General features: G+C 60.9%; 55 protein-coding genes and 1 pseudogene (1 of these 56 only partly in view). 39 read left to right on the top strand and 17 right to left on the bottom strand.

The features are described from left to right. The 14 genes from sdhA to lpdA form a co-directional block, all read left to right on the top strand. Positions 1-731: the end of a succinate dehydrogenase flavoprotein subunit gene (gene sdhA / locus AC1D2R_RS10925; RefSeq protein WP_477967307.1), read on the top strand. The gene continues 1,111 nt to the left of window position 1, outside the view; the window shows 731 of its 1,842 coding nt (coding positions 1,112-1,842); its start codon lies off the left edge, out of view; its stop codon occupies positions 729-731. A gap of 12 nt (positions 732-743) precedes the next feature. After that, positions 744-1,523 carry a succinate dehydrogenase iron-sulfur subunit gene (locus AC1D2R_RS10920; protein WP_057470454.1) on the top strand — a complete coding sequence of 260 codons (780 nt, stop codon included), beginning with the start codon at positions 744-746 and terminating at the stop codon, positions 1,521-1,523. Between the two features lie 223 nt (positions 1,524-1,746). Then, positions 1,747-2,259, top strand: a complete 513-nt coding sequence (locus tag AC1D2R_RS10915; protein ID WP_477967306.1) for a protease inhibitor Inh/omp19 family protein — start codon at positions 1,747-1,749, stop codon at positions 2,257-2,259. A gap of 48 nt (positions 2,260-2,307) precedes the next feature. Next, positions 2,308-3,471, top strand: coding sequence for a cell division protein ZapE (gene zapE / locus AC1D2R_RS10910; RefSeq protein WP_477967305.1), 1,164 nt, complete (start codon positions 2,308-2,310; stop codon positions 3,469-3,471). A gap of 178 nt (positions 3,472-3,649) precedes the next feature. After that, positions 3,650-4,612 carry a malate dehydrogenase gene (mdh, locus tag AC1D2R_RS10905; protein WP_477967304.1) on the top strand — a complete coding sequence of 321 codons (963 nt, stop codon included), beginning with the start codon at positions 3,650-3,652 and terminating at the stop codon, positions 4,610-4,612. A gap of 40 nt (positions 4,613-4,652) precedes the next feature. Next, entirely contained in the window at positions 4,653-5,849 is a 1,197-nt protein-coding gene (gene sucC, locus AC1D2R_RS10900; RefSeq protein WP_477967303.1) for an ADP-forming succinate--CoA ligase subunit beta, read from the top strand. A 5-nt stretch (positions 5,850-5,854) separates the two neighbouring features. Continuing rightward, positions 5,855-6,757, top strand: coding sequence for a succinate--CoA ligase subunit alpha (gene sucD / locus AC1D2R_RS10895; RefSeq protein ID WP_477967302.1), 903 nt, complete (start codon positions 5,855-5,857; stop codon positions 6,755-6,757). A gap of 166 nt (positions 6,758-6,923) precedes the next feature. Next, complete coding sequence (locus AC1D2R_RS10890; protein ID WP_477967301.1) at positions 6,924-9,908, top strand: 2-oxoglutarate dehydrogenase E1 component; 2,985 nt, start codon at positions 6,924-6,926, stop codon at positions 9,906-9,908. Positions 9,909-10,163: 255 nt separating this feature from the next. Then, positions 10,164-11,417 carry a 2-oxoglutarate dehydrogenase complex dihydrolipoyllysine-residue succinyltransferase gene (gene odhB / locus AC1D2R_RS10885; protein ID WP_477967300.1) on the top strand — a complete coding sequence of 418 codons (1,254 nt, stop codon included), beginning with the start codon at positions 10,164-10,166 and terminating at the stop codon, positions 11,415-11,417. A 53-nt stretch (positions 11,418-11,470) separates the two neighbouring features. Next, positions 11,471-11,860, top strand: a complete 390-nt coding sequence (locus AC1D2R_RS10880) for an MAPEG family protein (protein ID WP_477967299.1) — start codon at positions 11,471-11,473, stop codon at positions 11,858-11,860. A 7-nt stretch (positions 11,861-11,867) separates the two neighbouring features. Further along, the gene (locus AC1D2R_RS10875; RefSeq protein ID WP_477967298.1) at positions 11,868-12,374 is read left to right on the top strand and encodes a hypothetical protein; all 507 of its coding nucleotides are present in this window, start codon (positions 11,868-11,870) and stop codon (positions 12,372-12,374) included. Further along, positions 12,371-13,123: an SDR family oxidoreductase gene (locus AC1D2R_RS10870; RefSeq protein WP_477967297.1), complete on the top strand. Its 753-nt coding sequence runs from the start codon at positions 12,371-12,373 to the stop codon at positions 13,121-13,123. The genes AC1D2R_RS10875 and AC1D2R_RS10870 overlap by 4 nt, the downstream gene beginning before the upstream one ends. Positions 13,124-13,142: 19 nt before the next feature. Then, positions 13,143-13,781 (top strand): LysE family translocator, encoded by a 639-nt coding sequence (locus AC1D2R_RS10865; protein ID WP_477967296.1) that lies wholly within the window; start codon positions 13,143-13,145, stop codon positions 13,779-13,781. A 26-nt stretch (positions 13,782-13,807) separates the two neighbouring features. After that, positions 13,808-15,214, top strand: coding sequence for a dihydrolipoyl dehydrogenase (gene lpdA / locus AC1D2R_RS10860; protein ID WP_477967295.1), 1,407 nt, complete (start codon positions 13,808-13,810; stop codon positions 15,212-15,214). 114 nt (positions 15,215-15,328) lie between these two features. Here the strand turns inward: lpdA and AC1D2R_RS10855 are convergent, their stop codons facing one another. Both AC1D2R_RS10855 and AC1D2R_RS10850 read right to left on the bottom strand, forming a co-directional pair. Beyond that, positions 15,329-16,405 carry a TraB/GumN family protein gene (locus AC1D2R_RS10855; RefSeq protein WP_477967294.1) on the bottom strand — a complete coding sequence of 359 codons (1,077 nt, stop codon included), beginning with the start codon at positions 16,403-16,405 and terminating at the stop codon, positions 15,329-15,331. 85 nt (positions 16,406-16,490) lie between these two features. Next, entirely contained in the window at positions 16,491-17,426 is a 936-nt protein-coding gene (locus AC1D2R_RS10850) for a tyrosine recombinase XerC (RefSeq protein WP_477967572.1), read from the bottom strand. 142 nt (positions 17,427-17,568) lie between these two features. Here AC1D2R_RS10850 and AC1D2R_RS10845 point away from each other — a divergent pair, with 142 nt between their 5' ends. The 17 genes and pseudogenes from AC1D2R_RS10845 (at position 17,569) to AC1D2R_RS10765 (ending at position 35,237) form a co-directional block, all read left to right on the top strand. After that, positions 17,569-18,516: a GNAT family N-acetyltransferase gene (locus AC1D2R_RS10845; protein ID WP_477967293.1), complete on the top strand. Its 948-nt coding sequence runs from the start codon at positions 17,569-17,571 to the stop codon at positions 18,514-18,516. A gap of 21 nt (positions 18,517-18,537) precedes the next feature. Continuing rightward, positions 18,538-18,702, top strand: a pseudogene (locus tag AC1D2R_RS10840) (AAA family ATPase); the annotation flags it as partial. 38 nt (positions 18,703-18,740) lie between these two features. Beyond that, positions 18,741-20,957 carry a primosomal protein N' gene (locus AC1D2R_RS10835; protein WP_477967292.1) on the top strand — a complete coding sequence of 739 codons (2,217 nt, stop codon included), beginning with the start codon at positions 18,741-18,743 and terminating at the stop codon, positions 20,955-20,957. A gap of 78 nt (positions 20,958-21,035) precedes the next feature. Next, on the top strand, positions 21,036-21,425 hold the full coding sequence (locus tag AC1D2R_RS10830; RefSeq protein ID WP_477967291.1) for an AGROH133_08824 family phage infection protein: 390 nt from the start codon (positions 21,036-21,038) through the stop codon (positions 21,423-21,425). 254 nt (positions 21,426-21,679) lie between these two features. Then, complete coding sequence (locus AC1D2R_RS10825) at positions 21,680-22,246, top strand: F0F1 ATP synthase subunit delta (RefSeq protein ID WP_477967571.1); 567 nt, start codon at positions 21,680-21,682, stop codon at positions 22,244-22,246. Continuing rightward, positions 22,246-23,775, top strand: coding sequence for a F0F1 ATP synthase subunit alpha (gene atpA, locus AC1D2R_RS10820; RefSeq protein WP_477967290.1), 1,530 nt, complete (start codon positions 22,246-22,248; stop codon positions 23,773-23,775). Before AC1D2R_RS10825 ends, atpA begins: the two co-directional genes overlap by 1 nt. A 26-nt stretch (positions 23,776-23,801) precedes the next feature. Continuing rightward, positions 23,802-24,686: a F0F1 ATP synthase subunit gamma gene (locus AC1D2R_RS10815; protein ID WP_477967289.1), complete on the top strand. Its 885-nt coding sequence runs from the start codon at positions 23,802-23,804 to the stop codon at positions 24,684-24,686. A 23-nt stretch (positions 24,687-24,709) separates the two neighbouring features. Beyond that, on the top strand, positions 24,710-26,158 hold the full coding sequence (atpD, locus tag AC1D2R_RS10810) for a F0F1 ATP synthase subunit beta (protein ID WP_477967288.1): 1,449 nt from the start codon (positions 24,710-24,712) through the stop codon (positions 26,156-26,158). Between the two features lie 77 nt (positions 26,159-26,235). Continuing rightward, positions 26,236-26,640 carry a F0F1 ATP synthase subunit epsilon gene (locus tag AC1D2R_RS10805; protein WP_477967287.1) on the top strand — a complete coding sequence of 135 codons (405 nt, stop codon included), beginning with the start codon at positions 26,236-26,238 and terminating at the stop codon, positions 26,638-26,640. A 254-nt stretch (positions 26,641-26,894) separates the two neighbouring features. Next, positions 26,895-27,665, top strand: a complete 771-nt coding sequence (locus AC1D2R_RS10800; RefSeq protein ID WP_477967286.1) for an SDR family NAD(P)-dependent oxidoreductase — start codon at positions 26,895-26,897, stop codon at positions 27,663-27,665. Between the two features lie 108 nt (positions 27,666-27,773). After that, complete coding sequence (locus tag AC1D2R_RS10795) at positions 27,774-28,112, top strand: ArsR/SmtB family transcription factor (RefSeq protein WP_477967285.1); 339 nt, start codon at positions 27,774-27,776, stop codon at positions 28,110-28,112. A 70-nt stretch (positions 28,113-28,182) separates the two neighbouring features. Further along, positions 28,183-29,076, top strand: a complete 894-nt coding sequence (locus AC1D2R_RS10790) for a LysR family transcriptional regulator (RefSeq protein ID WP_477967284.1) — start codon at positions 28,183-28,185, stop codon at positions 29,074-29,076. Between the two features lie 167 nt (positions 29,077-29,243). After that, the gene (locus AC1D2R_RS10785) at positions 29,244-29,723 is read left to right on the top strand and encodes a formate dehydrogenase subunit gamma (protein WP_477967283.1); all 480 of its coding nucleotides are present in this window, start codon (positions 29,244-29,246) and stop codon (positions 29,721-29,723) included. After that, the gene (locus AC1D2R_RS10780; RefSeq protein WP_477967282.1) at positions 29,720-31,276 is read left to right on the top strand and encodes a formate dehydrogenase beta subunit; all 1,557 of its coding nucleotides are present in this window, start codon (positions 29,720-29,722) and stop codon (positions 31,274-31,276) included. Before AC1D2R_RS10785 ends, AC1D2R_RS10780 begins: the two co-directional genes overlap by 4 nt. 4 nt (positions 31,277-31,280) lie before the next feature. Continuing rightward, entirely contained in the window at positions 31,281-34,160 is a 2,880-nt protein-coding gene (gene fdhF / locus AC1D2R_RS10775; protein WP_477967281.1) for a formate dehydrogenase subunit alpha, read from the top strand. After that, positions 34,160-34,987 carry a formate dehydrogenase accessory sulfurtransferase FdhD gene (fdhD, locus tag AC1D2R_RS10770; RefSeq protein WP_477967280.1) on the top strand — a complete coding sequence of 276 codons (828 nt, stop codon included), beginning with the start codon at positions 34,160-34,162 and terminating at the stop codon, positions 34,985-34,987. The genes fdhF and fdhD overlap by 1 nt, the downstream gene beginning before the upstream one ends. Then, positions 34,977-35,237, top strand: a complete 261-nt coding sequence (locus tag AC1D2R_RS10765) for a formate dehydrogenase subunit delta (protein WP_477967279.1) — start codon at positions 34,977-34,979, stop codon at positions 35,235-35,237. Before fdhD ends, AC1D2R_RS10765 begins: the two co-directional genes overlap by 11 nt. 43 nt (positions 35,238-35,280) lie before the next feature. Here the strand turns inward: AC1D2R_RS10765 and AC1D2R_RS10760 are convergent, their stop codons facing one another. Together AC1D2R_RS10760 and gloB are read right to left on the bottom strand one after the other, a co-directional pair. Continuing rightward, on the bottom strand, positions 35,281-35,703 hold the full coding sequence (locus tag AC1D2R_RS10760) for a cupin domain-containing protein (RefSeq protein WP_477967278.1): 423 nt from the start codon (positions 35,701-35,703) through the stop codon (positions 35,281-35,283). Continuing rightward, complete coding sequence (gene gloB, locus AC1D2R_RS10755; protein WP_477967277.1) at positions 35,703-36,473, bottom strand: hydroxyacylglutathione hydrolase; 771 nt, start codon at positions 36,471-36,473, stop codon at positions 35,703-35,705. Before gloB ends, AC1D2R_RS10760 begins: the two co-directional genes overlap by 1 nt. Positions 36,474-36,526: 53 nt before the next feature. On the opposite strand from gloB, the gene AC1D2R_RS10750 reads away from it, so the two are divergent. The 3 genes from AC1D2R_RS10750 to AC1D2R_RS10740 all read left to right on the top strand — a co-directional run bounded on the left by AC1D2R_RS10750 (position 36,527) and on the right by AC1D2R_RS10740 (position 39,427). Continuing rightward, a complete protein-coding gene (locus AC1D2R_RS10750) occupies positions 36,527-37,303 on the top strand; it encodes a class I SAM-dependent methyltransferase (RefSeq protein WP_477967276.1) in 777 nt (258 codons plus the stop codon). A gap of 88 nt (positions 37,304-37,391) precedes the next feature. Then, the gene (gene hisC, locus AC1D2R_RS10745) at positions 37,392-38,501 is read left to right on the top strand and encodes a histidinol-phosphate transaminase (protein WP_477967275.1); all 1,110 of its coding nucleotides are present in this window, start codon (positions 37,392-37,394) and stop codon (positions 38,499-38,501) included. Then, entirely contained in the window at positions 38,498-39,427 is a 930-nt protein-coding gene (locus tag AC1D2R_RS10740; protein WP_477967274.1) for a prephenate/arogenate dehydrogenase family protein, read from the top strand. Before hisC ends, AC1D2R_RS10740 begins: the two co-directional genes overlap by 4 nt. A 3-nt stretch (positions 39,428-39,430) precedes the next feature. On the opposite strand, the gene AC1D2R_RS10735 is transcribed toward AC1D2R_RS10740, so the two are convergent. Next, positions 39,431-40,432 (bottom strand): DUF2125 domain-containing protein, encoded by a 1,002-nt coding sequence (locus tag AC1D2R_RS10735; RefSeq protein WP_477967273.1) that lies wholly within the window; start codon positions 40,430-40,432, stop codon positions 39,431-39,433. 51 nt (positions 40,433-40,483) lie between these two features. On the opposite strand from AC1D2R_RS10735, the gene AC1D2R_RS10730 reads away from it, so the two are divergent. Then, the gene (locus tag AC1D2R_RS10730) at positions 40,484-41,014 is read left to right on the top strand and encodes a gamma-glutamylcyclotransferase (protein WP_477967272.1); all 531 of its coding nucleotides are present in this window, start codon (positions 40,484-40,486) and stop codon (positions 41,012-41,014) included. A 2-nt stretch (positions 41,015-41,016) separates the two neighbouring features. Here AC1D2R_RS10730 and AC1D2R_RS10725 read toward each other — a convergent pair whose 3' ends face one another. From AC1D2R_RS10725 to ftsE, 4 genes are all read right to left on the bottom strand, one after another. Further along, a complete protein-coding gene (locus tag AC1D2R_RS10725) occupies positions 41,017-41,814 on the bottom strand; it encodes a lysophospholipid acyltransferase family protein (RefSeq protein ID WP_477967271.1) in 798 nt (265 codons plus the stop codon). Positions 41,815-41,893: 79 nt separating this feature from the next. Beyond that, entirely contained in the window at positions 41,894-42,610 is a 717-nt protein-coding gene (locus AC1D2R_RS10720) for a YdcF family protein (protein WP_477967270.1), read from the bottom strand. 68 nt (positions 42,611-42,678) lie between these two features. Next, the gene (locus tag AC1D2R_RS10715) at positions 42,679-43,689 is read right to left on the bottom strand and encodes a cell division protein FtsX (RefSeq protein ID WP_477967269.1); all 1,011 of its coding nucleotides are present in this window, start codon (positions 43,687-43,689) and stop codon (positions 42,679-42,681) included. Then, positions 43,682-44,341, bottom strand: coding sequence for a cell division ATP-binding protein FtsE (gene ftsE, locus AC1D2R_RS10710; protein WP_477967268.1), 660 nt, complete (start codon positions 44,339-44,341; stop codon positions 43,682-43,684). The genes AC1D2R_RS10715 and ftsE overlap by 8 nt, the downstream gene beginning before the upstream one ends. 206 nt (positions 44,342-44,547) lie before the next feature. Between ftsE and AC1D2R_RS10705 the strand changes: the two genes are divergently transcribed. The 3 genes from AC1D2R_RS10705 to AC1D2R_RS10695 all read left to right on the top strand — a co-directional run bounded on the left by AC1D2R_RS10705 (position 44,548) and on the right by AC1D2R_RS10695 (position 46,285). Then, entirely contained in the window at positions 44,548-45,201 is a 654-nt protein-coding gene (locus AC1D2R_RS10705) for a hypothetical protein (protein ID WP_477967267.1), read from the top strand. Positions 45,202-45,264: 63 nt separating this feature from the next. Then, positions 45,265-45,807: a hypoxanthine phosphoribosyltransferase gene (gene hpt / locus AC1D2R_RS10700; protein ID WP_477967266.1), complete on the top strand. Its 543-nt coding sequence runs from the start codon at positions 45,265-45,267 to the stop codon at positions 45,805-45,807. Positions 45,808-45,925: 118 nt separating this feature from the next. Further along, positions 45,926-46,285 carry a response regulator gene (locus AC1D2R_RS10695; protein WP_037059483.1) on the top strand — a complete coding sequence of 120 codons (360 nt, stop codon included), beginning with the start codon at positions 45,926-45,928 and terminating at the stop codon, positions 46,283-46,285. Positions 46,286-46,337: 52 nt separating this feature from the next. On the opposite strand, the gene AC1D2R_RS10690 is transcribed toward AC1D2R_RS10695, so the two are convergent. The 6 genes from AC1D2R_RS10690 to argH form a co-directional block, all read right to left on the bottom strand. Further along, a protein-coding gene (locus AC1D2R_RS10690; RefSeq protein WP_477967265.1) for an IS630 family transposase occupies positions 46,338-47,286 on the bottom strand; the annotation gives its coding sequence in 2 pieces (ribosomal slippage) (positions 46,338-46,949 and positions 46,951-47,286; 948 coding nt in all). Positions 47,287-47,376: 90 nt separating this feature from the next. Then, positions 47,377-47,820, bottom strand: coding sequence for a hypothetical protein (locus AC1D2R_RS10685; RefSeq protein ID WP_477967264.1), 444 nt, complete (start codon positions 47,818-47,820; stop codon positions 47,377-47,379). Positions 47,821-48,363: 543 nt separating this feature from the next. Next, positions 48,364-51,009: a TIGR02302 family protein gene (locus AC1D2R_RS10680; RefSeq protein WP_477967263.1), complete on the bottom strand. Its 2,646-nt coding sequence runs from the start codon at positions 51,007-51,009 to the stop codon at positions 48,364-48,366. 171 nt (positions 51,010-51,180) lie between these two features. Then, positions 51,181-52,449: a diaminopimelate decarboxylase gene (gene lysA / locus AC1D2R_RS10675; RefSeq protein WP_477967262.1), complete on the bottom strand. Its 1,269-nt coding sequence runs from the start codon at positions 52,447-52,449 to the stop codon at positions 51,181-51,183. Between the two features lie 12 nt (positions 52,450-52,461). Next, positions 52,462-52,656 (bottom strand): LPS translocon maturation chaperone LptM, encoded by a 195-nt coding sequence (gene lptM / locus AC1D2R_RS10670; RefSeq protein ID WP_477967261.1) that lies wholly within the window; start codon positions 52,654-52,656, stop codon positions 52,462-52,464. A 134-nt stretch (positions 52,657-52,790) separates the two neighbouring features. Next, positions 52,791-54,194 carry an argininosuccinate lyase gene (gene argH / locus AC1D2R_RS10665; RefSeq protein WP_477967260.1) on the bottom strand — a complete coding sequence of 468 codons (1,404 nt, stop codon included), beginning with the start codon at positions 54,192-54,194 and terminating at the stop codon, positions 52,791-52,793. Positions 54,195-54,235: 41 nt separating this feature from the next. Between argH and tlpA the strand changes: the two genes are divergently transcribed. After that, positions 54,236-54,898: a thiol:disulfide interchange protein TlpA gene (gene tlpA, locus AC1D2R_RS10660; protein ID WP_477967259.1), complete on the top strand. Its 663-nt coding sequence runs from the start codon at positions 54,236-54,238 to the stop codon at positions 54,896-54,898. Positions 54,899-55,011: 113 nt separating this feature from the next. On the opposite strand, the gene AC1D2R_RS10655 is transcribed toward tlpA, so the two are convergent. Both AC1D2R_RS10655 and AC1D2R_RS10650 read right to left on the bottom strand, forming a co-directional pair. Then, a complete protein-coding gene (locus tag AC1D2R_RS10655) occupies positions 55,012-55,893 on the bottom strand; it encodes a 3-hydroxybutyryl-CoA dehydrogenase (protein ID WP_037059298.1) in 882 nt (293 codons plus the stop codon). 149 nt (positions 55,894-56,042) lie between these two features. Continuing rightward, positions 56,043-56,616, bottom strand: a 574-nt coding sequence (locus AC1D2R_RS10650; protein WP_477967258.1) for an electron transfer flavoprotein subunit alpha/FixB family protein, incomplete at its 5' end; no start/stop codon positions are given.

Genomic DNA, 56,616 nt, shown 5'->3' with positions numbered 1-56,616 from the left:
GCGGCATTCCGACCAATTACTGGGGCGAAGTGCTGAACGCCGACAGCAACAATCCGGAACGGATCATTCCCGGCCTGATGGCCGTAGGTGAAGCTGGTTGCGCCTCGGTCCATGGCGCCAACCGCCTCGGCTCCAACTCGCTGATCGACCTCGTGGTGTTCGGCCGCGCCGCTGCCATCCGTGCCGGCGAGGTGATCGACCGGGCGTCGCCGGTCCCGCACCTGAACGTTGCGGCATGCGACAAGATCATGGACCGCTTCGACAGCCTTCGACACGCCAGCGGCGGCACGCCGACTGCGGTGCTGCGTGAGAAGATGCAGCGCGCCATGCAGGAAGATGCAGCCGTGTTCCGTACGCAGGAATCGCTCGAATCCGGCTGCCAGCGTATTTCAGCCATCTGGCAGGAAATGCGCGACATCAAGGTCACCGACCGCTCGATGATCTGGAATTCCGACCTTGTCGAAACGCTCGAGCTGCAGAACCTGATGGCCAACGCCATCACGACGATCTATGGCGCCGAGGCCCGCAAGGAGAGCCGCGGCTCGCATGCCCGCGAGGACTACACGGAAGGCGCATTCGCCGGCCGCGACGACGTCAACTGGCGCAAGCACACGCTTGCCTGGGTCAACGGCGCCGGCGACGTCAAGCTCGACTACCGCCCGGTTCACACCGAGCTCATTGCAGAGGGTATCGATCCCAAGAAGATCGCTCCCAAGGCTCGCGTGTACTAAGAGGAACTGGACATGGTTGAACTCGCTCTTCCCAAAAACTCTCAGATGCGCGAAGGCAAGGTCTGGCCGAAGCCGGCGGGTGCGACGAACACCCGCGAATTCCGCGTTTACCGCTGGAGCCCGGACGATGGCCAGAACCCGTCGATCGACACGTTCTACATCGATGTCGACAGTTGCGGTCCAATGGTGCTCGACGGCCTGCTCTACATCAAGAACAACATCGACCCGACGCTGACGCTGCGCCGTTCCTGTCGCGAGGGCATCTGCGGCTCGTGCGCGATGAACATCGACGGCACGAACACGCTCGCCTGCACAAAGGGTCTCGACGACATCAAGGGCACGGTGAAGATCTATCCCCTGCCGCATCTGCCAGTCGTCAAGGATCTGGTTCCCGACCTGACGAACTTCTATGCCCAGCACCGCTCGATCGAGCCCTGGCTTAAGACGGTGTCGCCGGCGCCGGCCAAGGAATGGAAGCAGAGCCACGAGGATCGTCAGAAGCTGGACGGTCTCTATGAGTGCATCCTCTGCGCCTGCTGCTCGACGTCCTGTCCGAGCTACTGGTGGAACGGCGACCGCTATCTCGGCCCGGCCGTTCTGCTGCAGGCTTATCGCTGGCTGATCGATTCCAGAGATGAAGCAACCGGCGAACGCCTCGACAACCTCGAGGATCCGTTCCGGCTTTATCGCTGCCACACGATCATGAACTGTGCGCAGACCTGCCCTAAGGGCCTGAACCCGGCAAAGGCAATCGCCGAGATCAAGAAAATGATGGTCGAGCGTCGAGTTTGACGGATCGAAACGGGGGGCCGGGTTTGCGGCCCTTTCCTTTATTCCATCACGAACCCTTGATTTGTGCCGAATTGCACCAAATTCGCTCCGGGGTTGCCGACTTGCTTCCAGGATGACACAAATTCTCCTTGTTCCGGCTTGATTCAATACAGCCTTTCAAGATAATTCCGCCGTGATGGCACGGCAACTTCAGGGCAATACTGGAAAGATCAGGAGTATCATGATGCAGTTCAGACATATGGCGACAGGTCTCGTAGTCATTCTGTCGTTAGCTGGCTGCCAGCGCACCGCGTATAATGATGCCAGTTACAGTGCTGCTCCGGCGCCGTTGACGGCTCAGCCGGTTCCGTCTGTTCAGGGTGGCCAGCTTCCGCCGCCGTCCGGCTCCTCGCAGTTCCCTGCCGCTCCAACGACGACTGCGCCGGTGGCTGGTGGTCAACCGGGCGCAATGGCTTCGAACTCCATGGACGTCACCAAGGAATCGATGGTCGGTAGCTGGCGTGTCAACGGTTCGTGCGACATGTTCCTGACCCTGACCAACCTCGGCAGCGGATCGCGCGGCGGTACACGCGGCTGTGTCGGCGAGCTGACGGCGATGGGCTCCTGGGAAGTCTCAGGCAAGCAGGTACTTCTGAAAGACCGCAGCGGCAACCAGATCGGCAGCGTCTACAAGACCGCCGACAAAGCGTTCAGCGGTCAGACGAACACAGGGCAGCCGATCACTCTCAGCCGATAAGCGATACGGCGGGCTCGACCGCCGATCCTGCATAGGCGGACGTCTTTCATGCAACCGATGCCAGACTACAGCTTGAGCGTCAGCGAACAATTGAAGTCGCTGACGGCTTCGGGTGCGCTTCAGATCGATTCAGCCCAGATGCATGTGGCGAAGTGTCTGGACCGAGTGCTTTCCGAGTTGAAGCGGAAGCGGCCCGCGGCCAAGGCGAGCGCGCTCGGCTGGCTGTTCGCCGCAAAGAAGAAGCCCTCGGAGAAGATCAAAGGCCTCTACATCCACGGCAGCGTCGGCCGCGGCAAGACCATGCTGATGGACATGTTTTTCGCGATGGCGCCCTGCTCCAAGAAGCGGCGCGCACATTTTCACGAGTTCATGGCCGATGTGCATAATCGTATCGCAGCCCACCGCCTGAAACTGAAACAGGGCGAGACGAAGCAGGCCGACCCGATCCCCGTCGTCGCCGCGGCGCTCTATGACGAAGCCGAGCTCCTTTGCTTCGATGAATTCACGGTGACCGATATCGCCGATGCGATGATCCTGTCGCGGCTCTTTTCAGATCTTTTCCGGCGCGGCTGCATTCTGATCGCTACGTCCAACGTCGAGCCCGACAACCTCTACAGCGATGGGCTCAACCGCAGCCTCTTCCTGCCCTTCGTCGACATGTTGCACCAAACTGTCGATGTGGTTACCCTGGATTCGCCCACGGACTACCGGATGGAGAAGCTGGATAGCCAGCCGGTCTATCTGGCGCCCATCAATGACCATGCCGACATGGCAATGGATGCTTCGTGGATGCAGGCGCTGCACGGGCGCAAGCCGCATCCGATAGAGATCCCAATGAAGGGGCGTTCGATCCATGTCCCGCTCGCCGCCGACCGAATCGCGCGCTTTTCCTTCGCGGACCTCTGCGACAATCCGCTCGGGGCTGCGGACTTTCTTGCGATCTGCGAGCGTTTCGATGCAATCTTCCTCGATCACGTGCCTCTGCTGGGGCCGGAGAAGCGGAATCAGACCAAGCGGTTCATCATTCTTGTCGATACTCTCTACGATCAGGCGGTGCGACTTTATGTGTCGGCGGCGGCCATGCCGGAGAACTTGTTGACACAAGCGCGTGGTACCGAAGGGTTCGAATTCGATCGGACCGTGTCGCGGCTGTTCGAAATGAGGAGTGCGGAATACCTGGCGCTGCACCACGATAAGCGGGCTGCAGAGTAACGAGCTCGTCATAAAAATATTACGTTTACGTAAGAATTTTATCATCTAAACGATTGAAATTGCTCGCCGAGAAATAATCGGTTGCCATTTTTATGCTTTGGGTCTATGCGATTGCGGAATTGGGCGATGCCCCTCCGCGCGTCGCCTGACGAATTTTGATCGCAAAGGAAACAGCGAAATGGCGCGTAACAAGATCGCACTCATTGGTTCTGGCATGATTGGTGGCACGCTGGCACACCTCGCCGGCCTGAAGGAACTGGGTGACATCGTTCTCTTCGATATCGCCGATGGTATTCCCCAGGGTAAGGGCCTCGACATCGCGCAGTCCTCGCCGGTCGAAGGGTTCGACGTGAATCTCTCGGGCGCCAGCGAGTATTCCGCGATCGAAGGTGCCGACGTCTGCATCGTCACCGCCGGCGTCGCCCGCAAGCCGGGCATGAGCCGCGACGACCTTCTCGGCATCAACCTCAAGGTCATGGAACAGGTTGGCGCCGGCATCAAGAAGTATGCCCCTAATGCCTTTGTCATCTGCATCACCAACCCGCTCGATGCGATGGTCTGGGCGCTGCAGAAGTTCTCCGGTCTTCCGGCCAACAAGGTCGTCGGCATGGCCGGCGTTCTGGACTCGTCGCGCTTCCGCCTGTTCCTCTCCAAGGAATTCAACGTTTCCGTTCAAGACGTCACCGCGTTCGTTCTCGGCGGCCATGGCGACACGATGGTTCCGCTCGCTCGGTACTCGACCGTTGGTGGCATTCCGCTGACCGACCTCGTCACCATGGGCTGGGTCACCAAGGAGCGCCTTGAAGAGATCATCCAGCGCACCCGCGACGGAGGCGCAGAGATCGTCGGCCTGCTGAAGACCGGCTCGGCCTACTACGCGCCTGCAGCGTCTGCGATCGAGATGGCTGAATCGTACCTCAAGGACAAGAAGCGCGTTCTGCCTTGCGCAGCGCAGCTCACCGGTCAATACGGCGTCAAGGACATGTATGTCGGCGTTCCCACCGTCATCGGTGCGGGCGGAGTTGAGCGCATCATCGAGATCGACCTCAACAAGGCCGAGAAGGAAGCTTTCGACAAATCTGTCGCTGCTGTCGCCGGCCTGTGCGAAGCCTGCATCAACATCGCGCCATCGCTGAAGTAATCAGGCCGCGCGCTGACGCAATCCAAACAGGAATAGACCCATGAATATCCATGAATATCAGGCCAAGGCTCTGCTGAAGGGCTATGGCGCGCCGGTCGCAGAAGGTGTGGCGATCTTCTCCGCCGACGAAGCCGAAGCTGCAGCCAAGTCGCTCCCAGGTCCGCTTTACGTCGTGAAGAGCCAGATCCATGCAGGCGGTCGCGGCAAGGGCAAGTTCAAGGAACTCGGCCCTGACGCAAAGGGCGGCGTTCGCCTGGCTTTCTCGATCGAGGAAGCCAAGGTTCACGCCAAGGAAATGCTCGGCAACACGCTGGTGACCAAGCAGACCGGTGACGCCGGCAAGCAGGTCAACCGTCTCTATATCGAAGACGGCGCCGACATCGAGCGCGAGCTCTATCTTTCGTTGCTCGTTGACCGTGCGGTTGGGCAGGTTTCCTTCGTGGTCTCCACGGAAGGCGGCATGGACATCGAAACCGTCGCTCACGACACACCTGAGAAGATCATCAATGTCGCGATAGATCCGATAGCCGGCGTCACAGCTGCAAACCTTGCTGCGCTGACTTCGGCTCTGAAGCTGGATGGCGAAGCCAAGGCCGATGCCGAGAAGCTCTTCCCGATTCTCTACAAGGCCTTTGTCGAGAAGGACATGGCCCTCCTCGAGATCAATCCGCTGATCGTCATGAAGAACGGCCGCGTGCGCGTTCTTGACGCCAAGGTGTCCTTCGACGGCAACGCTCTGTTCCGTCACGAAGACGTCGTTGCGCTCCGCGACAAGTCTGAAGAAGACGAGAAGGAAATCGAAGCGTCGAAGTACGATCTGGCCTATGTCGCCCTCGACGGCAACATCGGCTGCATGGTCAATGGTGCCGGCCTTGCCATGGCAACGATGGACATCATCAAGCTTTACGGCGCCGAGCCCGCGAACTTCCTCGACGTCGGCGGCGGCGCTTCGAAGGAAAAGGTCACGGCTGCCTTCAAGATCATCACAGCCGATCCGGCCGTGAAGGGCATTCTGGTCAACATCTTCGGCGGCATCATGAAGTGCGACGTCATTGCCGAAGGCGTGATCGCGGCCGTCAAGGAAGTTGGCCTCCAGGTTCCGCTCGTTGTTCGTCTCGAAGGCACCAATGTCGAGCTCGGCAAGAAGATCATCAATGAATCCGGTCTCAACGTCATTTCGGCCGACGACCTGGACGACGCTGCGCAGAAGATCGTCGCAGCCGTAAAGGGAGCCTGAGACCTATGTCGATCCTTATCAACAAGAACACCAAGATCCTCGTTCAGGGTCTGACCGGCAAGACGGGCACGTTTCACACGGAACAGGCGCTCGCTTACCACGGCACCAAGATGGTCGGTGGCATCCATCCCAAGAAGGGTGGCGAGACCTGGACCGGTTCGAAAGGCGAAAGCCTGCCCATTTTCGCTTCGGTTGCCGAAGGCAAGAAGGTCACTGGAGCTGACGCTTCGGTCATCTACGTTCCGCCGGCCGGTGCTGCCGAAGCGATCCTCGAGGCCATCGATGCCGAAATCCCCCTGATCGTCTGCATCACGGAAGGCATCCCGGTTGCAGACATGATCAGGGTCAAGGCCAAACTCGACAAGTCCAAGTCGCGCCTGATCGGCCCGAACTGCCCTGGCGTCATGACGCCTGACGAATGCAAGATCGGCATCATGCCGGGTTCCATCTTCAAGAAGGGCTCCGTCGGGGTTCTCTCGCGTTCGGGCACGCTCACCTATGAAGCCGTGTTCCAAACCACCAATGAAGGCCTCGGTCAGACGTCGGCTGTCGGCATCGGCGGCGACCCGGTCAAGGGCACCGAATTCATCGACATCCTGGAAATGTTCCTGGCTGACGACGACACCAAGTCGATCATCATGATCGGCGAAATAGGTGGTTCGGCTGAAGAAGATGCGGCTCAGTTCCTTAAGGACGAAGCCAAGAAGGGCCGCAAGAAGCCGATGGTCGGCTTCATCGCCGGCCGTACCGCCCCGGAAGGCCGCACGATGGGCCATGCCGGCGCAGTCATCTCGGGCGGCAAGGGTGGCGCGGAAGACAAGATCGCGGCAATGGAATCGGCAGGCATTCGCGTGTCGCCGTCTCCGGCCCGCCTCGGCAAGACGCTGGTTGAAGTCCTGAAGGGCTAAGCCAATCTATATGCCCGGGCAGGAAGCGCTTTGGCCTTGCTGCCCGGTTTCGACCAAAACACGGAATGAGCCGCGGACAGGCGGCTGAAGACAGATGCGGCCGCCGATCGATGAATCGGCAAAATCACAAGAGTCAGGAGGCGGGCGGTAGCGTCCGCATGTAACCATGGCACGGCAAGAAGCCAACGAGCAGTTTCAGATCACCTCGTTTCTGGATGGCGCCAACGCTGCATATATCGAGCAGCTCTACGCGCGCTACGAAGACGATCCGGCGTCGGTCAACGAGGAGTGGCGGGCGTTCTTTAAGGCGCTGGAAGACAATCCGGACGACGTGAAGCGGGCAGCCAAGGGCGCGTCTTGGCGCAAGAAGAACTGGCCTCTGCAAGCCAGTGGCGATCTTGTTTCCGCGCTCGACGGCGACTGGGGCGTGATCGAGAAAGTCATCGAAACAAAGGTCAAGGCAAAGGCCGAAGCAGCTGGCAAGCCTGCCGACGGCGCCGACGTTCTTCAGGCGACGCGCGACTCGGTCCGGGCCATCATGATGATTCGCGCCTATCGCATGCGCGGCCACCTGCACGCCAAGCTCGACCCGCTCGGCATTGCCGCACCTGTGGACGACTACAAGGAATTGTCGCCGGAAGCCTATGGCTTCACCGCCGCCGACTACGACCGCAAGATCTTCATCGACAACGTGCTTGGCCTCGAATACGCGACCATCCCGCAGATGATCGGGATCCTCGAACGCACCTACTGCTCGACGCTCGGCGTCGAGTTCATGCACATCTCCAATCCGGAAGAAAAAGCCTGGATCCAGGAGCGCATCGAAGGTCCCGACAAGGGCGTCGCATTTACGCCCGAGGGCAAGAAGGCGATCCTGGCGAAGATCATCGAAGCCGAAGGCTACGAGCAGTTCCTCGACGTCAAGTTCAAGGGCACCAAGCGCTTCGGCCTCGACGGTGGTGAATCGCTTATTCCGGCGCTGGAGCAGATCCTCAAGCGCGGCGGTCATCTCGGCCTCAAGGAAGCCGTGTTCGGCATGGCCCACCGCGGCCGCCTGAACGTGCTTTCCCAGGTCATGGGCAAACCGCACCGCGCCATCTTCCATGAATTCAAGGGCGGTTCCTACGCACCTGACGAAGTCGAAGGTTCGGGCGACGTCAAGTACCATCTGGGTGCCTCTTCCGACCGCGAATTCGATGGCAACAAGATCCACGTTTCGCTGACGGCCAATCCGTCGCACCTCGAAATCGTCGACCCTGTCGTCATGGGCAAGGCGCGCGCCAAGCAGGACATGGGTGCCACCGTCTGGGATGGCGATACCATTCCGCTCAGCGAACGCTCCAAGGTTCTACCGCTTCTGATCCATGGCGACGCAGCGTTTGCCGGCCAGGGTGTGATTGCCGAAATCCTCGGCCTCTCCGGTCTGCGCGGCCATCGTGTCGCCGGCACGATGCACGTCATCATCAACAACCAGATCGGCTTCACCACCAATCCGGCCTTCTCGCGTTCGTCGCCCTATCCGTCCGACGTCGCCAAGATGATCGAAGCGCCCATCCTGCATGTGAACGGCGACGATCCGGAAGCGGTCGTTTACGGCGCCAAGATCGCCATGGAATTCCGCATGAAGTTCCACAAGCCTGTGGTCCTCGACATGTTCTGCTACCGTCGCTACGGCCACAACGAAGGCGACGAACCGTCCTTCACGCAGCCGAAGATGTACAAGGTCATTCGCGGCCACAAGACTGTGCTGCAGCTTTATGCAGACCGTCTCGTTGCCGAAGGGCTGCTGACCGACGGCGAAGTCGAGAAGATGAAGGCCGACTGGCGCGCCCGTCTCGAGCAGGAGTTCGAGGCAGGCCAGTCGTACAAGCCGAACAAGGCAGACTGGCTGGACGGCGAGTGGTCGGGCCTGCGCACGGCTGACAACGCCGACGAGCAGCGCCGCGGCAAGACGGCGGTGCCGATGAAGCAGCTGAAGGAAATCGGCCGCAAGCTTTCGGAAATTCCGGAAGGCTTCCATGCGCACCGTACCATTCAGCGCTTCATGGAAAACCGTGCCAACATGATCGCCACCGGCGAAGGCATCGACTGGGCAACGGCAGAGGCGCTCGCATTCGGCGCGCTCTGTGTCGAAGGCCACAAGATCCGCCTCTCCGGCCAGGATTGCGAACGCGGGACGTTCTCGCAGCGCCACTCGGTTCTCTACGATCAGGAAACCGAAGAGCGCTACATACCGCTTGCAAACCTGTCGCCGACCCAGGCGCGCTACGAAGTCATCAACTCGATGCTCTCGGAAGAAGCGGTTCTCGGCTTCGAGTACGGCTACTCCCTGGCCCGCCCGAACGCCCTGACCCTATGGGAAGCCCAGTTCGGCGACTTCGCCAACGGTGCGCAGGTCGTCTTCGACCAGTTCATCTCCTCGGGCGAACGCAAGTGGCTGCGCATGTCGGGTCTCGTCTGCCTGCTGCCGCACGGCTACGAAGGCCAGGGCCCGGAACACTCATCGGCTCGCCTGGAACGCTTTCTGCAGCTTTGCGCGGAAGACAACATGCAGGTTGCCAACGTCTCGACGCCGGCGAACTACTTTCACATCCTGCGGCGTCAGCTGAAGCGCGATTTCCGTAAGCCGCTGGTCCTCATGACGCCGAAATCGCTGCTGCGCCACAAGCGCGCGGTATCCGGTCTGGCCGAGATGGCGGGCGAATCCTCCTTCCACCGTCTCCTTTGGGACGATGCGGAGGTCATCAAGGATGGTCCGATCAAGCTGCAGAAGGACAACAAGATCCGCCGCGTTGTCATGTGCTCGGGCAAGGTCTACTTCGACCTTCTGGAAGAGCGCGAAAAGCGCGGCGTCGACGACGTCTACCTACTGCGCGTCGAACAGCTCTACCCGTTCCCGGCCAAGGCGCTCATCAACGAACTCTCCCGCTTCCGCAACGCGGAAATGGTCTGGTGCCAGGAAGAGCCGAAGAACATGGGCGCGTGGTCGTTCATCGACCCGTATCTGGAATGGGTGCTCGCCCATATCGATGCGAAATACCAGCGCGTCCGCTACACAGGGCGTCCAGCTGCCGCATCGCCGGCAACGGGGCTGATGTCCAAGCATCTGGCGCAGCTCGCCGCATTCCTCGAGGATGCGCTGGGCGGCTGAGGAATTGGCGGCGGCACATGTCTTTAAGGGACATATGCCGCCGCTTTCCGCATGACGTGGCCGGGGAGGAAATGGCCGCGATGACATGTTCGGCGGTCGTTTCGGTAGCGGACCACCAGGCGGCACAGCTCGCCGTGGCTGATCCGCTCCGGCCTCGGTTACCGTTTCGATATTTTGCCGATGCCCTCGATCATTCTCCGGCCGTCCGTCGCCGGAAACGAATAAAACGAACACAAGCAAATCAGGATTTGAACAATGGCCACAGAAATCCGCGTTCCAACTCTCGGTGAATCCGTCAGCGAGGCAACCGTCGGCACCTGGTTCAAGAAGGTCGGCGATGTCATCAAGGCCGACGAACCACTCGTCGAGCTTGAAACCGACAAGGTGACCATCGAAGTTCCAGCACCGGCTTCCGGCGTTCTTTCGGAAATCGTGGCGCAGGCAGGCGAGACAGTCGGTCTCGACGCGCTGCTCGGCCAGATCTCGGCCGGTGGTGCCGGCGCCGCTGCGGCTGCTCCGCCTGCCGCCCCCGTCAAGGCCGCCGAGCCGGCTGCCGCCGCTCTGGCACCGGTCGCTGCTGCAGCCTCCGCTTCGGCTTCCTCCGCATCGGTCTCGTCCATGCCGCCGGCGCCGGCTGCTTCGAAGATGCTGGCTGAAAACAGCATCTCGGCCGATCAGGTCGACGGTAGCGGCAAGCGCGGCCAGGTCCTTAAGGGCGATGTCATTGCCGCGGTTGCCAAGGGTCTCTCGGCTCCGGCTGCCGCACCTACGCCCGCGGCACCGCGCGGTCCGTCGACCGTCGAGGATGCAGGCCGCGAAGAGCGCGTGAAGATGACGCGCCTGCGCCAGACGATCGCCAAGCGCCTCAAGGATGCGCAGAATACGGCTGCGATGCTCACCACCTATAACGAGGTGGATATGAAGGCTGTTATGGACTTGCGCGCCAGGTACAAGGACGTCTTCGAAAAGAAGCATGGGGTGAAGCTCGGCTTCATGGGCTTCTTCACCAAGGCTGTCACCCACGCCCTGAAAGAACTGCCGGCTGTCAACGCCGAGATCGACGGCACCGACATCATCTACAAGAACTATTGCCACGTCGGCATGGCCGTCGGCACTGACAAGGGTCTCGTCGTTCCGATCATTCGTGACGCCGACCAGATGTCTATCGCCGAGATCGAGAAGGACCTCGGTCGCCTCGCCAAGGCTGCTCGCGACGGCACGCTTTCCATGGCCGACATGCAGGGCGGCACCTTCACGATCACCAATGGCGGCGTCTACGGTTCGCTGATGTCCTCGCCGATCCTCAACGCCCCACAGTCGGGTATTCTTGGCATGCACAAGATCCAGGAACGCCCGGTCGTCGTCGGCGGTCAGATCGTCATCCGTCCGATGATGTACCTGGCGCTCTCCTACGACCACCGTATCGTTGACGGCAAGGAAGCGGTGACCTTCCTCGTGCGCGTCAAGGAAAGCCTGGAAGATCCGGAACGCCTGGTTCTCGATCTTTAAGGAACAACAGGGCCGCGTGAGCGGCCCTTTTCGCCTCGGCCTCGGAACGCCCTATGTCGCTGGAACTTACCTATCTGCTCTGGAGTGCGGTGCTCGCTTTTGCCTATCTGACGGCACAGGCGGCAGCTTACCGTCTGCAGGCGGGCGTTAGGGATGCGAGCGGGACCCGGGACCATGAGCCCGAGCCGAACCTCCTCACAGGGCGCGCAGCGCGGGCACTCAGGAATTTTCAGGAAACCTACCCGATTTTCATCGCTCTGAGCGTGGTGACGATCGCCGCCGGCCGGTCCGACAGCTTCACGCACTGGGGCGCAAGCATGTGGGTCTGGGCGCGAGCTGCCTATCTGCCCGCTTATCTCCTGGGGCTCAGCCCCTACCGGTCGTGGATCTGGACGGTCTCGGCGATCGGCCTGATCCTGATCTTCGTAGGTATTGTTTGGTGAGGGGATGATGGACAGGTTTTCAACCGTGATCGCCGCTGCATTTCTGGTATCTGCTACCTGCCAGCCCGTCCTTGCTGCAGATTGCAAGCAAGCGAGTGCCGTCTATGCCGATCACGACGGCGCCTACGAGCTTCGCTTCACCCCGATCAATTCCGACGCCGCGGTGGCAAGCAATCAGTTCAAGCTGAGCGTGCTAAGGACCGCCCTCGTGTTCGATGGATACGTCATGCCTTCCGATGATCCGGTGCGTGCCGACGGTCTCGTCATGTTCAATTGCCCCACCGGCGATGCCACGACCGCGGATCTCAATGCCTGCACCATATGGCAAGGTACGGTTTACGGGGTAAACGCCAACGGTGACATCGACAATCTGCAGCCGGAAGGGGCCGATGCAGCGGACAAGGTCGTCCTGGCCGGTCTCGGGCCGGCAATCCGTGCTTCCGCCGTCTGGGGTGCCGGGAAGGCAACCGTTGCGCCCTGGGACGTATTTGCTTTCAAGGAGTGCGCGAAATGAGCGAAGGTCCCGTCCTGCTCGTGACCGGCGGAAGCCGCGGCATCGGTGCTGCCATCAGCCTGCTTGCCGCCCGCAAGGGTTGGCGTGTTGCCGTCAACTATACTGTCAACAAGGCAGCGGCCGATGCCGTTGTTTTTGAGATCGAAGCCAGCGGCGGCGAGGCATTTGCGATCCAGGGCGACGTCGGCAACGCCGCAGATATCATTGAGCTATTTGCGGCGGTCGATCGGCAGTTCGGGCGGCTGGACGGGCTCGCGAACAATGCCGGCATCGTCGATGTTCCGGCACGCGTAGACGAGATGTCCGTCGAGCGCATCGAACGGATGATGCGCATCAATATCACCGGCTCCATTCTCTGTGCCGCCGAGGCGGTACGCCGCATGTCGAACCGGCATGGCGGCAGGGGCGGTGCGATCGTCAATATCTCGTCGATGGCGGCGATCATCGGTTCGCCTTCGCAATATGTCGACTACGCTGCCTCGAAGGCTGCAATCGATACATTTACCGTGGGGCTGGCACGCGAGACCGCGACCGAAGGGGTGCGGGTGAACGCGGTGCGGCCGGGTGTCATCGACACCGAGATCCATGCTTCCGGCGGTCTGCCGGATCGAGCCCGCGACATGGCGTCGAGCATTCCGATGCAGCGCGCAGGAACGGCTGAGGAGATCGCCGACGCGGTGCTCTATCTTCTTTCGCCGTCCGCTTCCTATATAACGGGCGCGATTCTCAATGTTAGCGGCGGTCGGTGACCCCAAGGGCGGTGTGAACATGCAGTACGTTCTCGAATTTCTCGGCCTGATGGCCGTCTTCTCGATCTTCATCGTTGTGCCGGGCGCCGACTTTGCCGTCATCCTGCGCCAGAGCATCGTGCATGGTCGCCGCGCGGCCATGATGACCGGCCTCGGCATGGGCTTCTCTCTGCTCTTTCACATCAGCTATACGATCCTCGGCCTCGGCCTGATCGTGTCGCAGTCGCTGATGCTGTTTGCGATGATCAAGTGGGCCGGTGTCGCCTACCTTGTCTATCTCGGCATCAAGTCGTTCCGGGATCCGGGCTTCAACGTCCAGGAGATCGAAGTCACGGAAGACGATCGCAAACCGCTTTCGGCGATCAAGTGCCTGGGGATGGGCTTCATCACCAACGCGCTGAACCCGAAGCCGGTACTGTTCTTCCTGTCGCTGTTTTCGACGCTCGTCCACCACGATACCCCGACGCTCGTCCAGTTCAGCTATGGCATCGGCATGGCAACGGCGCTTGTCGCCTGGTTTGCCGGCGTCTCCGTTTTCTTCACCGTCAAGCCCATTCGCGACCGCTTCATCGCCAGCGGCAAATGGTTCAACCGCATTACCGGTGCCGCGTTGGTCGGTTTCGGTTTCCGCCTCGCGCTCGCCCGCACGGCTGACTAAGCAAAATACGAAAAGGAAAAGAATCCATGTCCTACGATGTGATCGTTATCGGAACGGGCCCAGGCGGCTATGTTGCAGCCATCAAGGCAGCCCAGCTGGGCCTCAAGGTCGCCGTCGTCGAAAAGCGTGCGACCTTCGGCGGCACCTGCCTCAATGTCGGTTGCATTCCGTCCAAGGCGCTGCTGCATGCTTCCGAAATGTTCCATCAGGCGGGTCACGGCATGGATGCGCTCGGCATCGAGGTCGCAGCGCCCAAGTTGAGCCTTGAAAAGATGCTGGCGCACAAGGATGCGACCGTGAAGTCCAACGTCGACGGCGTTGCCTTCCTTTTCAAGAAGAACAAGATCGACAGCTTCCAGGGAACCGGCCGGATCGTTTCGGCGGGCAAGGTTGCCGTGACCGGCGACGACGGCAACGTGCAGGAAATCGAGGGCAAGAACATCGTCCTCGCCACGGGTTCGGACGTCGCCGGTATTCCGGGCGTCCAGGTCGATATCGATGAGAAGGTCATCATCTCGTCCACCGGCGGTATCGCGCTGGAGAAGGTTCCCGAAACGATGATTGTCGTCGGCGGTGGCGTCATCGGACTTGAGCTCGGTTCGGTCTGGTCGCGCCTTGGCGCCAAGGTCACCGTCGTCGAGTACCTCGACACGATCCTCGGCGGCATGGATGGCGACGTTGCCAAGCAGTTCCAGCGGATGCTCGCCAAGCAGGGCATCGACTTCAATCTCGGCGCCAAGGTCGTGGGCGTCGAAAAGGGCGGCAAGGGCGCCAAGGTGACGTTCGAGCCGGTCAAGGGCGGCGACAAGGTCACCCTTGAAGCCAACGTTGTGCTTATCGCAACCGGTCGCAAGCCCTACACGGCAGGCCTGGGCCTTGAAGATGTTGGCGTCAAGTTGGACAATCGCGGCCGGGTCGAGATCGACGGTCACTTCAAGACCAATGTTGCCGGCATCTTTGCGATCGGCGATGTGGTAAAGGGTCCGATGCTGGCGCACAAGGCCGAAGACGAAGGTGTGGCACTCGCCGAAATCCTCGCCGGCCAGGCCGGCCACGTGAACTATGACGTCATTCCGAGCGTCGTGTACACGCAGCCGGAAGTCGCCTCCGTCGGCAAGACCGAGGAAGAGCTGAAGGCCGCAGGCCTCGCCTACAAGGTCGGTAAGTTCCCGTTTACCGCAAACGGTCGTGCGCGGGCGATGCTGGCTACCGACGGTTTCGTGAAGATCCTGTCCGACAAGACGACCGACCGGGTCCTTGGTGGCCACATTGTCGGCTCCGGCGCCGGCGAGATGATCCACGAGATCGCCGTGCTGATGGAATTCGGCGGCTCTGCGGAAGACCTCGGCCGTACCTGCCATGCGCACCCGACCATGTCCGAAGCGGTCAAGGAAGCGGCGCTCGCTGCTTTCTTCAAGCCGATCCACATGTAAACGACCCAACGACAACCAGCCAAGGCCGCGATTCGACAGGAGCGCGGTCTTTCTTGTTCGGAGGGAGGAATTTCCTTTTCGCCTCGAGGGGGAGAGACTCCCGCCTTGATGGCGTCAGTTCACCGCCGTCACCGTGAAGCCCTGCTTGCGCAGCAGTTCAATGACGCCGCCCTCGCCTGGAAGGTGCAGGGCACCCACCGCCATGAAGACATTGCCGCTGGCGAGGATCGGTGCAGCGCGATCCGCCATGACCTTGTTTCGGTCTAGAATAATGCGCTGCTCGAAGGCGGCGTAGTCGCTATCCTCGTCCTTTCCGTCGGTGGAAACGGTCTTCAGCATTGGAATCGTCATGCCGATGTCGCCGGAGAGATAGAGATCGGTCATCGTTTCCACGACGTCGTTCATCTTCGATCCCAGCGCCAGCGTTTCGATCAGCGATTTCAGATGGAACTCGGTCGGCAGTTCGGCCATCGCCTGCAACTGCTCGGAGAGCGTCTCGAGGCCCTTCACCTGCTTGCCCGATGCAATCGCGTCGGTGGCGATCTTCTGGTCGAGAAACTGGACGCCCTTGGCCTTGCGGGCCATTTCGCAGCCGGGCAGGGCAACCACGCTCGAAATCATCCATGGCCGCATGCGCGAGACGGCGGCAAGGGGGATACCGCGCTGCTTCAAGCCTTCCCCCAAGCGCACGTAGTCGTCGTGCGAGAGAAGCTTTTCGATGGTGGTTCCATCGGTGAACATCGTCAGCTCCGGCCGCATCAGAAGCGCTGCGGATGCCTTCTTTTCGTCGAGGATCTCGTCGGATTCGATGACGATGGTGTCGGCGGCATCGTGCGCCGCTTGCGTGCGCGGCGGGAGCGTCAGCACGCGAGGGTCGGTGACATGCATGCTGCCGAGCAACCAGGATGGTTTCACGCCTGACTTTTCGATCTTCCAGAAAATGCCCTTGCCGTTCGGCACCGCATCCGCTTCCTTGACCGCTTGCGCATAGCGTGCCGGGTCATTCTGCTCCAGGTCAGTCATCACATTGCGGCCGGTGCAGCTGCTGTCGTCGGCCGCTGCCGGCGAGACGGTAAGCAGCACGACCAGCAGGGTCGCGGCGAGCAGCATATGGAAGGCGGCAATCAGCCAGAGCAAGACATTGCCCGGAAATGCGATGTGCAGCCTGCGGTGGCCGATGGAGATCGTCATGATGGTGTTCCGGTCACGATAAATAGGGCTCAAGCTCTACGCCTTGCGTGCGCATATTCCTTTAAGAGAAGACGTTAACAAAAGATTACGCCCTGGGATGGGCACGGTCGTAAACTTCAAGCAGCCGCGCGGAATCCACACCTGTATAGACCTGTGTCGTCGACAGGCTGGCATGGCCGAGCAATTCCTGGATCGTCCGGAGATCGCCTCCGCCAGCCAGCAGATGGGTTGCGAAGGAATGCCGCAGCGCGTGCGGTGTCGCCGTTTCCGGGAGGCCGAAGGCGCTGCGCATCTTCTGCATGGTGCGCTGGATGATCGCCGCCTGCAGCTTGCCGCCACGGGCGCCCCGGAAGAGCGGCTGGGTGGCTTCGAGGTGATAGGGGCAGAGTGTACGGTACTTCTTCACGGCGTCGAAGACGACCGAGAGCAGGGGCAACAGCCGGGTCTTGTTGCCCTTGCCGGTGATGCGTAGCGTCGTTGCGCCGGCATGCAGGTCGCCGGGCGTCAGGTCGAGGGCTTCCGATATGCGCAGGCCACAGCCATAAAGCAGGATCATGACCGCCGCGTCGCGTGCGGCGATCCAAGGCTCCTCGTGTAGCTGCGCTTCGTCGCTGACGACTGTCATAGCCTGCTTGTCGGAGAGTGGCTTCGGCAGCGACTTTGGCTGCTTGGGCGAGCGGACGGCGCCGGCGCCAGCAGCGTTCACAAGGCCCTTCTTTTCGAGGTAACGCAGGAGTGAGCGCAATCCGGCGAGGTTGCGGCCGAGCGATCGCGCACCGGAACCTTCCTTGCGGCGGGCGGCCAGAAAGGCGCGGAAGTCGACCGGGCGCAGCGCCTGGATATCCTTCAGGGTCGTTGGACCGGCGAGATGCCCTGTCAGGAAGGTCAGAAATTGTCGCGTATCGCGTTCGTAGGCGGTGAGCGTGTGCCCGGAAAGGCGTCTCTGGCTGGCAAGGTTCTGCAGCCAGGCTGCGCGTTCGGCCATCAGCCGCGGGTCGGCGATAATGAGGAGTTCGTTCACATCTGCGGCCCTTGAATTTGCCATTCCGGCTGCCAACTCTGGAGCAGGGATAGTTATGGAATTGCTAATGCCGGCCAAGTGCCTGTCATGCTTCCACTATAATAATTGAAACTCCTTACCATCCAACGACGCAGGATCTTGCATGGCACAACGCCAACCCATGACGGCTTTAGGGCAATTCGCGGAAGCGCTCGCACTGGTCTCGCAAGGTAAGCCCGGACATATCGTCGATACGCTCATCACCGAACGCGGCCCGAGGATCGTGCGCAACCCGCTGTGGCCCGTGATGCGGCCATTTCTCTACACTCTGCTGCGCTACAACAGGGCGATAAAGTTCGCCAACGATGTCGCCAACATGTCGGGCTTCCAGTGCTTCGAGTATATGAGCGACCTTCTGAAACTCGAGATCAATGTCAGCCACGGCGAACGCATACCGGCAGCAGGCGGTTTTCTTCTGGTGAGCAATCATCCGACCGGGATTGCCGACGGCGTCGCGGTGTTCGACCTTCTGAAGAGCCGGCGGCCGGATATGATGCTCTTTGCCAACCGGGATGCCGTCCGGGTCAATCCGCGTTTTGCCGAGGTGATCATCCCTGTCGAATGGCGTGAGGAGTACAAGAGCAAGCTCAAAACGCGCGAGACGCTGCTGCTTACCAACCATGCCGCCGGGGAAGGGAAGGCGATGATACTTTTCCCTTCCGGCCGTATCGCTTACTGGGCAAACGGCCAGCTGAACGAGCGCCCCTGGAAAACGTCTACCGTCGGGCTGGCTCGCAAGTACAATCTGCCGATCCTGCCGGTTCATGTCGCTGCACGCAATTCCGGCCTCTTCTACTGGTTTGCGAAGTGGTCGACGGAGCTGCGGGACATGACTGTGTTCCACGAGCTTTTGAACAAGCGCGGGGATCGCTTCGATTTCGTGATCGGCGACCTGATCCCCGTAGAGCATCTGGATGGCGACATAAACGACGTTACCAAGGCGCTGGAGAGGCATACCGTACACAATCTCGACGCGGATGCCGATGCGCGATTCCAGCCGGTGGTGCAGCCGGTTGAGAACGACGCAGCCGGAACCCATTCATTTCGTTGAAAGGATAGGGTAAAGCGAGGCATGCTGCATCGCTCGATATTTGCCCAGAATAACCGGTCGCTCCGATCGATCCGCATGGATTTGTCGGATACCACTTTTCTTCCCGGCGAAAGCGGAGTCGGAAAGTCCAATCTATATCGATCCCTTCGGTTGGTGCTGGCTGTCATGAAAGGCAGTTTGTCGCGGGTTTCAATTGGGTGCGGTTGCGGGCATGGTCTCGCCCGATGAGCACAGATTCGTCCGATCTCTTCGGAGTCCTGTTTGAGACGCCGCCTGCGAGCCGCACGGTCCCGGTGCTCGTGCCCATGCCTGCGCCCAAACCCTATTCCTACGCCGTGCCGGACGGCATGGCGGTCGAGCCGGGCTCGGTCGTGCAGGTGCCCCTCGGACCGAGGCAAGTGATCGGCGTCGTCTGGGACGGCGGGGACGAGAGTATCGACCCGAAGAAGCTCCGTCCTGTAAGCCATGTCTTCGATTGCCCCCCGCTATCCAAGGAGATGCGCGACTTCATAGACTGGGTCGCGAGCTACACGCTGTCGCCTCCCGGGCTTGTGGCGCGCATGGCGCTGCGTGCGCCGAACGCTTTCGAGCCGGAGCCGATGGTGGAAGGCTTGCGCTTTGTCGGTGGCGAACCCGAGCGGATGACGCCGGCGCGCGGTCGTGTACTGGATATCGCCGGCGATGGGCTGTCATGGACGCGAAGCGGTCTTGCCCATGCGGCCGGTGTGTCCACAAGTGTCGTCGATGGCTTGGTGAGCCAGGGCATCTTCGAAACAGCGTTCCTGCCGCCACCGCCTGTCGTCGCAAAGCCTGATCCCGATTTTACGACGTCGCGGCTCGAGGGGCCGCAGAAGGAGGCGGCCGAAGAGATACTTGGCGAAGTCCGCAAGGGCGAATTCGCCGTCTCGCTTATCGATGGTGTGACCGGTTCGGGCAAGACAGAGGTCTATTTCGAGGCGATTGCGGAGACGCTGAAGCAAGGCAAACAGGTGCTGATCCTCTTGCCGGAAATTGCGCTTACGGCGAGCTTTCTGGAGCGGTTCCAGGATCGCTTCGGCGCCAAGCCTGCCGAATGGCACTCCGATCTTGCGCCGCGCATGCGCGAAAAAGTCTGGCGGCAGGCGGTCACCGGCGAGGTGCGCGTCGTGGCCGGCGCGCGATCGGCGCTGTTTCTGCCATTCGAGGAACTCGGGCTGATCATCGTCGATGAGGAACACGACCCTGCCTACAAGCAGGAGGACCGCGTTTTCTACAACGCCCGCGACATGGCCGTGGTGCGCGGGCGGATCGGGGACTTTCCGGTGGTGCTCGTCTCAGCGACGCCGTCTGTCGAAAGCCAGGTCAACGGCCAGAGCGGTCGCTACAGCACCATTCATCTGCCGACTCGCTTCGGCGATGCCGCGCTTCCCGACCTGCATCTGATCGATATGCGCAGGCACGCCCCGGAGCGCGGCGGCTTCCTGTCGCCGGTCCTTGTCCGCGCAATCGGCAAGACGGTCGAGAAGAAACAACAGGCATTGCTGTTCCTCAACAGGCGCGGCTACGCGCCGTTGACGCTATGCCGGGTCTGCGGCCATCGTTTCCAGTGTCCGCAATGTTCCAGCTGGCTTGTCGAGCACCGCTTCAAGAAGCAGCTGCAATGCCATCAGTGCGGTCACAACGAGCGCACGCCGGAGGCCTGCCCGGAATGCGGGACGCTCGATCATCTGGTCGCCTGCGGCCCAGGGGTCGAAAGGATCGCCGAGGAGGTAGAACGCCATTTTCCGGATGCGCGCACGATCGTGCTCTCCTCCGACATCATGGGCGGCGTCAAGCGGCTGCGGCTGGAGCTCGACGCGATCGCCAAGGGGGAGGCTGATATTGTCATCGGCACGCAGCTGGTCGCCAAGGGGCATAATTTTCCGCTGATGACGCTGGTCGGCATCGTGGACGCCGATCTCGGACTTGCAAACGGCGATCCGCGAGCTGCCGAAAGGACGTTTCAGCTTCTGTCACAGGTCACCGGCCGCGCAGGGCGAACCGGCCTCAAGAGCCACGGCCTGCTGCAGACCTACCAGCCGCAGCATCCTGTCATGCAGGCGATCGTCTCCGGGGATGCGGGGGCATTCTACCAGCGCGAGATCGCCGAGCGGGAGCGCGCCATTCTGCCGCCTTTCGGCAGGCTTGCGTCGATCATCGTCTCGGCAGAGACGCGCCACGATGCGGAAAACCACGCCCGCGGTATGCGCAAGGCAGCGCCGCAGGTGACGGGCATTTCGGTGCTTGGCCCTGCCGAGGCGCCGCTGGCGTTGGTGCGCGGACGCCATAGGTTCCGCCTGCTGGTGCACGGACGCAGGAACTCCGACATGCAGGGCTTCCTGCGCGTTATGCTGTCGCAGTCGCCGAAAGAGCGCGGCTCGGTGCACGTGCAGCTCGATATCGATCCCCAGAGCTTCTTGTAGGTCACCAGCATTCAGTACGTTTGCTGACTTCCGCAATCGTGGCATAAGGACAGCGAAACAGGTATTCGGGGTCGATTCATGGATTTCTATTTTCCGACGGAGCTGGGCGAGCGCCTTGCCTTTGGCGCGGCGGCATTCACGGCGCTGGCAGGTCTCATCATCATGTTCGCGCCTGGTTACGCGATGCGGCTGTTCGGGCTGCAGCCGGGCGAAGGCCGGCGCGACGGCTATGCCGAACAGCGCTCCATGGGCGGCTTTTATCTCGGCTTTGGCCTCTCTGCGGTCATGCTGGCGCAGGATTGGATCTACATGGCACTCGGTGCCGCCTTCGCCATGGCGGCCTTTGCACGCCTCATCTCGCTTCTTTCCGATAAGGGAGGGACGATTCTCAACTATATACTCATGGTTGTGCAAATCGTTCTCGCCGCGCTTCCGCTTGGTTACGTTTTCGGTTTCTTTTCAGCGTGACTTGTGTGGATATCGGGCGGGTTCCCAGCTCGCTTTCGAAGCATTCCGCATTTTTGCGTCAGAAATCGATGCTAAAGCCGTATTCGGGCGTTACGCGTGTTGCGAGTCCGGAGATCCTATGTTAGACGGACCCCGAATTTCGGAAGAAGCAAGAGGCTTCTCTTGCGATTTCTGGGGGAAATCATAACGAATTCAGGAATTTAGATCAGGCGCCCGCCGGAAGCCGGATTCTTGGATTGAAATCAGGGAAATTTGTGCCCGTGGCAGACACGTCCCAGCTTACATCTGGTGTTGCAGAACGATATGCCTCGTCGCTATTTGAACTGGCGCTCGAGCAAGGTGCAGTCAAGACGGTGACTGCCGATCTCGACCGGTTCCAGGCGATGCTGGATGAGAGCGACGATTTGAGGCGTTTCGTTTCGAGCCCGGTTTTCGCGGCCGACGATCAGCTTAAGGCGATCATCGCGATCAGCGAGAAGGCTGGGATTAGCGGCTTCTTCGCGAACTTTCTGAAGGTCGTGGCGCGTAATCGCCGCCTCTTTGCCCTTCCGGGCATGATCAAGGCCTTCCGCATCATCGCTGCCAAGCAGCGTGGCGAAATTTCTGCCGAGGTCACCTCGGCGCATGCGCTGACCGCAGCGCAGGAAACTGAATTGAAGGCGGCGCTCAAAGGCGTCACCGGCAAAGACGTGGCGATTGCCGTCACGATTGATCCGTCTCTTCTTGGCGGACTGATCGTGAAGGTCGGGTCCCGTCAGATTGACACGTCTCTTCGTACCAAACTCTCTACCCTTAAGCTTGCATTGAAAGAGGTTGGCTGATGGATATCCGCGCCGCGGAAATTTCCGCAATTCTCAAAGATCAGATTAAAAATTTCGGCAAAGAGGCAGAAGTCTCAGAAGTCGGTCAGGTGCTCTCCGTCGGTGACGGTATCGCTCGCGTTTATGGTCTGGACAACGTCCAGGCAGGCGAGATGGTCGAGTTCCCGGGCGGCATCCGTGGCATGGCGCTGAACCTTGAGTCCGATAACGTCGGTGTCGTTATTTTCGGCTCCGACCGTAGCATCAAGGAAGGCGACACCGTCAAGCGGACCGGCGCAATCGTTGACGTTCCGGTTGGTCCGGAACTGCTCGGCCGCGTTGTCGACGCTCTCGGTAACCCGATCGACGGCAAGGGCCCGATCAATACGACACGCCGTTCGCGCGTCGATATCAAGGCTCCTGGCATCATTCCGCGTAAGTCGGTTCATGAGCCGATGTCGACCGGCCTCAAGGCCATCGACGCGCTCATCCCCGTCGGCCGCGGACAGCGCGAGCTCGTCATCGGCGACCGCCAGACCGGCAAGACCGCGATCATTCTCGACGCGATCCTGAACCAGAAGGCGATCCACGACAACGGCCCGGACAGTGAAAAGCTGTACTGCGTCTACGTTGCTATCGGCCAGAAGCGTTCGACTGTTGCCCAGTTCGTCAAGGTTCTTGAAGAACGCGGCGCGCTGAAGTACTCCATCATCGTTGCTGCGACGGCTTCCGATCCGGCTCCGATGCAGTATCTGGCTCCGTTTGCCGGCTGCACCATGGGGGAATACTTCCGTGACAACGGACAGCATGCGCTGATCGGTTACGACGACTTGTCCAAGCAGGCTGTCGCTTACCGCCAGATGTCGCTGCTGCTGCGCCGCCCGCCGGGCCGCGAAGCCTATCCGGGCGACGTCTTCTATCTGCATTCGCGTCTTCTCGAGCGCGCTGCAAAGCTCAACGACGAAAAGGGCGCTGGTTCCCTGACGGCTCTGCCTGTTATCGAAACGCAGGGCAATGACGTTTCGGCGTTCATTCCGACGAACGTGATCTCGATCACCGACGGGCAGATCTTCCTCGAAACCGACCTGTTCTATCAGGGTATCCGCCCGGCTGTTAACGTCGGTCTGTCGGTTTCGCGCGTCGGTTCCGCCGCGCAGATCAAGGCGATGAAGCAGGTTGCCGGCTCGATCAAGGGCGAACTCGCCCAGTATCGCGAAATGGCCGCCTTCGCACAGTTCGGTTCTGACCTTGACGCTGCGACGCAGCGGCTGCTGAACCGTGGTGCGCGCCTGACCGAGCTCCTGAAGCAGCCGCAATTCTCGCCGCTGAAGACGGAAGAGCAGGTCGCGGTGATCTTCGCAGGCGTCAACGGCTACCTCGACAAAGTCGCGGTCGCTCAGGTCGGCAAGTTCGAACAGGGCCTGTTGTCATACCTCCGCTCGGAAGGCTCTGCCATCCTCGACACGATCCGCACGGAAAAGGCAATCAGCGACGATACGAAGGGCAAGCTCACAGCTGCCATCGATAGCTTCGCGAAGTCTTTCTCGTAATCGGACCCAGTTAGGACGGATAACGGATGCCTTCACTTAAGGATCTGAAAAACCGGATCGCCTCCGTCAAGGCGACGCAGAAGATCACCAAGGCGATGAAAATGGTCGCCGCGGCTAAGCTTCGGCGTGCGCAGGAGGCGGCCGAAGCTGCCCGGCCGTATTCGCAACGCATGGGTGCGGTTTTGGCGAACATCGCCAATGCCGTGACCGATGCGGACGGTGCGCCGCTGCTGATGACCGGGACCGGCAAGGACGAGGTTCATCTGCTGGTGGTCTGCACTGCAGAGCGCGGCCTTTGCGGTGGCTTCAATTCGCAGATCTCGCGTTTCGCGCGCGACCATGCTCGTAGGCTGATCTCCGAAGGCAAGACGGTGAAGATCTTCACCGTCGGCAAGAAGGGCTTTGACGTTTTGCGTCGCGAATTCGCCTCGCTCATCGTCGAGCGCAAGGAGCTTCGCGAGGTGAAGCGTGTCGGCTTCGACAACGCGGATCAGATCGGCAAGCGCATCATCGAGATGTACGACGCCGGCGAGTTCGACGTCTGCACGCTCTTCTACTCCGAGTTCAAGTCGGTCATCTCGCAGATCCCGACGGCTCAGCAACTCATTCCGGCTTCGGCTCCGACTGCCGTTTCCCAGGATGCTGCGCATGCGGGTGCGGTGTACGAGTACGAGCCAGATCCGGCATCGATCCTGGAGGATCTGATCCCGCGCAACATTTCGGTCCAGATTTTCCGTGCGCTCCTTGAGAACGTTGCCGGTGAAATGGGCGCCAAGATGAGCGCGATGGACAACGCGACGCGTAACGCCGGTGAGATGATCAATAAACTGACGCTCAGCTACAACCGTCAGCGTCAGGCGCAGATCACCAAGGAACTCATTGAAATCATTTCGGGCGCGGAAGCGCTCTGAGGTTAGGGAAAGAGGGTAAGAAGATGGCTAAGGCAGCTACCCCCAAGACGACTGCGGCAGGCTCTGCCGGTAAGGTCACGCAGGTTATCGGCGCCGTCGTTGACGTTGCTTTCGAAGGCGAACTGCCGGCGATTTTGAACGCGCTCGAGACGACGAACACGGGCAACCGCCTGGTTCTCGAAGTCGCGCAGCACCTGGGTGAAAACGTCGTTCGCACGATCGCAATGGACTCGACCGAAGGTCTGGTTCGCGGTCAGGCGGTGACGGACACCGGTGCTCCGATCTCCGTTCCGGTCGGTCCGGAAACGCTCGGCCGCATCATGAACGTCATCGGCGAGCCGGTCGACGAAGCAGGTCCGCTGGTCACTGCTTCCAAGCGCTCCATCCACCAGGATGCTCCGGCTTACGTCGAGCAGTCCACGGAATCGCAGATCCTCGTCACCGGCATCAAGGTCGTCGACCTCCTGGCGCCCTACGCCAAGGGCGGCAAGATCGGCCTGTTCGGCGGCGCCGGCGTCGGCAAGACCGTTCTCATCATGGAACTGATCAACAACGTCGCCAAGGCGCACGGTGGTTTCTCGGTATTCGCCGGCGTGGGTGAACGTACGCGCGAAGGCAACGACCTTTACCACGAGATGATCGAATCCGGCGTCAACAAGCACGGCGGCGGCGAAGGCTCCAAGGCTGCGCTCGTTTACGGCCAGATGAATGAACCGCCGGGCGCACGTGCCCGCGTCGCACTGACCGGTCTGACGGTTGCCGAAAACTTCCGCGACCAGGGTCAGGACGTTCTGTTCTTCGTCGACAACATCTTCCGCTTTACCCAGGCAGGTTCCGAAGTGTCGGCTCTGCTCGGCCGTATCCCATCGGCAGTTGGCTATCAGCCGACGCTGGCCACCGATATGGGCCAGATGCAGGAACGCATCACGACGACGACGACCGGCTCGATCACCTCCGTTCAGGCCATCTACGTCCCGGCCGACGACTTGACCGACCCGGCTCCGGCAACCTCGTTCGCCCATCTGGACGCAACGACCGTTCTGTCGCGTTCGATCGCTGAAAAGGGTATCTACCCGGCTGTTGACCCGCTCGACTCCACGTCGCGCATGCTCGACCCGCTGGTCGTCGGAGAAGAACACTACGAGATCGCTCGCAAGGTTCAGTCTACGCTGCAGCGCTACAAGTCTCTGCAGGACATCATCGCGATCCTGGGCATGGACGAACTGTCTGAAGAGGACAAGCTTTCCGTTGCCCGCGCCCGCAAGATCGAGCGCTTCTTGTCGCAGCCGTTCTTCGTTGCCGAGGTGTTCACCGGTTCGCCGGGCAAGCTGGTTGCTCTTGAAGACACGATCAAGGGCTTCAAGGGTCTCGTCAACGGCGACTACGACCACCTGCCTGAGGCTGCCTTCTACATGGTCGGCTCGATGGAAGAAGCCGTTGAAAAGGCCAAGAAGCTCTCTGCAGCGGCTTGATGCATTCACTCACGGCGCGCTGGGATCGCCCAAGCGCGCCGTCTCTCGTTTCAAAGACAATCAAGAAGTGAAACGTCATGGCTGACAATTTCAATTTTGAACTCGTATCTCCGGAGCGCCTGGTTCTGTCGGAGATGGTGACCGAAGTTGTCATTCCGGCAACCGAGGGCGAGATGACCGTCATGGCGAACCATGCGCCGACGATGACGACGATCAAGCCGGGTATTGTCCGCGTTCGTACCGCTGACGGGGCAAAGCGCGAGTATGTGGTGTTTGGTGGCTTCGCTGATGTGCTGCCGACGGGCTGCACCCTGCTCGCAGAGTCGGCAGTTGCCATCGAAGACCTCAACAAGGACGAGTTGACCCGCCGCATCGAAGCTGCAAAGCTTGAGCTTCTGGACGCACAGCACCACGAGCACAAGTCACAGCTAGAGCACTTCATCATGGAAATGACCCACCTCAGCGGCGTCATCGAAGACTGAACGAGCTCTCAGCTCGGAGCATGGAAGCGGCCTGATGGCCGCTTTTTTTTTTAGCATTCTCCAATGCTCGGTGCTGTTGATCGCCGCTTTGCATCGGTTGGACAAGCCGCCGCGCTCGGCCGGAGCGCGGATTCGCGACTGGTCCGGGCGCGTGCGGTCTAGCCAGGACCGTTCCTTAGCCCCAACCTCCGTTCTTGTCGGTTTGGCCAAATTCATAGATGGTGGGTTGAACGCCAAATTTCGGGGGAAAGACATTGTTTCATCCAAAACTGTTTGAAAACCGGAACGTAGTCGTGACCGGAGCGGGCCGAGGGATCGGCCTAGAAGTCGCACGGCAGTTTCTTGATTGCGGCGCAAAGGTACTCGTTCACGTTGGCCGAAGCGCCGACCTGCCCCTTCCGGATTTTCTGCTGACAGCGGCCGAGGACCGTCGGGCCTTCCTGATAGCGGCTGATTTCTCGTCGCAAAGTGGAACGCGGGAATTCGCTGCCGAGGTGCTGACGATCTGCGATCGCCTCCATGTTCTCGTCAATAATGCCGGAACGATGTTCGGCCGCTTTCCTGCCGACACGCTTACCGATGAGCAGTACGGGGCGATTGTTCAGTTGAACCAAACGTCGGTGGTCGAGTTGACGCGCGCGTTGTTGCCAGCCCTAAGGGCGGCACAGGGCGCCGCCATCGTCAACACGGTGTCGATCTCCGCGCTGACCGGAGGGAGCCCGGGCTCGGCGATCTATTCAGCCTCGAAGGCGTTCGTCGCAACCTATTCGAAGGCGCTTGCCAGGGAGCTCGCGCGGGACGGAATACGCGTCAACTGCGTTTCGCCCGGAACAATCGAGACCGATTTTCACCAACGCTATTCCTCACCTGATAAGCTCGAGCAGACCCGAAAGAGTATACCGCTCCAGCGCTTGGGTACGGCTGAGGATTGTGCTCCGGCCTACCTCTTCCTGGCGGCGCCGTCGCTTTCCGGCTACGTGACTGGGCAAACGCTCGAAATCAACGGCGGCCAGCTGATCTGCTGATGGGTTCGTGACTTTTTTTGGCATTTTAGGAAATCCAGACAATCGTTCCACGCGTATATGTTATTCTGACGGTTCGCTTTTCGATATTTATGCAACTAGAGATTCAGAATGCATTTGCCCACACTGAGATCGGGTATGGCCGATCAGGAACTCCAAAGGTTTTCAAGGAGGGCACGCGAGGCGAGTGACCTTCTGAAGGCGCTTGCCCACCACACGCGGCTGCTCATTCTCTGCATTCTGGCGGAAGAGGAAAAGACCGTCGGCGAGATGGAAGATATCCTCGGCATCCAGCAGGCGATGGTGTCGCAGCAGCTAGCGCGGCTGCGGCTGGAGGGATTGGTCACAACGCGTCGCGAGGGCCGTCTGATTTACTATCGTGTCAGCAAACCGGCGACAGTTTCCTTTCTCGGTTCTCTCTTCGTCATGGTACCTGCGGCGCAGGATTGATATCAGGGGCTTGCGGAGTGCTGCTCCTCCGGGGCAAATGAGGGGAGCCGTGGTTCGGCGCGGAGGCCGAATGATCGACAAGCTGGAATTCTTCATCGCGCTTGCCAATGAGAAGCACTTCGGCCGCGCCGCCGAGGAATGCGGTGTCTCGCAACCCACCCTTTCCGCCGCCATCCGCCAGCTGGAAGATCAGCTCGGCGTCATGCTCGTCAGCCGCGGATCGCGTTTCCAGGGGCTGACGCCAGAGGGCCAACGGGTGCTCGAATGGGCGAGGCGCATCGTGGGGGATGCCCGCACCATGCGCGAGGAAATGCGCGCGGCGCGCAAAGGGCTTTCCGGTCATATCAAGATTGCGGTCATTCCGACGGCGCTGGCGATGCTGCCGCGCATCACCACGCCGTTTCAGGAGCGGCATCCGGATGTGACTTTCTCCATCATGTCTCGCAACTCGCTGCAGGTGCTGAGCATGCTGGAGAATCTGGAGATTGATGCCGGCATCACTTACCTGGAGAACGAGCCGCTCGGCCGGGTCACAAGCGTGCCGCTCTATGCCGAGCACTACAATCTGATCACCGCCGCCGGGAGCCCGTTGTCCGATCGAGACAGTGTTACCTGGAGGGAAGTCGGAGATCTTAGGCTTTGTCTGTTGACCGCGGACATGCAGAATCGCCGGATCATCAATCAACTTCTTGAGCAGGCAGGCGCGACCGTCCATCCGACGCTCGAATCGAATTCGATGATCGTGCTCTTTTCGCATGTAAGAACAGGGCGCTGGGCAAGCATCATGCCCCGCAATGTAGCCAAATCCTTCGGTTTTCCTGCAGAGATCCGCATGATTCCGATCGTCGAGCCGCAGGTGCACCATGTCGTTGGCCTTGTTGCTACCCATCGCGAACCCTTCGCGCCGCTGGTCTCGGCACTGCTGCACGAGGCGAGAATTCTCGCTGCTCAGACCGAAGACTGATAGAAATCTCCTATCGTCTGACGGAACAGCCGTATTGATCACTTCGCGCTTCCCTGAGAAAGTCCTATACTGAACGTACGTTAGCGGTTCCGTCGGCCACAGGTTTCGGAAGAAAGTCCGCCTATCCGACGGCTCCGCCCAATGTGCAGGCCGTGGGAGGGCTGCTGATGAATATCCATATCGCCAAGGGCGATATCCCGGCGCGCACCCGCGCCATCATCGACAATCTCAAAGCGCTTGAAGGTCCGCTGCTGCCGATCCTGCACGGGATTCAGGATGAGTTCGGCTATATCCCGCAGGACGCGGTTCCCGTGATCGCCAACGAGCTGAACCTGTCGCGTGCCGAAGTGCATGGCGTCGTCACCTTCTATCACGACTATCGCGATCATCCGGCCGGTCGGCATGTGCTGAAGCTCTGTCGGGCCGAGGCCTGCCAGTCGATGGGTGGCGATCAGCTTGCCGAACGCGCCAAGGCGATGCTCGGCATCGATTGGCATGGCACGACGCCAGACGGTGTGATCACGCTCGAGCCCGTCTTCTGTCTTGGGCTCTGTTCATGCTCGCCGTCTGCGATGATGGACGGCGAGGTGCACGGCCGGGTGGATGCTGCCGATCTCGAAGAGTTGATTTCGGAGGCACGCAGATGACCGTCAGGATCTATGTTCCGCGCGACGCCGCAGCGCTGGCGCTCGGGGCCGAAAAAGTGGCAGAAGCAATGTCCCAGGAGATTGTCGCCCGCGGTCTCGATGCGAAGATCGTGCGCAACGGCTCGCGCGGAATGCACTGGCTGGAGCCGATGGTCGAAGTCGAAGTGGCCGGCAAACGGATCGGCTACGGGCCGGTGAAACCAAGAGATGTCGCCGCGCTGTTCGATGCCGGGCTGATTTCGGGCGGCGATCATGCGCTCTGTCTTGGCGAGGTGGAAGAGCTGACGTTCCTCAAGCGGCAGACGCGCTTGACATTCGCCCGCTGCGGCATCACCGATCCGCTGTCTCTTGATGACTATGAGGCGAATGGCGGCCTCGCGGGGCTTCGCCGCGCGATTTCCATGCTGCCTGCCGACGTGGTCAGGGAAGTCACCGATTCCGGCCTGCGCGGACGCGGCGGCGCCGGTTTTCCCACGGGCATAAAGTGGAAGACCGTGCTCGACGCGCCGGGCACACGCAAATACATCGTCTGCAACGCCGACGAGGGCGACAGCGGCACGTTTGCCGACCGGATGATCATGGAAGGCGATCCCTTCGTGTTGATCGAGGGCATGGCGATATCGGGTCTCGCGACCGGGGCGACCAAGGGGTTCGTCTATACGCGCTCGGAATATCCTCATGCGATTGCGGCCATGAGCAGGGCAATCGATATTGCGAGAAGCGCCGGGATACTCGGGCTATCCGTTCTCGGCTCGGGCAGGGCTTTCGATATGGAGGTTCGCACCGGTGCCGGTGCCTATGTCTGCGGCGAGGAGACAGCGTTGCTGAACAGCCTGGAGGGCAAGCGCGGTATCGTGCGCGCCAAGCCGCCGCTGCCCGCCCACAAGGGCCTGTTCGACTGTCCCACTGTCATCAACAATGTGATCTCGCTGGCCTCCGTGCCGGTGATCATGGAGAAGGGAGCGGCCTATTATCGCGATTTCGGCATGGGCCGGTCGCGCGGCACGATCCCGCTGCAGATTGCCGGCAATGTGAAACATGCCGGGTTGTTCGAAATTGCGTTCGGCGTTTCGCTCGGCGAGATTGTCGATGAGATCGCCGGCGGCACGGCATCCGGCCGGCCTGTAAAGGCCGTTCAGGTCGGCGGCCCCCTCGGGGCCTATTTCCCGCGGGCGCTGTTTGACACGCCTTTCGACTACGAGGCTTTTGCGGCCCGGGACGGTCTGATCGGCCATGCCGGCATCGTCGTTTTCGACGATAGCGCCGACATGCTGAAGCAGGCGCGTTTCGCGATGGAATTCTGCGCGGTCGAAAGCTGTGGCAAGTGCACGCCCTGCCGCATCGGCTCGACGCGCGGCGTGGAAACCGCCGACAAGATCGCGCAAGGCATCGAGCCGCAGAAGAACCGTGAACTGCTCGCCGATCTTTGCAATACCATGAAGTTCGGGTCGCTCTGCGCGCTTGGCGGTTTCACGCCCTATCCCGTGATGAGCGCCATGACGCATTTCCCTGACGATTTCGTGCCCACCCCCCTTATCGAAGCGGCGGAGTAAGACCATGTCCCTCGTTCCAGAAACCGACTACGGCACGCCGGCCTCGACATCCGAAACGATGGTGACGCTGACCATCGACGGCAACGAAATCTCGGTGCCCGAGGGTACCTCGATCATGCGCGCCTCGATGGACGCCGGCATCGAGATCCCGAAGCTCTGCGCCACAGACATGATGGAAGCCTTCGGCTCCTGCCGGCTCTGTCTGGTGGAGGTCAAGGGCCGCGCCGGCATGCCGGCTTCCTGCACCACGCCGGTGGCATCGGGCATGGTTGTCTCGACGCAGACGAACCGGCTCAAGGACGTTCGCCGCGGGGTGATGGAGCTTTACATCTCCGACCATCCGCTTGACTGCCTGACCTGTGCGGCCAATGGCGATTGCGAGCTGCAGGACATGGCGGGCGCCGTCGGTCTTCGCGACGTGCGCTACGGCTATGACGGTGACAACCACGTGAAGGCGCCCAACAACGGCGGCATCAATCTGAAATGGGCGCCTAAGGACGAATCCAATCCCTACTTCACCTTCGATCCCGCCAAGTGCATCGTCTGTTCGCGTTGCGTGCGCGCCTGCGAGGAGGTGCAGGGGACGTTTGCGCTGACCATCGAAGGGCGTGGTTTCGATTCGCGCGTCTCGGCCGGCATGCGCGAGGATTTTGTTTCGTCGGAATGCGTGTCCTGCGGCGCCTGCGTTCAGGCTTGCCCCACAGCGACGTTGACGGAAAAATCGGTCATCGCAATCGGCCAGCCCGAGCACTCGGTCGTGACTACCTGCGCCTATTGCGGTGTCGGCTGTTCCTTCAAGGCGGAGATGCGTGGCGAAGAGCTGGTGCGCATGGTGCCGTGGAAGGACGGGCAGGCGAACCGCGGCCATTCCTGCGTCAAGGGGCGTTTCGCCTACGGCTATTCCAGTCACAAGGACCGGGTCCTCAATCCGATGATCCGCGAGAAGATTTCCGACCCCTGGCGTGAAGTGACCTGGGACGAAGCCTTCGCGCATGTCGCCATGGAATTCCGCCGTATCCAGTATCAGTATGGCCGGGATTCTGTCGGCGGCATTACGTCGTCGCGGTGCACGAACGAGGAAACCTATCTTGTCCAGAAGCTGGTGCGTGCCGGTTTCGGCAACAACAACGTCGATACCTGCGCCCGCGTCTGCCACTCGCCGACCGGCTACGGTCTCGGCCAGGCCTTCGGCACGTCGGCGGGAACACAGAATTTCGACAGCGTCGAGAAGAGTGATGTCGTCGTCATCATCGGGGCCAACCCGACCGACGGCCATCCGGTCTTTGCCTCGCGGCTGAAGAAGCGCCTGCGCCAGGGCGCCAAGCTGATCGTCATCGATCCGCGTCGCACGGACATCGTTCGCTCGCCGCATATCAAGGCGTCCTATCACCTGCCGCTCATTCCGGGCACCAACGTGGCTATCCTGACCGCAATGGCGCATGTAATCGTGACCGAGGGGCTGTTCAACGAAGCCTTCATCCGCGAGCGTTGCGACTGGTCGGAGTTCGAGGATTGGGCAGGTTTCGTCGCCGAGCCGCATCACAGCCCGGAAGCCTCGGAGAAGTTCACGGGTGTTCCCCCGGAGCTCGTACGCGGGGCGGCCCGGCTCTATGCGACTGGCGGCAACGGCGCGATCTACTACGGCCTCGGCGTCACCGAGCACAGCCAGGGCTCTACGACCGTGATGGCGATCGCCAACCTGTCGATGGCGACCGGCAACATAGGCCGGCCCGGGGTCGGCGTGAACCCGTTGCGGGGCCAGAACAATGTGCAGGGCTCCTGCGACATGGGCTCCTTCCCGCACGAGCTGCCTGGCTATCGCCACGTATCGGACGACGCGACGCGTGATATTTTCGAAAAGCTCTGGGGTGTGAAGATCAGCGACGAGCCGGGCCTGCGAATCCCGAACATGCTGGACGCCGCCGTCGATGGCTCGTTCAAGGGCCTTTACGTGCAGGGCGAGGACATCCTGCAATCCGATCCTGATACCAGACATGTCGCGGCGGGTCTTGCGGCGATGGAATGCGTCGTCGTCCACGACCTGTTCCTCAACGAGACGGCGAACTATGCGCATGTCTTCCTGCCAGGCTCGAGCTTCCTGGAAAAGGATGGCACCTTCACCAATGCCGAGCGCCGCATCAATCGCGTGCGCAAGGTGATGAGCCCGAAGAACGGCTACGGCGACTGGGAAGTGACGCAGAAGCTGGCGCAGGCGATGGGTCTTGCCTGGAACTACAAGCATCCCTCTGAAATCATGGACGAGATCGCGGCGACGACGCCGAGCTTCGCGCTCGTCTCCTACGACTATCTGGACAAGCTGGGATCCGTGCAGTGGCCCTGCAACGAGGCGCATCCGGAGGGGTCGCCGATCATGCACGTGGATGGCTTCGTGCGGGGCAAGGGTAAGTTCATACGTACGGAGTATGTCGCCACCGACGAGCGTACCGGACCTCGTTTCCCGCTGCTCCTGACGACCGGGCGCATTCTCAGCCAGTACAATGTGGGCGCGCAGACACGGCGCACCGAAAACGTCGTCTGGCATGCGGAAGATCAGTTGGAGATCCATCCGCACGATGCCGAGCAGCGCGGCATCCGCGATGGCGACTGGGTAAAGCTGATGAGCAGGTCCGGCGATACGACGCTCCGCTCGCTGATCACCGATCGCGTCGCGCCCGGTGTCGTCTATACAACGTTTCACCATCCGGATACCCAGGCCAACGTCATCACCACCGATTTCTCCGACTGGGCGACCAACTGCCCGGAATACAAAGTGACGGCAGTGCAGGTTTCGCCGTCCAACGGTCCATCCGACTGGCAGGTGGAATATGACGAGCAGGCGCGGCAGAGCCGACGCATATCCGGCAAGCTGGAGGCCGCTGAGTAATGACACAACCGCCGACCCGGATTGCCGTCAGACGAATCGCACGCAGCGGCGGTGTCGTTATATCGGGCGAGCGTATCGTGCCTGAAGAGGTGCCGATCGCCTTTTCGTACGGCGGCACGACGCATGCCGTGATGATGGGGACGCCGGATGATATCGAGGATTTTGCGGTTGGCTTCACGCTGACCGAGGGAATCATTTCCGGCGCGGCCCAAATCGCCTCCATCGACGTCGTCGAAGGCGAACTGGGCATCGACATCCAGATCGCCCTCGTCGACAAGGCAGCCGATGCGCTGAAGGTACGTCGCCGCAGCATGGCGGGACCCGTCGGCTGCGGCCTCTGCGGCATCGAGTCGATCGAGCAGGCAGTTCGCAAGGTGCCGGATGTTTCGGCCGTGGGAATGACGATCAGCTATCGAGATGTGGTTGAGGCTGTCTCGCTTCTGAATGGCGCCCAGCCGTTGCATCGTGAAACCCGGGCGGTCCACGGTGCCGGCTTCTATGTTCGGGGCAAGGGACTTGTCGCTGTCCGCGAGGATGTCGGCCGTCACAATGCGCTCGACAAACTATGCGGTGCGGTCCTACGTTCGAAAGTATCGGGTGGAGCAGGTGCCGTCGCCGTCACCAGCCGCCTGTCGGTTGAAATGGTGCAGAAGGCTGCCATCCTTGGAAGCCCCGTTCTGATCGCCATATCCGCGCCCACGGCGCTTGCGATCCGCACTGCAGGGGAGGCCGGCATGACGCTTGTTGCACTAGTGCGTGGCGAGGATTTCGAGATTTTCACGCATCCGCACCGCATTCAGCCGGGGAGCATCTCCGATGTCGCATGATACCCAAGCCAAGCTCGTGTACATGGCCAACCAGATCGCGACCTTCTTCAACAGCCAGCCCGCGAGCGAAGCTGCTCAGGGTGTGGCAACCCACATCAACAAATTCTGGGAACCGCGCATGCGGCGCCAGCTTTTCGAAATCCTGGATCGGGAGGACAGCGGGCTAAGCCCCCTGGTCGTTCAGGCGGCCGCTTTGGTCAAGAGGCCGGAACCGGCCCCGATGCCGGTGATCAAGGGTGAACCTGTGTAAGGCATTGCGCAGTCCTTCTGTGGCATTGCCGGTGCAGCCGGGCTCAGGCGTCCGGTGCCCAATCCGGCGGCGCCATTTCGAAGCTGGTGAACTCGAAGCCCGGAGAAACGGTGCAGCCAACGAGCGTATAGTCGCCGAGCGTTTCGGCCGATTGCCACCAGTCGGCCGGGATAACCGCCTGAGGGCGTTCGCCGTTCAGAATATCGATTCCGAGTTTGACGGTCTCGCTCCTGCCGCCGTCTTCAGCGCGGTGGAGTGCCAGCGGTGCGCCGGCGTAGTAATGCCAAACCTCGGCGGCGTCGTGGACGCGATGCCAGTGCGAGCGCTGGCCGGCTTTCAACAGATAGTAGATCGCCGTCGAGTGTCCGCGCGAGCCGCCTTCCGTGTCGCGAAAGGTCTGGACGTACCAGCCGCCTTCTGGGTGCGGCTGCATCGAAAGCTCGCGGATAATATCGTCAGGCGACATCAGAAATTATCCTTGCGCTTGCGGATTTCGGCAAAAACTTCCTCGTTGGTCCTGCTCTCCATCAGCAGATTGCGGCGGATCGCGGGATCGGCGGCGCGCAGGAACGGATTGGTTTCCTTTTCCATCGCCAGCGTCGTCGGGATTGTGAACTTGCCCGCGGCACGCCGTGCCTCGATGTCTGCCGCGCGGCTCTTCAGCCGTTCGTTGTCGGGGTCGATCGTCAAGGCAAAGCGGGCGTTCGACAGCGTATATTCGTGGCCGAAGTAGATGGCCGTCTCGTCCGGCAGCACGGCAAGCTTCTGCAGGGAATGCCACATGTCAGCCGCCGGTCGCTCGAACAGGCGGCCGCAACCGAGCGCAAAGAGCGTGTCGGCTGCAAAGAGAAGCTTGTCATCGACGAAGTGGTAGCAGATATGGCCAGCCGTATGACCGGGCGTCTCGATGACCTTCACTGTATGGTCACCGAACAGGAACGTGTCGCCGTCGGCCATCGTCCTGTCGAGACCGGGGATCGCGACCGCCTCGTTGATCGGGCCGACGATTTCGCAGCCGTACCTCTCCTTCAGCGCAAGGTTGCCTTCGACGTGGTCTGTATGGTGGTGCGTCGTGAAAATGTGGGTGGTCTTCCAGCCGCGGCGCTCTGCTGCCGATATGACAGCGTTGGCATCCGGGGCGTCGATCGAGGCGGTGAAGCCCGTCTCGGGATCGTGGACAAGCACACCGAAATTATCGGAACGGCATAGAAAAACGTCTAATTCCAAAGGGCTCATAGCCTCATATACCTCTTTATCGCGGACATATCCGGAATGTAGAGGTTCCGGCCTTGAAGTCCAACCGCCCGCTGATAACATTTGTTGCGATGCACGCCGATATTGTCGATCTACGCCAGTTCTATCATTCCGACCTCGGCCGTATAGCCGAGCAGTCGATCGCGATGGCATTGTCCTCGCTCTGGGTGCGGCTGCCGCAGGAACGCCTGGTCGGCCTTGGGTATGCCGTCCCCTACCTCGATCGCTTTCGGGCGGATACGGAACGGACCTTTGCATTCATGCCCGCGGGGCAGGGTGCGGTGAACTGGCCGATGGGATCGCTGTCCTCCACGGCGCTGATCTTCGACGAAGAGTTGCCGCTGCCGGATTCCTCGATCGACCGCGTGCTGATGGTGCATTCGCTCGAGTTTGCCGAGAGCCCCCGCGAGACGTTGAAGGAACTGTGGCGGGTGCTGGCGCCGGGTGGACGGCTTGTAATCGTCGTGCCGAACCGTCGCGGCGTCTGGGCGCGGATGGAGTACACGCCCTTCGGCTCGGGGCGCCCTTATTCGCGCGGCCAGCTCACGCACTTGCTGCGCGAAACGAACTTCACCCCGGGAGCGACGGCGGAAGCGCTGTTGTTTCCGCCCTCCCAGCTTCGGACGATGATGCGGCTTCGAAGCGCTTTCGAGCGGGTCGGACGGACGATGTGGCCGGCCTTCTCCGGTGTCATCATCGTCGAAGCGCAGAAGCGGCTCTACCAGGGCCTGCCGGTGGCGGCCCGCGCGTCGCGCCGCGTCTTCGTGCCCGTTCTCGCGCCGCACGGCGTTCCGACAACACGCAGCAGATAGGCCTCCCACTCGACAAGATCGTCTTTCCGTTCTATTGCCTTTGGGCAATTTTCAGCCGGATTCAGCGGCATTTTCCAAGGTCGATCCCATGAGCGTAGAGATAAGCAAGCCCGTTCCGCGTCCAGGTATTCTGGACATCGCAGCCTATGTTCCGGGCAAGGAACATGCGCCGGGCGTTGCACGCGTCTACAAGCTTTCCTCGAACGAAACGCCGCTCGGTGCCAGCCCTAAGGCGATCGAGGCTTTCCGCGCGGCGGCAGACAATCTGGAACGCTATCCGGATGGCCAGGCGATCGAACTGCGCGAGGCGATTGCCGCGGTGCACGGCCTTAACCCGGCTAACATCATGTGCGGCAACGGCTCGGATGAGCTTCTCGGCCTTCTCTGCCATGTCTATCTCGGTGCCGGGGACGAGGCCATCATCACCCAGCACGGGTTTCTCGTCTACAAGATTCAGATCATGGGCGCGGGTGCGACTGCCGTCGTCGCCAAGGAGAATGACGCGACCGTCGACGTTGATGCCATCCTTGCGGCCCTGACGCCGAAGACGAAGATGGTGTTCATCGCCAATCCGGGAAACCCGACCGGAACTTATGTTCCAGTCAGCGAAATCCGCCGCCTGCATGCCGGTCTGCCGAAGAACGTCATCCTTGTTCTCGATGCGGCCTATGCAGAATATGTCCGACGCAACGACTACGAAGCCGGCATCGAGATCGTCTCGTCCAATCCCAACGTCGTCATGACGCGTACCTTCTCGAAGGTTTACGGCCTTGCTGCGTTGCGCGTCGGGTGGGTGTACGCGCCGGCCGAGATCGTCGACGCGCTCAATCGCGTCCGCGGACCGTTCAATATGAATTCGGCGGCAATTTCCGCCGGTGCCGCCGCCATTCGCGATCAGGCGTTCGTGCAGGAAGCCGTTGCCTTCAACCAGATGTGGATCGAGAAGCTGACCGGGGCATTCGAAACGCTGGGCCTGAAGGTGACGCCCTCCGTCGCAAACTTCATCCTGATCCATTTTCCCGATGTCGATGGCAAGCGCGCTGTCGATGCGGACGAGTTCCTGACCAGCCGCGGCTATATCCTGCGCGCTGTCAGGGGCTACGGCTTTGCCAATTCGCTGCGCATGAGCATCGGTCCTGAAGAAGCCAACCGCGGCGTCATCGAGGCGCTCGGCGAGTTTATGGGACGCAAGGCATGACGATTCAGTTCGATCGCATCGCGCTGATCGGGATCGGCCTGATCGGCTCCTCGCTGGCGCATGACATCAAGCGGCTTGGCCTGGCAAGGGACGTGGTTATTGCCACCCGCAGCGCCGAGACGCTGAAGCGAGCGGAAGAACTGCAGCTTGGCGACCACTATACCACGTCTGCGGCCGGCGCAGCCAAGGATGCCGATCTGGTCATCGTCTCGGTGCCCGTCGGCGCGTCAGAGAGTGTCGCGAAGGAAATCGCCGGCAGCTTGAAGCCGGGGGCGATCGTTACCGATGTCGGTTCGACAAAGGCGTCGGTAATTGCGCAGATGCAGCCGCATATACCGCCGCACGCCCACTTCATTCCCGGCCATCCCCTGGCAGGTACGGAAAAGTCCGGTCCAGACGCGGGTTTCCCGGGCCTTTTCGAAGGCCGCTGGTGCATCTTTACGCCGCTCGCCGGTACCGACGCAACGGCGCTCAAGAGGCTCCGCCATTTCTGGGAAACGCTCGGCTCCAAGGTGGACGAGATGGATCCGGAGCATCACGACAAGGTGCTCGCCATCGTCTCCCACCTTCCGCACATCATTGCCTACAACATCGTCGGTACGGCCGACGATCTGGAGACCGTGACGGAATCGGAAGTCATCAAGTATTCGGCCTCAGGCTTTCGCGATTTCACCCGCCTAGCGGCGTCCGATCCGACCATGTGGCGTGATGTCTGCCTGCACAACAAGGATGCGATCCTGGAGATGCTGGCGCGCTTCTCCGAAGACCTGGCCTACCTGCAGCGGGCGATCAGATGGGGAGAGGGCGACAAGATCTTCGAACTTTTCACCCGCACCCGCACCGTCCGCCGATCGATCATCCAGGCCGGCCAAGACGTGGATGCCCCCGATTTCGGGCGCCCCCACGCATTGGACAAGAAACCCTGATCCTTAGATCGGGGGTATTGAGCCGAGCGGAATGAAGCCGCTCACGGTTGCGTTGCCACGTTGGACGACGAGATCCACCGAGACCTTGTTGCCGCCGCCGGCCAGTGCTTTCAACAGTTTTGCCGCCGTGTCCACGGTCTTTGCCACCTCGGGAAATGTCTGCTTGATGCTGTCGCGCCACGGGCCGAGGTTTTCGATCTCCAGTTTGAACTGGCCTGAGAGATAGCCTTCCTCATCGAAGGAGAAAGGGCCGCTCAGCGTCATGACCTTGCCGTCGCCAATATCGGCGACCGCCTTGCGCAGCTCACCGCTTGCCCCGTAAAGGCCCTGGCTATCGCTGCCGTCGATCATGCCGGCCTTGCCCGCAAGTGTGAGGTCGGCGCTCGCCGTGAGCTTTGGAAAGACCTGCGGCCAATCCTTGATAACGGTGTTGGAGCCCATGACCGAAATAGCGCCGTCAAGATCGGGACCGTTCTGTCGGAGATGGATTTCGGCATGGGCTGCATCGAAATTGATCGTCTGGCCGGTGACCGACGAGATCGCGGTTGCCTTCAGCCCGTCGATGACGGACGAGGAGCGATCGACGCCCTTGAATTTGGTGACCAGACTGGACTGCAGATTTGTCCACTCGGCATTGATCGACAATCCGTGTGCCGTGCGAATTTCCGCCGGAGAATCGAGCTCCCAGACAATGTGGCCGGGGGCATAGACCTGGGCCGCAGAGCGCAGCTCGCCAAACGTCGCCGAAACGCCGTTGACGTTGTCGTCGACATCGACCTTCGAGCAGTACAGACCGATCCGGAAGGGGTAGCCGCGGAAGTCGATATTGGCGCACTCGCCGGTGACGCCGGCTGTATTGCCTGGAGTGATCGCCTTCAGCACCGTGTTCTTCAGCTCGGACGCGGCATAGAACCAGGCGCCGGTATAAAGCGCGATCACAAGAACGATGCCGCCACCGAGCAACCAGAATTTCTTGCTGCTGCGGGATTGGCTTGACGCTGCCATGATGTTCTCCAATGGTGAGTCGCGGATGGGAATCTCGGTCTGGCGTGCGATATGGACGAATTTTGGGTGTTTGGCTACGGATCGCTGATGTGGAATCCGGGGTTCGAGTTTGTGGAGCGGTCTCAAGCGCTCGTTTATGGGTATCGCCGTTCGCTTTGTGTGCGCTCCTGGGTGCACCGTGGCACAGAGCAGAATCCCGGGCTCGTGCTCGGTCTTGATCGAGGCGGATCATGCCGGGGCATGGCGTTCCGAATCGGGTCCCATTTATGGGCCGAGGTGATCGATTATCTGCGCGCGCGCGAACTCGTGACCAACGTCTACCTTGAACGCAAGGTACCGCTTCAGCTCGAAGGCGGCAGAAGCGCCGAAGGCGTCGCATACGTTGTCGATCGCAATCATACCCAGTATGCCGGTGCACTCGATGCGCTTGCCGCTGCCCGCATCGTCCACGAAGCGCAGGGTCAATCCGGCCCCAACGACGCATACGTCTTCAACACACTGGCGCATCTGAAGGAGATGGGCATTCGAGATCATTGGCTGGAGCAGGTCGTGGACGAAGTCGAGCGTTTGCGGGCGGCCTGAGGTCAGGCCGTGGCCGCTTTCGCCTCTCTGAGTTCGGCCAGCCGATGCACGACGGCTGGCGGCAACGGCAGGTGAGGATTGCGCTCGGCCGTGTCGATGAGCAGTTCATCGCTCGCGCGTTCTGTCACCTCGATCAAATGGGCGAAGAACGCGTCCGGGTCCATGCCCGGCTGGATCGCTGGCAAAATCCTGACCTTGAAATGGCCGGGATAACGCATGGTGCTGCGGCGAGGCCAGAAGAGGCCCGGATGCATTGCGACCGGCACCACCGGGAGCTTCAGGTCGCGGTACATGCGAGCGATACCGTATTTGTAGGCCGGCTCGGCCCCCGGTGGGCGACGCGTGCCTTCGGGGTAGATGATCAGCTGACGGCCGGTTGCAAGCTCTTCCTTCGTCCGCTTCAGCGCCTCGATCATGACCTTGCCGCGGGCGCCGCGGTTGATCGGGATCATGCGCTGCTTCTTGGCGTACCAGCCGAAGAGCGGAATCCACATCAATTCGCGCTTCAGGATGTAGACCGGATCCTTCAGCCAGGGCAGGAGTGCATAGGTGTCCCAGAAGGATTGATGCTTCGGCGCCAGGATGTAGCCCCCCTCGGGCAGGTTCTCCATCCCTTCGATCTCAAAGGTGGTGCCGACGATCTTTTCCATCAGCCAGTGGTTCGACAGCGCCCAGTTCTTTGGGACCTGGTAGGCGGTCTTGCGGGGAGCCAGAAAGTAATAGGGTGAAAGCACAATCATCCGGATGATCAGATTGGCGTAGAAGATGGTGTTGAAGAGGACGGAACGCAGGGCGATCATGAACTTTCCCAAGGCCGGTGTCCGCGTGAAGAGCGGTTGCGCCGTCCTACACGATAATGGCCGCCATAAAAAGCTCTGATCAGCTTTGTCGGGCGGCACTTGCCGAGCGCAAGCCTGGATGGCGGCCGAGCCCGGTCAAATTGCGGGCGCCAGCCAGAAGAACCTTGGCATATTCAGCAAGCATGACCCGCATCGCGTTCGGATCGGTGAACCAGTTGCTGCTCTTAAGGTCGGTATTGACCACCGGGTAGGGAATGAACTGCGTTTCGGGGTCCACATAGGCGAGCTCCGACAGGCTGCGTGGCATATGGTAGTTGTTGGTGACGACGAGAACGCTCTTGTACCCCTTCGCGTGAATCCAGTTGCTGGCTTCCTCGGCATTGCCGATCGTGTCGAGCGCGTCGTAACCGATATCGACGCAGCAGGCAAAAAGCTCCGGCGCAGCCTGGGTCATCTTGCGGAGCTGTGCGCGCGTCGTGGTCGGGTGGACGCCTGAAATCAACAGGCGTTTGCCGGCGCCCTTCTGAAGCAGTTCGACCGCCTGGTCGATGCGCTGGTAGCCTCCTGTCAGCACGACGATCGCGTCGGCGCGAGGGTCGGGTGGCGGCTTCAGGGTTGTCACCGAGTCGGCAAAGCGAAGGAAGCCGCCGAAGACGAGCGCGGCAGCTATTACGAATGCGAAACCACCCCAGCGCAGCATGCGTCGCACCAGGCCGCGGCGCACGGGCTCGCCTTCGGAGCGGCTAAGCTCCGTTTTCGGACGAATCGGGTGACGCAACATGTGGCCCATGCTCATGAATCGAAAAATATACGCAGATTAAGGCCGCGAACAGACGCTTTCGTGGCAAAAAGAGCATCGCGCGCTCAATTGACAAGGCCATCGGCGCGGGTGGGATCCGAGCGGAGGGTATCGATTTCGTAGATCGTCCGCATGACGGTCATACGTGCAGTCAAGGTTGTCAAGAGCGCAATCACAATCATGGTCGCAAAGATGCCGGCGTATCCGAGAGCCCCAACCGAGAAAGTGCCGAAAAGCGCGGTTGCCTGATCGGTCTGCGGGGTGGCAAGCGTGCGGCTCTGGAGGAACCCCGCGCTCAGGAAAAACAAGGCAGCGAGCGCGCTGCCGACAGCCGATCCCTTCAGGCTGATCTTCAGGAAGTGCTTCTGGAATTCGTTGGCGACGAACGAGCTTTCTGCACCGACGAAGTGCAGGACCTCGACGATGTGGCGATTGCCGGACAGCGCGCCACGCGTTGCGAAGACCACGGTCAGAACCATCGCAGAAAAGACGAGCAGCAGCACACCTGTGCCTATCATCACGGTGGTATGCGCCATCGAGACCAGGCGATCGACCCAGTTGCGGTGATCGTCGAGCGAGGATTGCGGTATGCTCTCCTTCAGGAGTGAGCGCATTGCCTCGAAATCGGGCGGGTTGCTTTCATCGATCGTGATGATGACGAGGCGGGGAACGGGGAGCTCCTTGATATCCAGACCAGCGCCGAGCCAGGGCTCGAGCAGGCGGGCTGTCGCTGCCTCATCGACGATCTGGCCGCTCTTCGTGCCGACGAAGGTCAGTGCGATATCACGGGCCTGGGTCAGGGCTTTCTCCATATCCAGCCCGTCGTCGGGCTTGATCTGAATGGTGATCTCCCGGGAAATCTGGCCTTCCCAGCTTGCTGCCGTCGAGCGCACCATGCTGACGCCGCCGAGCGTCAGGCAGGCAAGGAAGGCCATGATGGCGATCACCACCATCAGCGCGTTGCCCTGTATGTTGGCGGGGGGAAGGATCGGCGCGGTCGGGCGCACCTTCATCTCGGGCCGTTTCTGGCTCTTTGCTGGTGGCTGCTTTGTGGGGCGGGGCACGGGCTCAGTCATGGATATCGAGGTGCCCTTCCGAGAGAATCATGCGGCGGGCTTCCACCTGGTCCATCAGTGTCAGATCGTGGGTGGCGATGACGACGGCGGTGCCGAGGCGGTTCAGTTCGAGGAAGAGGTTCAGAAGCCGGCGCGCCATCGGCGGGTCGACATTGGCGGTCGGCTCGTCGGCAAGCAGGATTTCCGGCCGATCGATCAACGCACGGGCGATTGCCGCGCGCTGCTTCTCGCCGCCCGACAACACAGGCGGAAGAACATTGATGCGTTCGCCAAGGCCGACCCACTTCAAAAGCTCGAGCACATCGGTCTTGTAGGAACTCTCGTCCTTGCCGCGCACCCGCAAAGGCAATGCCACATTCTCGTAGGTCGTCAGATGGTCGAGAAGGCGGAACTCCTGGAAGATGATGCCGACGCGCCGGCGCATCAGCGGCAGCTCTTGGCGCGGAATTTCCGAAATATCACGGCCGAACATGCGGATCAGGCCGCGGGTCGGCTGCAGCGACAGAAAGAGGAGCCTCAGCAACGTCGTCTTGCCGGCGCCCGAGGGTCCGGTTAGGAACTGGAAGGATTTCTTCGGGATGTCGAAGGTCAGGTCCCGGAGAATTTCCGGTCCCATACCATAGCGCAAACCGACATTCTCGAAGTGGATCAACGGGCATCTCAGTCTTTTGTTTGTTTGACCGTAGGACTTGTTAACCAACTCCGTTAACAAGTCGTAAATTTGGTCGGAAAGGCGCCCGTTTGAAGGCGATCTTTGCGAAGCATTAACCATTAAAATTTACGACTGAGCAGGATTCGTTTCAATGCCGGATTTTTCACCCGGCCTGAAACCATGTGGACACCGGAAAGGCCGTCATCATGACCTCCTCCTCGTTCAGACGCCAGGCACCCGGCCGGGCCTACGATTTTCTGCCGCCCGAGCCCGCCAAACGCGAATCTCGCCGGAGCCGAGCCGCAGATGTTGCGGACGCCGAATTCGTGGTGATCGGCAGCGGTCGCCCTTACGAACCCCATGGCCTCGGTTTCAACGACAATCTCAAGCCTACCTTGGCCACGGTGTCGAGGCCGTCGCCTCCTGTCAGGCTTGCGTCTTCGCTTGCGCGCGTCGGCGAGGCCTGGCTGCAGCGGGCATCCGCCAAGGGCTTTGCGGCGCTTGTATTGGCATTCTGCATTCTGGTCTTCGGTCTCTCCGGGGGCTTCTCGGGCCTTGCGAGGCCTGATGCCGTCGATCGCAGCTCGCCGCTTCATTTCACCCATGTCACGGCCACGCCACGCGATGCGAATGGCATGCGTGTCTTGCTGATCAATGGCATCATTGACAATGTGAGCGGCACGACCCAGCTCGTTCGCCCCATTCGCGCGGATCTCTTTGTCGATGAACAGTTGACCGCGAGCGTCATCATCAACCCGTCGGTGGATGCGATTTATGGCGGCCAAAGCCGCGGTTTTTCGACGAGGGTGCAGTATGCCGGTGGAAAAATGCCGGAAGTCCGGCTGTCCTTCTTGCCGTAAGGGGTGTTTCGCGGCGCCGTTTGTGGTAACGGCTTGTGCTTGTTTTCCATGGAGCAAGCGTTAATGCCCGTCGTGCGCGGAAAGAACATCGAGCCCCTCTTCACTGCTGAGCAGATTGCCGAGCGCAATCACTCCATCGCGAAGCAGATCGCGCAGGGGCCCACTAAGGATCTCCTGGTCATCGCGATCCTCAAGGGGTCCTTCATTTTCGCGGCCGACCTGATCCGCGCCCTGCACGACAGCGGCCTTGCCCCTGAGGTCGAATTCATCACCCTGTCAAGCTACGGGACGGGTACGGTTTCGCAAGGCGTTCGTATCGTCAAGGACATCGACAGCGACGTGAAGGACCGCGATGTCCTGCTGATCGACGATATTCTCGAGTCCGGCCGGACGTTGCTGTTTGCCAAGGAACTGCTTTACGAGCGCGGTGCTCGCAATGTCACGATCGCCGTGCTGCTCGACAAGAGTGTCAAGCGCAAGGAAAAGCTCGAAGCCGACTATGTCGGTTTCGAATGCCCTGACTATTTCGTCGTCGGCTATGGCATGGATGTTGCCTATGCCTTTCGCGAGTTGCCCTTCGTCGGCGTCGTCACGGGCGACGCCTGACCATGCCGCGACAAGACGGGTTGTTAACCATCCCGTCTATCGCTTGCCGCCGTTTACCGATCGCAAAGGAAAGTCGTGTGATTTCCGTTGCAGGGCATGAAACGGAGCAATGCACACCATGGCAAGAATTCTGATTACGGAAGACGAGGATTCCCTGCGCTCTTTCGTAGCCCGCGCTTTGCGTCTTGACGGTCATGAGACCGAAGAAGCTGCCGATGGTGCGGAGGGACTGGAGAAGCTGAGAGATGGCGCCTACGACCTCCTGCTTTCCGATATCCGCATGCCTGTCATGGATGGCATCGAACTCGCCCATCAGGCGAAATCCGCCTTTCCGGCGCTGAAAATTTTGCTGATGACCGGCTATGCCGAGCAGCGGGAGCGCGCAGACGATCTGGCGGAAAAGATCGTGGACGTCGTCTCGAAGCCCTTTGCCCTGCCTGATATCCGCAAGGCGGTGGCACGAGCGCTGGCCGCTTAGGGCGCAACAAAGCCCTCGGGGCTGCAGGCAGGTCTCGTCCTGCTAGAGCATTTCACTTTTTGACAGAAGCATAGCCGGCATTTGTAAGATAGTTGGCGCACTCGTCGGGTTGGATTGTTTCGACCAGCCTGCCTATGTGCCGCCAGGTATCGTCAATTGTTCGCCGTTGCGCGTGCCGCATCCAGTGTTTGATCTTCGAGAAGGCCTGCTCGATCGGATTGAGGTCCGGTGAAAAGGGCGGCAGCAACCAGAGCCGCGCACCGGCGGCTTTGATYGTTTGACGGATGGCAGCCGATTTGTGGCTGCCGAGATTGTCCATTATGACGATATCGCCTGGCTTGAGAACAGGAACCAACTGCTGTTCGATATAGGCGCGAAAGCACTGGCCGTTGATCGGCCCGTCGAAGACGCAAGGCGCTGCCAACCGGTCGTTCCTCAGGGCACCGAGGAATGTCAGCGTGCGCCAGTGGCCGTGCGGCGCAAACGCCCGCAGACGCCTGCCCTTTGGTCCCCAACCCCTGATGGGTGTCATATTAGTCTTGATCCAGGTCTCATCGATGAAGACGAGGCGTTCAGGATCGAGATGCCGTTGCAAGGTCTTCCATCGCTCTCGTCTGCGGGCGACATCGGCACGAGCCTGTTCAAGAGCGAACAGCGTTTTTTTTGAAGCGTAGTCCCTCGCTGCGGATGAATTCCCAAATCGTGTTGTGSGAGACAGCAATGCCCCGCGATGCCAATTCCGCCTTCAACCCATGCAGCGTCAGGTGCGGGTTCTGATCAAGCCGCTCGGCAATTAATCCACGATGCGGCTCAAGAATGCGTTTGCGATGGCCGCCCATCTTCCCGGGACGAACCGAACCGGTCGCGCGATAGCGCTGCGACCACTTCACCACTGAAGAGACTGCGACCTCGAAACGCGCAGCAACTGCACGACTACTTTCGCCGTTCAGAACGGCCGCTACAACACGCTCACGAAGATCATTTGATAACGGTGCGGTCATGTGATGCTGGCCTCCATCCAGCCAGCATCAGTGAATCAGAACAATGTCGATTCGGGAATCTGACCCGATTCAAAAAAATGCGGAAACGCTCTAATGGGGGATGAATTTTCCCTCGTAGCGCACCCGGAAATTCCGCCTCTGGAAGTCCTGCTGGAAGCAGACGAAGATCAGCTCGATATCGGGCGCCTCCCCGCGCTTGTGGAGCAGGCTGAGGGTGATCACGATGACACCGGCATAGCCGCGCGTGAGTTTGAACGCGGCGTTGCGGATCTCATTCGCTTCGGCGTCCTGCCGGTCGTCGCGCCGCTCGTAGATGATCCAGAAGCGGCAAATGTCCCAAGTCGATCGCAGGACTTCGGTGACTTCCGCCTGGAACTGTTCGGCATGCATGTCGGGCGCCCAGGAGAGCGTCTGCTCGCCTTCGTCCGCCACCACATTCAGATAACCGTCGTAGTCGTTGGTGCTGGATAGCGCATTCTCGATCATCTCGAATGCCGTATTTTCACTGATTACCGTCTTGAAGAGAATTGCCATCGAATCGCTATCGTTAGTCGCCTGCTCCGCCGACACTACGAGGCTTCGGACATGCAGGAATAGTGTTTGTGTGGGGAAATGTGACAGAGTGCCATCGCCTCCAGGGCAGACGGCGGTGGCGTTGATGAAACCTATCTATAGTCCGGGCATGCCGTTCGCTCGCTCGCGCCACTGTGGGTGGCGCCGCGCAATCCGTTGGCTGCATTCGTTGCGGAGCGCCGTTGGGGATGCTGCCCGTCGTCTCGTTGCTGAACGACTGCGCTTGGCGCGAGGTCGATCTGTAGATTTCGGCGGCATGGCCTTGCCGCCGCTATGAGTCGTTCTAAAGCCGGTGATGTCCATTGTCGGCCGTGCCCACGACCGCACCTAATCCAAGCGCCAAGACCTGCAATCAGCTTCCATTCCGCTAACATGGGAATACCCATTACTCCATCGAGCGACGCGAGATCTCGCGTCAACGGAGAAATACGCGCGGCACACACGAGGTTGGCGATTCTCACGTCTTTGTGACCGCGCTCGCGGCATGGCGGACGTTCTGCTGCATTACGGGACATCAAGCAGGCGTTCAAGATAGCGCCGCTCCATCTCCTGCGGCGGATTGTTGCCGAGCTTCTCCCGGATCGCGTCCAGAATCTCGCGGGCGCGTTGTACGTCGATTTCGTCGGGCACCTTCACCTGATCGCCGAAGTCCGGCCCGTCGGCACGGCGGGGGCGACCGAGCGGATCACGGCCGTTCTGGTTGCCTTGTCCGACCTGGCCTTGCGGCCCCTGGCCCTGACCTTGCTGCGCCTGCATCATCTGGCTCATCATATCGCGTGCACCCTGGCGAAGAGCTTCAAGGGCGCGTCCCTGGCCCTGGATAGCGGGTTCGCCACGGCCCTGACCGAGGTCGCGTCCGGCGCCGTCCATCTCGCGCTGCGCCTGACCGAAGCCCGGGCCGGGCTTCATGCCCATGTCGCCGAGCCCCTTCTGCAGCTCGCCGAGTTGCTTGCCGAGCGTGTCCTGCCGCGAACGCAACTGCTTCAGCGCTTCGCGCAGCTGGTCCGCCGTCATCTGGTCCGAGGGCGACTGGCCCTGTTGATTCTGCTGGTCTTGCTGGCCCTGTTGCTGATCCTGGGGCATGCCGTCGTTGTCCATCGGCATATCGTCCAGCAGCGGGTCGTTCATCCCCATGTTGGGGTCGCCGCGCTGCATGCGGTCCTTAAGCTGCTGATCCAGCTTGAAGGTCTCCTCCATCAGCTTCTGCTGGTCGCGCAGGATCTGGCCGAGCTTGTCCATTTGCTGGCGCATCTCGCTGTTGTCTTTACCTTGCTGCCCTTGCTGCGGCCTGCCCGCCTGCAGGTTGTTCATCATCCTCTGCAGTTCTGACAGCATCTGCTGAGCCGCGTCGCGATTACCGGAGCGCGCCAAATTCTCGATCTGGTCCATCATCCGCTCCAGGTCCTGCTGGCGAAGGACATTCTGGGCGTTCTGGTTGGGCTGCATCGGCGCATTCTGCATGCGCTCGGCGAGCTCCTTCATGTAGTCCTGCATCGCCTTGCGCAGCTCATCCATGAGCTTCTTGACTTCCGCGTCCGGCGCATTGCGTTGCAGTGCGTCGGCGAGGTTCTGCTGGGCAGTGCGCAGATTGCGCTCAGCCTGAGACAGGTCTCCGTCCTCCATCCCCACGGCGATATCCCAGAGGTAGTCCGCAGTGTCCTTCAGGGCGTCCCCGCCCTTGGCGAGTTTCATTCGCGTCAGGGCGGATTGCAGCAGCAGGTAATTGGTGAGCTTCGGGATCGTCTCTTCCGGACGGATCGTCAACGCTTCATTGAGTGCAATTGCCTCAGGCATCCTGCGGGTATCAAGCGCGAACACTTGACGCTCCTCGGCGACGGCAGCTGCAAGCGGCTCGCTGAACGGACGGCTGGGGAGCGTCATTTCATGTGGCGGGCTGCGACCCGTCTGGCCGGCGGCATCCTTGGCGACGAGTGTGATGCGAACCCGCTTCCCGGCGAGCGGGTGCTCGGTGAGGTTCTTACTCGTCAGTCCCTTGGCATCGCGCGCGCTTCGGCGTGGAACGTCGAGCCGATAGTCCGGAAGCGGGTAGAGCGGCGTTGCGGCCGGATCGGTTTCGACAGGCACGATCTGTGCAAAGGCGTCCTGCACACCGTAGTCGTCCTTGATCGTAAAGCCGATCTCCAGGGCCCCATTGACGGTCGGCTTCGGCAGTCCATTGAAGGCGATCTCAGGCGCTGTGTCGGGGATGACGTCGAATGTCCAAGTTCGGCCGTTTACCAGCAGCGCCCCGTTTTCTTCGAGCTTCATGAGGTGAGTGCTGGCGGATGAGGGAACGGCGGCGCCCGGCTGTTGCGTGGCAGGCGCGGGTTGTGTCTTTGAAGCCTCCGCAGCGGCGATCTCCAGTGTCCGTCCGTCGTCCCTCTTGAAGACGACCTTTTCGTCGGCTTTGCCTCCGCTGACACGAACCGTGAGGTTCGACATCTGCGGAATTCGGATCGGCGCCTGTTCCGTGCCGGTCGCCGTCAAATAGACCGGCGCGCGGCCAGTATAGGCTGGCGGCGTCACCCAGGCATCGATGCGCACGGCGGGATCGCTGGCCTGCGGCTCCGGCCGCGACTGCAGGGCGTCGGCGATCGATCCGCCATTGGTCGACAGCGAATAGCCGAATGCAATCGCCATCAGCAAAGCGGGAATGGCGCGCAGCGCCCAACGGTCATGGGCTGCGATGTCGGGTTGGGGAAAACCGGCGTCGAGCGTGGCAATCTTTTCTGCCATGCGCGTCTGGTGTTCTCGCCAAAGTGCCCGCGCGAACGGCGTGTCGAACGCCGGCTCGTCCTCCTGGACGGTGACCGGTTGGTGTGGCAGGCCGTTGCGGTCTTCCAGAAGACGATCGGCAGCAGCTGCGGTCGGCCAGTGCAGCCTTCGGAACGGATGAAGCGCTGTGAGAAAAGCAATGCCGAAGAGGATCAGCAGCGTTACGCGGACCCAGTCGGGTGCCATGCGGAAGATACCGAACCAGGACGCGGCGAGGTAAAGAGCGACCAGCGACAGGATCGGCAGAAGCAGGGGCAGCAGCTGCTCCGACAGCAGGACGAGACGCGCCAGAAAACGCTTCGCCGCAACCAGCCGCGCCAGGGGTGGCCTCAAGGCAAAAGCACCGTTCTTCTCCCTGCTGGAGCTCTTCTTCAATCCGGTCTCCGCGATCTGGCATTTACGGGGCAGAGGGCCTTCCGGCGATTGCTGGGCAACTCGCTCTCCGGAAAAGATAACATTCTTTGTGGCGAAGGCGAGGGCAAGCCGGCCGCGATGCCGGATTTTCACGCCTATTCGCCAAAAAGTGATGTCGAACCGGAGCGGCTGTCAGCCCAGCCAGGCCGGAACAGAGTCGAGAGCGATCAGCTCCTCATAGCTGCCCCGCGGACGAATCACGTGGAAATCGCTGCCCTTGACGATCACTTCCGGAACGAGAAGACGGCTGTTGTAGGTGCCGGCCTGCACTGCGCCGTAGGCGCCGGCGGAGCTGACGGCAAACAGGTCGCCAGACTTCGGCATTGCCATTTCGCGGTCGAGCGCAAGGTAGTCGCCTGTCTCGCACACCGGGCCGACGATATCGGCCTTGATACGCGGTGCATTGGCAGCAGAGATCACGACGGGGCGGATCTCGTGATAGGCTTCGTAAAGCGTCGGGCGAATGAGATCGTTCATGGCGCCGTCAACGATGACGAAGGTCTTCTCGCCGCCGTCCTTCACGTAGAGCACTTCGGTCACCAGGATGCCGGCATTGCCGACGATGAGGCGGCCGGGCTCCATGACGATCTTGCAGTTCAGCTCGCGCAACTGGTTCTTGACGATGACAGCGTAGGCGTCGGGCAACGGGGGCGGGTTGTTGTCTTCCCTGTAGGGAATGCCGAGGCCTCCACCGATATCCACATGATGGATGTCGTGGCCATCGGCGCGAAGCGTGCTGACCAGCTCGCGCAGCAGTTTGAAGGCGTCGTCGAAAGGCTGCAGCTCCGTGATCTGGCTGCCGATATGCATGTCGATCCCGGTCACTTCGATGGCAGGCAGGGTCGCTGCGCGGGCGTAAACGGCACGGGCGCGTTCCCAGGAAATGCCGAACTTGTTTTCTTTCTTGCCGGTCGAGATCTTCGCATGTGTCTTGGCGTCGACGTCAGGATTGATGCGGAAGGAGACAGGTGCCTTCTTGCCAGCCTTGACGGCGCGCTGGTTGAGAATTTCGAGCTCGGGTTCGGATTCGACGTTGAAGCAGTAGATGCCGGCTTCCAAAGCAAAATCCATCTCGCGCGGCGTCTTGCCGACGCCGGAGAACATGATGCGGCTTGCCGGAATGCCGGCGGCAAGCGCGCGGCGCAACTCGCCCTCGGACACGACGTCGATGCCGGCGCCGAGGTTACCGAGTGTCTTCAACACGGCCTGGTTGGAGTTTGCCTTCATGGCATAGCATACCATGGAGTCGATATCACTGAAGGCTTGCGAGAAGACCCGGTAGTGGCGCTCGAGCGTTGCCGTAGAATAGCAATAGAAGGGCGTGCCGACAGCCTTGGCAATTTCCGGAACGGGAACGTTTTCGGCGTAGAGGATGCCGTCGCGATACTCGAAATGGTTCACTGGCGTGGCCTGCTAAAGAAGTGGGTCGAGGAGGAAGGACCGGTCTACCGTGCCGGGCTGTTTCGTCGGCTTGGACGAGTCTCCGCCCTTGGTTGCCTGCACGCTCGGCGGATCGAGGTCGCCTTTGCGTCCACATCCGGCAACGGCAAGGCCGATCACGGCGAAAACAACCGTCAGGCGGATGATCTGCGGCAAGCTGGTCTGCATGGGATTCCTCTTGGAGCGGCAGTGGTGGACATCTTCATAGCGAAGTTTATCCACCTTGTGCACCCTGATTGTTGGGCTCAGTTGGCGGCGCGCATTCCGAACGGCGAAGAGGCATCCACTTCGCCTGAAGTGCTTCAGTTGCGGACGCGCCAGAAGTCGATCTGCCTGCGAACTTCGGACGGTGCCGTGCCGCCGAAGCTCTTGCGGCTGGCGACTGAAGCCTCGACAGTCAGCACGTCATAGACCTTGTCGGTGATTGACGCGTTGATCGCCTGCAGATCGGCAAGCGGCAGCTCCGCGAGATCGCAGCCCTTGCTCTCGGCTAGGGCGACCGCGCGGCCGGTCACGTGGTGCGCGTCGCGGAAGGGCAGGCCGGCTTCGCGCACCAGCCAGTCGGCAAGGTCGGTCGCGGTCGAATAGCCCGATCCGGCAGCGGCTTTCATGCGGGCGGTGTTGACCGTCAGATCGCGCACCATGCCGGTCATGGCCGATATCGCCAGTTCCAGGCTCTCAGCGGCGTCGAAGACCTGTTCCTTGTCTTCCTGCATGTCCTTGGAATAGGCGAGCGGCAGCCCCTTCATGATCGTCAGCAGGGCGATCAGGGAACCGTTGATGCGGCCGGTCTTGGCGCGGACGAGTTCGGCGGCATCGGGATTCTTCTTCTGAGGCATGATCGACGAGCCGGTGGAGAAGGCATCGGACAGGCGCACGAAGCCGAACTGCGGCGTCGACCAGATGACGATTTCTTCCGCAAGGCGCGACAGATGCATGGCTGAGATCGCGGCGATCGACAGGAATTCGATGGCGAAATCGCGGTCAGACACGGTGTCGATCGAGTTGCGTGTCGGCTCACGGAATCCGAGCGCCTTTGCCGTCATGTGGCGGTCTATCGGATAGCCTGTGCCGGCAAGGGCCGCGGCACCGATCGGGCTTTCGTCGAGATGCTCGATGGCGTGGCGCACGCGGGAGCGATCGCGGCCGAACATTTCGACATAAGCCATGCAATGGTGGCCGAAGGTGACGGGCTGTGCCGTCTGCAGGTGCGTGAAGCCGGGCATGACGGTTTCGGCGTGTTCTTCGGCACGGTCGAGGAAGGCCGCGATGAGGTTCGTCAGCAGCTGCTCGGTCTTCTGCAGCTCTTCCTTCACCCAGAGGCGGAAGTCGAGCGCGACCTGGTCGTTGCGGGAGCGGGCCGTGTGCAGGCGGCCGGCAGCCGGACCGATCAACGTCGCAAGTCGCGCCTCGATATTCATGTGAATGTCTTCGAGCTTGCGCGAGAATTCGAAATTGCCGCTCTCGATCTCTGACAGGATCGTGTTTAGCCCGTGAACGATCTTGTCCTTATCCTCTGCCGAAATGATGGCTTGGTGGGCAAGCATGGTGGCGTGGGCAATCGAACCGCGGATGTCCTGCGCAAACAGCTTCTTGTCGAAACCGATCGAGGCATTTATCTCCTCCATGATCGCATCTGGACCGGACGCGAAACGCCCGCCCCACATCTGGTTGGAAGATTTGGTGTCCGTGGTGCTTTCGGCCATGAAGGTGCCTACCTTGAAGAACGCATGTCGCGGAGAATGAAATGACGACGAGAACGCCCTTGCGCCTGCCATCCCTCAAGCTCATCGGGATTGCGGCCGTCGCAGGCATCGTTGCCGGTGCGGCAGCGGTTTACATTAAGGAAGCCGGGTATGGCAATGGCGACGCGGAAACGGCATCGGCCGAATGCGCAGCAACGAAGGATGTTGCCACGAGAATTTCGCCGCTGCTGAAGGGGCAGGTTGCCGCGATGGTTGCCGCGAGCGAGCCGCGCAGACTGTCGACGGTCGCCTTCAAGGACGCCGACGGCAAGCCGATGACGCTCGACTCCTTCGCCGGCAAGACGGTGCTCTTCAATCTCTGGGCAACGTGGTGCGTGCCCTGCCGCGAGGAGATGCCCGCGCTGAACGCGCTCCAGAAAGAGATGGGCGGCGAGAGGTTCCAGGTCGTGCCCGTCAACATCGACACCGGCGACAACGAGAAGCCGAAGACGTTTCTTTCCGAGACCGGCGTCGATGCGCTGCAGCTTTATCGCGACAACACGATCGAAGTGTTCAACAGCCTGAAAAAGCAAGGCTTGGCCTTCGGCCTCCCGGTTACGCTTCTGATCGACGGCAAGGGTTGCCTGATCTCGGCGATGAACGGCCCCGCCGCGTGGGACAGCGAAGAGGCCAAGGCGCTGATCAAGGGGGCGGTGGGGTCTTAATCCGGCTCGTTCTGTGGCGGTGTTGAGTTCGGCCGTTGCTTGTCCCATCCCCCGCATGCGGATGATGGGGAGCTGCTTGCTTCACCCGTCGCCCATGCATCCCCCAAAAAACCTTACCGCGTCGGGACAGGCACTTCGCCGCGATAGTCGTAGAAGCCGCGGCCCGACTTGCGGCCGAGCCAGCCGGCTTCGACGTACTTCACGAGAAGCGGGCAGGGGCGATACTTGGAATCGGCCAGACCATCATGCAGCACCTGCATGATTGACAGGCAGGTGTCGAGGCCGATGAAGTCGGCCAGTTGCAGGGGACCCATCGGGTGATTGGCGCCGAGTTTCATGGCGGTGTCGATCGCGTCGACCGTGCCGACGCCTTCGTAGAGCGTGTAGATCGCTTCGTTGATCATCGGCAGCAGGATGCGGTTGACGATGAAGGCCGGGAAGTCCTCGGCGACCGTTACGGTCTTCTCCAGCGAGGCGACGAATTCGCGGGCAGCCGAGAAGGTCTTCTCTTCCGTCGCTATGCCGCGCACCAGCTCGACCAGCTTCATGACCGGCACGGGGTTCATGAAATGAATCCCCATGAAGCGCTCAGGGCGGTCCGTTGCCGATGCCAAGCGGGTGATGGAAAGGGACGAAGTGTTGGTTGCGAGGATGGCTTCCGGCTTCAGGACCGGACAGACAAGGTTGTAAATCTTCCGCTTGACGCTTTCGTCCTCGGTCGCCGCTTCGATGACGAGATCCGATGCGGCCAGATCGTTGACGTCGGATGAGCCTGAAATCAGCGCAAGCGTGGCGGAACGCTCCTCGTCCGTCATCTTGCCGCTGGTGACCTGGCGGGCGAGATTGCCGTTGATCGTGGCGAGACCATGCTCGATACGATCCTGGGACAGATCGTAGATTTGGATCTTGTAGCCCGCGCCCGCCGAAACCTGCGCGATGCCGCAACCCATCTGGCCCGCACCGATAATGCCAATCGTCTTCAACACCGCACTCATCTCCAAACCCCCACTCGGCACTCGCCCCCGCGCCTGCCGCATTCTTCTAACAAAACTGCCGGGCAAAGGATTGCCCGGCAGCAGTAGTAGACCTTAAAAGGATAATTTTCCAGTCTCTCGCAACTGCGAAAAAATGGGTATTTGCGTAATCACAACGCCTTCTGCAGTTCAGGTAGCGCCTCGAAAAGATCGGCGACGAGGCCGTAGTCTGCGACCTGGAAGATCGGGGCATCTTCGTCCTTGTTGATGGCGACGATAACCTTCGAATCCTTCATGCCGGCGAGGTGCTGGATGGCGCCCGAGATGCCGCAGGCGATGTAGAGCTGCGGGGCGACGACCTTGCCCGTCTGACCGACCTGCCAGTCGTTCGGCGCGTAGCCGGCATCGACGGCAGCGCGGCTGGCGCCGACTGCGGCCCCGAGCTTGTCGGCAACAGGAAGGATGACTTGCCTGAACTTCTCGGCAGAACCAAGTGCGCGACCACCCGAGATGATGATCCTGGCCGACGTCAGCTCCGGACGGTCGGAAGCCGACAGCGCATCCCCGACGAAGGTCGACAAAGCAGGATCGGAAACGGCCGAGATCGCCTCGACCGGAGCGGAGCCACCTTCGGAGGTCGCGGCGAAGGATGCCGTGCGCACGGTGATCACTCGTGTGGCGTCGGTCGCCTGCACCGTCTGGATGGCGTTGCCGGCATAGATCGGACGTTTGAAGGTATCAGCC

This window comes from Rhizobium sp. P1_C7 (assembly GCF_056406295.1).
Note: the sequence above shows the minus strand (reverse complement) of the source record. Positions and strands in the feature narration are given on the sequence as shown.

Bases quoted from the DNA above. Each gene is read 5' to 3' on its own strand.
- AC1D2R_RS10920 (WP_057470454.1), top strand. From the start codon at position 744: ATGGTTGAACTCGCTCTTCCCAAAAACTCTCAGATGCGCGAAGGCAAG.
- AC1D2R_RS10915 (WP_477967306.1), top strand. From the start codon at position 1,747: ATGCAGTTCAGACATATGGCGACAGGTCTCGTAGTCATTCTGTCGTTA.
- zapE (WP_477967305.1), top strand. From the start codon at position 2,308: ATGCAACCGATGCCAGACTACAGCTTGAGCGTCAGCGAACAATTGAAG.
- mdh (WP_477967304.1), top strand. From the start codon at position 3,650: ATGGCGCGTAACAAGATCGCACTCATTGGTTCTGGCATGATTGGTGGC.
- sucC (WP_477967303.1), top strand. From the start codon at position 4,653: ATGAATATCCATGAATATCAGGCCAAGGCTCTGCTGAAGGGCTATGGC.
- sucD (WP_477967302.1), top strand. From the start codon at position 5,855: ATGTCGATCCTTATCAACAAGAACACCAAGATCCTCGTTCAGGGTCTG.
- AC1D2R_RS10890 (WP_477967301.1), top strand. From the start codon at position 6,924: ATGGCACGGCAAGAAGCCAACGAGCAGTTTCAGATCACCTCGTTTCTG.
- odhB (WP_477967300.1), top strand. From the start codon at position 10,164: ATGGCCACAGAAATCCGCGTTCCAACTCTCGGTGAATCCGTCAGCGAG.
- AC1D2R_RS10880 (WP_477967299.1), top strand. From the start codon at position 11,471: ATGTCGCTGGAACTTACCTATCTGCTCTGGAGTGCGGTGCTCGCTTTT.
- AC1D2R_RS10875 (WP_477967298.1), top strand. From the start codon at position 11,868: ATGGACAGGTTTTCAACCGTGATCGCCGCTGCATTTCTGGTATCTGCT.
- AC1D2R_RS10870 (WP_477967297.1), top strand. From the start codon at position 12,371: ATGAGCGAAGGTCCCGTCCTGCTCGTGACCGGCGGAAGCCGCGGCATC.
- AC1D2R_RS10865 (WP_477967296.1), top strand. From the start codon at position 13,143: ATGCAGTACGTTCTCGAATTTCTCGGCCTGATGGCCGTCTTCTCGATC.
- lpdA (WP_477967295.1), top strand. From the start codon at position 13,808: ATGTCCTACGATGTGATCGTTATCGGAACGGGCCCAGGCGGCTATGTT.
- AC1D2R_RS10855 (WP_477967294.1), bottom strand. From the start codon at position 16,405: ATGACGATCTCCATCGGCCACCGCAGGCTGCACATCGCATTTCCGGGC.
- AC1D2R_RS10845 (WP_477967293.1), top strand. From the start codon at position 17,569: ATGGCACAACGCCAACCCATGACGGCTTTAGGGCAATTCGCGGAAGCG.
- AC1D2R_RS10835 (WP_477967292.1), top strand. From the start codon at position 18,741: ATGAGCACAGATTCGTCCGATCTCTTCGGAGTCCTGTTTGAGACGCCG.
- AC1D2R_RS10830 (WP_477967291.1), top strand. From the start codon at position 21,036: ATGGATTTCTATTTTCCGACGGAGCTGGGCGAGCGCCTTGCCTTTGGC.
- atpA (WP_477967290.1), top strand. From the start codon at position 22,246: ATGGATATCCGCGCCGCGGAAATTTCCGCAATTCTCAAAGATCAGATT.
- AC1D2R_RS10815 (WP_477967289.1), top strand. From the start codon at position 23,802: ATGCCTTCACTTAAGGATCTGAAAAACCGGATCGCCTCCGTCAAGGCG.
- atpD (WP_477967288.1), top strand. From the start codon at position 24,710: ATGGCTAAGGCAGCTACCCCCAAGACGACTGCGGCAGGCTCTGCCGGT.
- AC1D2R_RS10805 (WP_477967287.1), top strand. From the start codon at position 26,236: ATGGCTGACAATTTCAATTTTGAACTCGTATCTCCGGAGCGCCTGGTT.
- AC1D2R_RS10795 (WP_477967285.1), top strand. From the start codon at position 27,774: ATGCATTTGCCCACACTGAGATCGGGTATGGCCGATCAGGAACTCCAA.
- AC1D2R_RS10790 (WP_477967284.1), top strand. From the start codon at position 28,183: ATGATCGACAAGCTGGAATTCTTCATCGCGCTTGCCAATGAGAAGCAC.
- AC1D2R_RS10785 (WP_477967283.1), top strand. From the start codon at position 29,244: ATGAATATCCATATCGCCAAGGGCGATATCCCGGCGCGCACCCGCGCC.
- AC1D2R_RS10780 (WP_477967282.1), top strand. From the start codon at position 29,720: ATGACCGTCAGGATCTATGTTCCGCGCGACGCCGCAGCGCTGGCGCTC.
- fdhF (WP_477967281.1), top strand. From the start codon at position 31,281: ATGTCCCTCGTTCCAGAAACCGACTACGGCACGCCGGCCTCGACATCC.
- fdhD (WP_477967280.1), top strand. From the start codon at position 34,160: ATGACACAACCGCCGACCCGGATTGCCGTCAGACGAATCGCACGCAGC.
- AC1D2R_RS10765 (WP_477967279.1), top strand. From the start codon at position 34,977: ATGTCGCATGATACCCAAGCCAAGCTCGTGTACATGGCCAACCAGATC.
- AC1D2R_RS10760 (WP_477967278.1), bottom strand. From the start codon at position 35,703: ATGTCGCCTGACGATATTATCCGCGAGCTTTCGATGCAGCCGCACCCA.
- gloB (WP_477967277.1), bottom strand. From the start codon at position 36,473: ATGAGCCCTTTGGAATTAGACGTTTTTCTATGCCGTTCCGATAATTTC.
- hisC (WP_477967275.1), top strand. From the start codon at position 37,392: ATGAGCGTAGAGATAAGCAAGCCCGTTCCGCGTCCAGGTATTCTGGAC.
- AC1D2R_RS10740 (WP_477967274.1), top strand. From the start codon at position 38,498: ATGACGATTCAGTTCGATCGCATCGCGCTGATCGGGATCGGCCTGATC.
- AC1D2R_RS10735 (WP_477967273.1), bottom strand. From the start codon at position 40,432: ATGGCAGCGTCAAGCCAATCCCGCAGCAGCAAGAAATTCTGGTTGCTC.
- AC1D2R_RS10730 (WP_477967272.1), top strand. From the start codon at position 40,484: ATGGACGAATTTTGGGTGTTTGGCTACGGATCGCTGATGTGGAATCCG.
- AC1D2R_RS10725 (WP_477967271.1), bottom strand. From the start codon at position 41,814: ATGATCGCCCTGCGTTCCGTCCTCTTCAACACCATCTTCTACGCCAAT.
- AC1D2R_RS10720 (WP_477967270.1), bottom strand. From the start codon at position 42,610: ATGAGCATGGGCCACATGTTGCGTCACCCGATTCGTCCGAAAACGGAG.
- AC1D2R_RS10715 (WP_477967269.1), bottom strand. From the start codon at position 43,689: ATGACTGAGCCCGTGCCCCGCCCCACAAAGCAGCCACCAGCAAAGAGC.
- AC1D2R_RS10705 (WP_477967267.1), top strand. From the start codon at position 44,548: ATGACCTCCTCCTCGTTCAGACGCCAGGCACCCGGCCGGGCCTACGAT.
- hpt (WP_477967266.1), top strand. From the start codon at position 45,265: ATGCCCGTCGTGCGCGGAAAGAACATCGAGCCCCTCTTCACTGCTGAG.
- AC1D2R_RS10695 (WP_037059483.1), top strand. From the start codon at position 45,926: ATGGCAAGAATTCTGATTACGGAAGACGAGGATTCCCTGCGCTCTTTC.
- AC1D2R_RS10685 (WP_477967264.1), bottom strand. From the start codon at position 47,820: ATGGCAATTCTCTTCAAGACGGTAATCAGTGAAAATACGGCATTCGAG.
- lptM (WP_477967261.1), bottom strand. From the start codon at position 52,656: ATGCAGACCAGCTTGCCGCAGATCATCCGCCTGACGGTTGTTTTCGCC.
- argH (WP_477967260.1), bottom strand. From the start codon at position 54,194: ATGGCCGAAAGCACCACGGACACCAAATCTTCCAACCAGATGTGGGGC.
- tlpA (WP_477967259.1), top strand. From the start codon at position 54,236: ATGACGACGAGAACGCCCTTGCGCCTGCCATCCCTCAAGCTCATCGGG.
- AC1D2R_RS10655 (WP_037059298.1), bottom strand. From the start codon at position 55,893: ATGAGTGCGGTGTTGAAGACGATTGGCATTATCGGTGCGGGCCAGATG.